General features: G+C 69.3%; 54 protein-coding genes and 1 riboswitch. Of the genes, 27 read left to right on the forward strand and 27 right to left on the reverse strand.

Annotation, left to right across the window (positions count from 1 at the left end; translation table 11 throughout):
- Positions 1-316 precede the first annotated feature (316 nt).
- Positions 317-535 (forward strand): hypothetical protein, encoded by a 219-nt coding sequence (locus tag ACIBX3_RS26340; protein WP_397121340.1) that lies wholly within the window; start codon positions 317-319, stop codon positions 533-535.
- Positions 536-545: 10 nt separating this feature from the next.
- On the opposite strand, the gene moaA is transcribed toward ACIBX3_RS26340, so the two are convergent.
- Both moaA and ACIBX3_RS26350 read right to left on the reverse strand, forming a co-directional pair.
- Entirely contained in the window at positions 546-1535 is a 990-nt protein-coding gene (moaA, locus tag ACIBX3_RS26345) for a GTP 3',8-cyclase MoaA (RefSeq protein ID WP_397121342.1), read from the reverse strand.
- 180 nt (positions 1536-1715) lie between these two features.
- Complete coding sequence (locus ACIBX3_RS26350) at positions 1716-2090, reverse strand: winged helix-turn-helix transcriptional regulator (RefSeq protein WP_397121344.1); 375 nt, start codon at positions 2088-2090, stop codon at positions 1716-1718.
- A 122-nt stretch (positions 2091-2212) separates the two neighbouring features.
- Between ACIBX3_RS26350 and ACIBX3_RS26355 the strand changes: the two genes are divergently transcribed.
- The gene (locus ACIBX3_RS26355) at positions 2213-2860 is read left to right on the forward strand and encodes an NAD(P)-dependent oxidoreductase (protein ID WP_397121346.1); all 648 of its coding nucleotides are present in this window, start codon (positions 2213-2215) and stop codon (positions 2858-2860) included.
- A gap of 70 nt (positions 2861-2930) precedes the next feature.
- On the opposite strand, the gene ACIBX3_RS26360 is transcribed toward ACIBX3_RS26355, so the two are convergent.
- The 3 genes from ACIBX3_RS26360 to ACIBX3_RS26370 all read right to left on the reverse strand — a co-directional run bounded on the left by ACIBX3_RS26360 (position 2931) and on the right by ACIBX3_RS26370 (position 6783).
- On the reverse strand, positions 2931-3422 hold the full coding sequence (locus ACIBX3_RS26360; protein ID WP_397121348.1) for a hypothetical protein: 492 nt from the start codon (positions 3420-3422) through the stop codon (positions 2931-2933).
- A 126-nt stretch (positions 3423-3548) separates the two neighbouring features.
- Positions 3549-4874, reverse strand: a complete 1326-nt coding sequence (locus ACIBX3_RS26365; protein WP_397121350.1) for a hypothetical protein — start codon at positions 4872-4874, stop codon at positions 3549-3551.
- A 70-nt stretch (positions 4875-4944) separates the two neighbouring features.
- The gene (locus ACIBX3_RS26370; RefSeq protein WP_397121352.1) at positions 4945-6783 is read right to left on the reverse strand and encodes an AMP-dependent synthetase/ligase; all 1839 of its coding nucleotides are present in this window, start codon (positions 6781-6783) and stop codon (positions 4945-4947) included.
- A gap of 136 nt (positions 6784-6919) precedes the next feature.
- Here ACIBX3_RS26370 and ACIBX3_RS26375 point away from each other — a divergent pair, with 136 nt between their 5' ends.
- Positions 6920-8404 (forward strand): peptide MFS transporter, encoded by a 1485-nt coding sequence (locus ACIBX3_RS26375; protein ID WP_397121354.1) that lies wholly within the window; start codon positions 6920-6922, stop codon positions 8402-8404.
- Positions 8405-8414: 10 nt separating this feature from the next.
- A complete protein-coding gene (locus tag ACIBX3_RS26380; RefSeq protein ID WP_397121356.1) occupies positions 8415-9026 on the forward strand; it encodes a trimeric intracellular cation channel family protein in 612 nt (203 codons plus the stop codon).
- On the opposite strand, the gene ACIBX3_RS26385 is transcribed toward ACIBX3_RS26380, so the two are convergent.
- Positions 9023-10453 (reverse strand): PLP-dependent aminotransferase family protein, encoded by a 1431-nt coding sequence (locus ACIBX3_RS26385; protein WP_397121358.1) that lies wholly within the window; start codon positions 10451-10453, stop codon positions 9023-9025. The two genes, ACIBX3_RS26380 and ACIBX3_RS26385, sit on opposite strands and share 4 nt — an antisense overlap.
- Positions 10454-10516: 63 nt before the next feature.
- Here ACIBX3_RS26385 and ACIBX3_RS26390 point away from each other — a divergent pair, with 63 nt between their 5' ends.
- From ACIBX3_RS26390 to ACIBX3_RS26400, 3 genes are all read left to right on the forward strand, one after another.
- Positions 10517-11119 carry a YitT family protein gene (locus ACIBX3_RS26390; protein WP_397121360.1) on the forward strand — a complete coding sequence of 201 codons (603 nt, stop codon included), beginning with the start codon at positions 10517-10519 and terminating at the stop codon, positions 11117-11119.
- A gap of 81 nt (positions 11120-11200) precedes the next feature.
- Positions 11201-12955, forward strand: coding sequence for a glycoside hydrolase family 15 protein (locus ACIBX3_RS26395; protein ID WP_397121362.1), 1755 nt, complete (start codon positions 11201-11203; stop codon positions 12953-12955).
- Between the two features lie 649 nt (positions 12956-13604).
- Complete coding sequence (locus ACIBX3_RS26400) at positions 13605-13916, forward strand: hypothetical protein (protein WP_397121364.1); 312 nt, start codon at positions 13605-13607, stop codon at positions 13914-13916.
- On the opposite strand, the gene ACIBX3_RS26405 is transcribed toward ACIBX3_RS26400, so the two are convergent.
- The 4 genes from ACIBX3_RS26405 to ACIBX3_RS26420 form a co-directional block, all read right to left on the reverse strand.
- Positions 13864-14223 carry a hypothetical protein gene (locus tag ACIBX3_RS26405; protein WP_397121366.1) on the reverse strand — a complete coding sequence of 120 codons (360 nt, stop codon included), beginning with the start codon at positions 14221-14223 and terminating at the stop codon, positions 13864-13866. The genes ACIBX3_RS26400 and ACIBX3_RS26405 overlap by 53 nt on opposite strands.
- Before the next feature lie 649 nt (positions 14224-14872).
- Entirely contained in the window at positions 14873-15649 is a 777-nt protein-coding gene (locus tag ACIBX3_RS26410; RefSeq protein ID WP_397121368.1) for a hypothetical protein, read from the reverse strand.
- A gap of 6 nt (positions 15650-15655) precedes the next feature.
- Complete coding sequence (locus ACIBX3_RS26415; protein ID WP_397121370.1) at positions 15656-16873, reverse strand: hypothetical protein; 1218 nt, start codon at positions 16871-16873, stop codon at positions 15656-15658.
- A gap of 63 nt (positions 16874-16936) precedes the next feature.
- Entirely contained in the window at positions 16937-18397 is a 1461-nt protein-coding gene (locus tag ACIBX3_RS26420; protein WP_397121372.1) for a flavin-containing monooxygenase, read from the reverse strand.
- 132 nt (positions 18398-18529) lie between these two features.
- Between ACIBX3_RS26420 and ACIBX3_RS26425 the strand changes: the two genes are divergently transcribed.
- From ACIBX3_RS26425 to ACIBX3_RS26435, 3 genes are all read left to right on the forward strand, one after another.
- Entirely contained in the window at positions 18530-19471 is a 942-nt protein-coding gene (locus ACIBX3_RS26425) for an acyl-CoA desaturase (RefSeq protein ID WP_397121374.1), read from the forward strand.
- 334 nt (positions 19472-19805) lie between these two features.
- On the forward strand, positions 19806-19994 hold the full coding sequence (locus ACIBX3_RS26430) for a hypothetical protein (protein WP_397121376.1): 189 nt from the start codon (positions 19806-19808) through the stop codon (positions 19992-19994).
- A 1150-nt stretch (positions 19995-21144) separates the two neighbouring features.
- A complete protein-coding gene (locus ACIBX3_RS26435) occupies positions 21145-22863 on the forward strand; it encodes an ATP-binding protein (RefSeq protein WP_397121378.1) in 1719 nt (572 codons plus the stop codon).
- A gap of 90 nt (positions 22864-22953) precedes the next feature.
- Here the strand turns inward: ACIBX3_RS26435 and ACIBX3_RS26440 are convergent, their stop codons facing one another.
- Positions 22954-24270 (reverse strand): cytochrome P450, encoded by a 1317-nt coding sequence (locus ACIBX3_RS26440; RefSeq protein WP_397121380.1) that lies wholly within the window; start codon positions 24268-24270, stop codon positions 22954-22956.
- A 198-nt stretch (positions 24271-24468) separates the two neighbouring features.
- On the opposite strand from ACIBX3_RS26440, the gene ACIBX3_RS26445 reads away from it, so the two are divergent.
- Positions 24469-24843 (forward strand): VOC family protein, encoded by a 375-nt coding sequence (locus ACIBX3_RS26445; protein WP_397121382.1) that lies wholly within the window; start codon positions 24469-24471, stop codon positions 24841-24843.
- A 115-nt stretch (positions 24844-24958) separates the two neighbouring features.
- On the opposite strand, the gene ACIBX3_RS26450 is transcribed toward ACIBX3_RS26445, so the two are convergent.
- Positions 24959-25807, reverse strand: coding sequence for a class I SAM-dependent methyltransferase (locus ACIBX3_RS26450; protein ID WP_397121384.1), 849 nt, complete (start codon positions 25805-25807; stop codon positions 24959-24961).
- 102 nt (positions 25808-25909) lie between these two features.
- Complete coding sequence (locus ACIBX3_RS26455) at positions 25910-27151, reverse strand: vanadium-dependent haloperoxidase (protein WP_397121386.1); 1242 nt, start codon at positions 27149-27151, stop codon at positions 25910-25912.
- A 183-nt stretch (positions 27152-27334) separates the two neighbouring features.
- Between ACIBX3_RS26455 and ACIBX3_RS26460 the strand changes: the two genes are divergently transcribed.
- A complete protein-coding gene (locus ACIBX3_RS26460; RefSeq protein ID WP_397121388.1) occupies positions 27335-27514 on the forward strand; it encodes a hypothetical protein in 180 nt (59 codons plus the stop codon).
- 84 nt (positions 27515-27598) lie between these two features.
- Here ACIBX3_RS26460 and ACIBX3_RS26465 read toward each other — a convergent pair whose 3' ends face one another.
- Positions 27599-28525, reverse strand: a complete 927-nt coding sequence (locus tag ACIBX3_RS26465; protein WP_397121390.1) for a transglycosylase SLT domain-containing protein — start codon at positions 28523-28525, stop codon at positions 27599-27601.
- Positions 28526-28618: 93 nt separating this feature from the next.
- The gene (locus ACIBX3_RS26470) at positions 28619-29395 is read right to left on the reverse strand and encodes a helix-turn-helix domain-containing protein (protein ID WP_397121392.1); all 777 of its coding nucleotides are present in this window, start codon (positions 29393-29395) and stop codon (positions 28619-28621) included.
- 83 nt (positions 29396-29478) lie between these two features.
- On the opposite strand from ACIBX3_RS26470, the gene ACIBX3_RS26475 reads away from it, so the two are divergent.
- Genes ACIBX3_RS26475 through ACIBX3_RS26485 form a run of 3 tightly spaced genes read left to right on the forward strand, consistent with a single transcriptional unit; the run spans position 29479 to position 32916 of the window.
- Positions 29479-30285, forward strand: a complete 807-nt coding sequence (locus tag ACIBX3_RS26475) for a phytanoyl-CoA dioxygenase family protein (protein ID WP_397121394.1) — start codon at positions 29479-29481, stop codon at positions 30283-30285.
- Positions 30282-30542, forward strand: a complete 261-nt coding sequence (locus tag ACIBX3_RS26480) for a hypothetical protein (protein WP_397121396.1) — start codon at positions 30282-30284, stop codon at positions 30540-30542. Before ACIBX3_RS26475 ends, ACIBX3_RS26480 begins: the two co-directional genes overlap by 4 nt.
- A 43-nt stretch (positions 30543-30585) precedes the next feature.
- Positions 30586-32916: a WD40 repeat domain-containing serine/threonine protein kinase gene (locus ACIBX3_RS26485; RefSeq protein WP_397121398.1), complete on the forward strand. Its 2331-nt coding sequence runs from the start codon at positions 30586-30588 to the stop codon at positions 32914-32916.
- A gap of 25 nt (positions 32917-32941) precedes the next feature.
- On the opposite strand, the gene ACIBX3_RS26490 is transcribed toward ACIBX3_RS26485, so the two are convergent.
- Positions 32942-33073, reverse strand: a complete 132-nt coding sequence (locus tag ACIBX3_RS26490) for a DUF6203 family protein (protein ID WP_397121400.1) — start codon at positions 33071-33073, stop codon at positions 32942-32944.
- 85 nt (positions 33074-33158) lie between these two features.
- Between ACIBX3_RS26490 and ACIBX3_RS26495 the strand changes: the two genes are divergently transcribed.
- The 5 genes from ACIBX3_RS26495 to ACIBX3_RS26515 all read left to right on the forward strand — a co-directional run bounded on the left by ACIBX3_RS26495 (position 33159) and on the right by ACIBX3_RS26515 (position 40118).
- Entirely contained in the window at positions 33159-34958 is a 1800-nt protein-coding gene (locus tag ACIBX3_RS26495; RefSeq protein WP_397121402.1) for an aldehyde ferredoxin oxidoreductase C-terminal domain-containing protein, read from the forward strand.
- On the forward strand, positions 34958-35902 hold the full coding sequence (locus ACIBX3_RS26500) for an RNA polymerase subunit sigma-70 (RefSeq protein WP_397121404.1): 945 nt from the start codon (positions 34958-34960) through the stop codon (positions 35900-35902). Before ACIBX3_RS26495 ends, ACIBX3_RS26500 begins: the two co-directional genes overlap by 1 nt.
- Positions 35903-36338: 436 nt before the next feature.
- A riboswitch (cyclic di-AMP (ydaO/yuaA leader) is annotated at positions 36339-36485 on the forward strand.
- Between the two features lie 12 nt (positions 36486-36497).
- Positions 36498-37274 (forward strand): glycoside hydrolase family 25 protein, encoded by a 777-nt coding sequence (locus ACIBX3_RS26505; RefSeq protein WP_397121406.1) that lies wholly within the window; start codon positions 36498-36500, stop codon positions 37272-37274.
- Between the two features lie 804 nt (positions 37275-38078).
- Positions 38079-38477, forward strand: coding sequence for a hypothetical protein (locus ACIBX3_RS26510; RefSeq protein ID WP_397121408.1), 399 nt, complete (start codon positions 38079-38081; stop codon positions 38475-38477).
- Positions 38478-38567: 90 nt separating this feature from the next.
- Positions 38568-40118, forward strand: a complete 1551-nt coding sequence (locus tag ACIBX3_RS26515; protein ID WP_397121409.1) for a multicopper oxidase family protein — start codon at positions 38568-38570, stop codon at positions 40116-40118.
- Between the two features lie 302 nt (positions 40119-40420).
- On the opposite strand, the gene ACIBX3_RS26520 is transcribed toward ACIBX3_RS26515, so the two are convergent.
- The 4 genes from ACIBX3_RS26520 to ACIBX3_RS26535 all read right to left on the reverse strand — a co-directional run bounded on the left by ACIBX3_RS26520 (position 40421) and on the right by ACIBX3_RS26535 (position 43943).
- On the reverse strand, positions 40421-40759 hold the full coding sequence (locus ACIBX3_RS26520) for a hypothetical protein (protein WP_397121411.1): 339 nt from the start codon (positions 40757-40759) through the stop codon (positions 40421-40423).
- Positions 40760-40869: 110 nt separating this feature from the next.
- Positions 40870-41286 (reverse strand): hypothetical protein, encoded by a 417-nt coding sequence (locus ACIBX3_RS26525; protein WP_397121413.1) that lies wholly within the window; start codon positions 41284-41286, stop codon positions 40870-40872.
- Between the two features lie 93 nt (positions 41287-41379).
- The gene (locus tag ACIBX3_RS26530) at positions 41380-42534 is read right to left on the reverse strand and encodes an FAD-dependent monooxygenase (RefSeq protein ID WP_397121415.1); all 1155 of its coding nucleotides are present in this window, start codon (positions 42532-42534) and stop codon (positions 41380-41382) included.
- Entirely contained in the window at positions 42531-43943 is a 1413-nt protein-coding gene (locus ACIBX3_RS26535) for an MFS transporter (protein WP_397121417.1), read from the reverse strand. The genes ACIBX3_RS26530 and ACIBX3_RS26535 overlap by 4 nt, the downstream gene beginning before the upstream one ends.
- Positions 43944-44039: 96 nt before the next feature.
- Between ACIBX3_RS26535 and ACIBX3_RS26540 the strand changes: the two genes are divergently transcribed.
- Both ACIBX3_RS26540 and ACIBX3_RS26545 read left to right on the forward strand, forming a co-directional pair.
- Positions 44040-44639 carry a TetR/AcrR family transcriptional regulator gene (locus ACIBX3_RS26540; protein WP_397121419.1) on the forward strand — a complete coding sequence of 200 codons (600 nt, stop codon included), beginning with the start codon at positions 44040-44042 and terminating at the stop codon, positions 44637-44639.
- Positions 44640-44699: 60 nt separating this feature from the next.
- Positions 44700-45035: a molybdopterin cofactor-binding domain-containing protein gene (locus ACIBX3_RS26545; protein WP_397121421.1), complete on the forward strand. Its 336-nt coding sequence runs from the start codon at positions 44700-44702 to the stop codon at positions 45033-45035.
- A 150-nt stretch (positions 45036-45185) separates the two neighbouring features.
- Here ACIBX3_RS26545 and ACIBX3_RS26550 read toward each other — a convergent pair whose 3' ends face one another.
- Both ACIBX3_RS26550 and ACIBX3_RS26555 read right to left on the reverse strand, forming a co-directional pair.
- A complete protein-coding gene (locus ACIBX3_RS26550) occupies positions 45186-45797 on the reverse strand; it encodes a DUF305 domain-containing protein (protein ID WP_397121423.1) in 612 nt (203 codons plus the stop codon).
- Positions 45798-46457: 660 nt separating this feature from the next.
- Positions 46458-46667, reverse strand: a complete 210-nt coding sequence (locus ACIBX3_RS26555; RefSeq protein WP_397121425.1) for a heavy-metal-associated domain-containing protein — start codon at positions 46665-46667, stop codon at positions 46458-46460.
- A 140-nt stretch (positions 46668-46807) separates the two neighbouring features.
- On the opposite strand from ACIBX3_RS26555, the gene ACIBX3_RS26560 reads away from it, so the two are divergent.
- The 3 genes from ACIBX3_RS26560 (at position 46808) to ACIBX3_RS26570 (ending at position 50350) form a co-directional block, all read left to right on the forward strand.
- A complete protein-coding gene (locus tag ACIBX3_RS26560) occupies positions 46808-46963 on the forward strand; it encodes a hypothetical protein (protein WP_397121427.1) in 156 nt (51 codons plus the stop codon).
- Positions 46964-47011: 48 nt separating this feature from the next.
- Positions 47012-47890 (forward strand): F510_1955 family glycosylhydrolase, encoded by an 879-nt coding sequence (locus tag ACIBX3_RS26565; RefSeq protein ID WP_397121429.1) that lies wholly within the window; start codon positions 47012-47014, stop codon positions 47888-47890.
- A 63-nt stretch (positions 47891-47953) separates the two neighbouring features.
- Complete coding sequence (locus ACIBX3_RS26570) at positions 47954-50350, forward strand: heavy metal translocating P-type ATPase (protein ID WP_397121431.1); 2397 nt, start codon at positions 47954-47956, stop codon at positions 50348-50350.
- Here ACIBX3_RS26570 and ACIBX3_RS26575 read toward each other — a convergent pair.
- Positions 50304-50903: a TetR/AcrR family transcriptional regulator gene (locus tag ACIBX3_RS26575; protein ID WP_397121754.1), complete on the reverse strand. Its 600-nt coding sequence runs from the start codon at positions 50901-50903 to the stop codon at positions 50304-50306. The two genes, ACIBX3_RS26570 and ACIBX3_RS26575, sit on opposite strands and share 47 nt — an antisense overlap.
- On the opposite strand from ACIBX3_RS26575, the gene ACIBX3_RS26580 reads away from it, so the two are divergent.
- Positions 50805-51038 (forward strand): hypothetical protein, encoded by a 234-nt coding sequence (locus tag ACIBX3_RS26580; protein WP_397121433.1) that lies wholly within the window; start codon positions 50805-50807, stop codon positions 51036-51038. The two genes, ACIBX3_RS26575 and ACIBX3_RS26580, sit on opposite strands and share 99 nt — an antisense overlap.
- A gap of 78 nt (positions 51039-51116) precedes the next feature.
- Here the strand turns inward: ACIBX3_RS26580 and ACIBX3_RS26585 are convergent, their stop codons facing one another.
- Genes ACIBX3_RS26585 through ACIBX3_RS26600 form a run of 4 tightly spaced genes read right to left on the reverse strand, consistent with a single transcriptional unit; the run spans position 51117 to position 54851 of the window.
- Positions 51117-53336, reverse strand: a complete 2220-nt coding sequence (locus tag ACIBX3_RS26585) for a heavy metal translocating P-type ATPase (RefSeq protein ID WP_397121435.1) — start codon at positions 53334-53336, stop codon at positions 51117-51119.
- Between the two features lie 21 nt (positions 53337-53357).
- Entirely contained in the window at positions 53358-54332 is a 975-nt protein-coding gene (locus ACIBX3_RS26590) for a hypothetical protein (RefSeq protein WP_397121437.1), read from the reverse strand.
- Positions 54329-54538, reverse strand: coding sequence for a heavy-metal-associated domain-containing protein (locus ACIBX3_RS26595; protein ID WP_397121439.1), 210 nt, complete (start codon positions 54536-54538; stop codon positions 54329-54331). The genes ACIBX3_RS26590 and ACIBX3_RS26595 overlap by 4 nt, the downstream gene beginning before the upstream one ends.
- Positions 54539-54569: 31 nt before the next feature.
- Positions 54570-54851: a metal-sensitive transcriptional regulator gene (locus ACIBX3_RS26600; RefSeq protein ID WP_397121441.1), complete on the reverse strand. Its 282-nt coding sequence runs from the start codon at positions 54849-54851 to the stop codon at positions 54570-54572.
- A 124-nt stretch (positions 54852-54975) separates the two neighbouring features.
- Between ACIBX3_RS26600 and ACIBX3_RS26605 the strand changes: the two genes are divergently transcribed.
- A complete protein-coding gene (locus tag ACIBX3_RS26605) occupies positions 54976-55248 on the forward strand; it encodes a hypothetical protein (protein WP_397121443.1) in 273 nt (90 codons plus the stop codon).
- Positions 55249-55528: the final 280 nt, after the last annotated feature.

A 55528-nucleotide genomic window follows, 5' to 3' on the forward strand; every position in this document is an offset into this window, starting at 1 on the left:
GTCGTCCATTGTGTCGCAGTCCGGCCACGGCCGCCGTCGTCCACCACCACGACGCCTGGCGTGGGCTCCGCGGCGCGCGTGGCGGCCGCCGGGGCCGTCAGGCGCGCGGCCCGGGCTTGTCCACGCCGCCCAGCCGGCGGCACGCTCCCCCGGCCAGGATGACCGCGTCACAGCGCATGTTCACCCTCATACGGTACGCAGATCCGGTGGCGACCCGGCTCAGCCGCCCCTCCCGCCCTCGCGCACCACGACGGTGGCGCTGTCCCGGCGGCTCGGGACCCCGGGCCGAGGCACCCGCGACCGGCTTCTCCTCCGAGTGCCTTCGTTGCCCCTGCTCTTCGCCGGCCACAACCCCGCGGCCGAACTCAACGACTTCGCCAGGGACATGTCCAGATCCGCGGGCTTCGTGCCCAGCTCGTATCCGGGAACGGTGACCCGCGTCCGCGGCGCCTGCGACCTCGTGGTGCGGGGACGCTGTGTGTTCTGCCTGCCGCAGTCCGGAACAGAACGGACTGGACGCCAAGCCCTGGCGTGACCGGCCGGGGTCAGCCGCCGATGGCGGACATCGGGCGGGAGGGCTGGAGGAAGGAGGGGTCGTCGATGCCGTGGCCGGCGCGTTTGCGGGCCACGGCCGCCAGCCAGCGCTCGGCCAGCTCGTCGTCGGAGGCGCCCGCGCGCATCGCCGTCTTCAGGTCGGACTCCTCCGTGGCGAACAGGCAGTTGCGGACCTGGCCGTCGGCGGTGAGGCGGACACGGTCGCAGGCGCCGCAGAACGGGCGGGTCACCGAGCCGATCACGCCGACCCTGCCCGGGCCGCCGTCCACCAGGAACCGCTCGGCGGGCGCGCTGCCGCGGTCCTCCAGATCGTCCACCGTGAGGTCGAACGAGCCCGACAGCAGGCCGAGGATCTCGTCGGCGGTGACCATCTCCGCGCGGTTCCACTGGTGCTGGGCGTCGAGCGGCATCTGCTCGATGAAGCGCAGCTCGTAGCCCTGGTCAAGGCACCAGCGCAGCAGCGGGACGGCCTCGTGCTCGTTGACGCCCCGCATGAGGACGGCGTTGATCTTGACGGGGCGCAGGCCGGCCGCGTCGGCGGCGGCGAGCCCGGCGATCACGTCGGCGTGCCGGTCACGGTGCGCGAGCCGCTTGAACGTCTCGGGGTCGAGCGTGTCGAGCGAGACGTTGACCCGGTCGAGCCCGGCGGCCGACAGCGGCTCGGCCAGGCGGGCCAGCCCGATGCCGTTGGTGGTCAGCGAGACCTGCGGCTTGGGCTCGAGCACGGTGGTGCGGGCGACGATGTCGACCAGCTCGCGCCGCAGCAGCGGCTCGCCGCCGGTGTAGCGGACCTCGGTGATGCCGAGCCGCTCGACCCCGATGCTCACCAGGCGGACGATCTCGTCGGCGGTGAGGAGCTGGGCGTTGGGAAGCCAGTCGAGGCCCTCGGGCGGCATGCAGTACGTGCAGCGCAGATTGCACTTGTCCGTGAGGGACACCCGAAGATCTGTCGCCACCCGTCCGAACGAGTCTCGCAACACGGGGCGTCACCTCCTGTTCTCGCTTGAGGGGGCCCAGCCTACGACGCCTGCCGACCAGCACCCAAAACCGCCTCTTCACCGCACGACAACGCATCCGGCCCTAGATCGATTCCGCCCCGGCGGCGATCCGGCGGCCGAGCGGTTCCCGGGCGCGGATCCGGGCCGAGAGGATCAGGACTCTCATGCCCGCTGGCCGGCGGCCTCCCAGGACTCGCGGGCCCGCATCAACTCGGCCAGGTGGCGCCTGGACCACTCGCAGCCGGCGTTCATGGGTTCGAGGAGGCTGCGGCCGAGGTCGGTCAGCTCGTACTCGACGCGCGGCGGGATCTCGGCGTACGCGGTCCGGGTGAGCAGGCCGTCGCGCTCCATGGCGCGCAGCGATGCGGTGAGGACCTTCGGGGTGATGCCCCGCAGGGGCGTCTGGAGCTCGGTGAAGCGGCGCGGGCCCGGCTCCAGGCAGCGGATGATCTTCGCGGTCCACTTGTCGCCGACGCGGATGGGCGCGGCGATGGGCGGGCAACCGGTGAACATGTCCGGATCGAGCGGCACTCCCATGCCGGTCATCGTAGGGGCAACCATCGCAGGGTAAGTATCGTTGCGGAAAGTGGCATGTCGCCCTCTACCGTCTGCGGGGCGGCCGGGAAGCCCGGCCGCCCGAAGACGAGCGGAGTGTCGACATGGGCAGGTTGGTGGTGTTCGGCGCCGGCGGGCGGGCCGGGCGGCGGGTGGTCGCGGAGGCGGCCGGGCGCGGGCACGAGGTGACGGCCGTGGTACGCGATCCCGGCAGGCACGGTGATCTGGCGGGCGAGCGGGTGCGGGTGGTCGCGGGCGACGTCACGGACGCCGCGAGCGTGGCGGCGGCCGCGGCCGGGCACGACGCGGCGGTGCAGGCGGCGGCGCGCCTGGACATGCCGTCGGAGGAGTTCTACGCGGCGGCGGCCCGCGCCCTGGTCGAGGGGCTGTCGGCGGCCGGGGTGACGCGGCTGGTGGCGATCGGTGTGGGAACCCTGCTGGAGGTCTCGCCGGGGGTCCGGCTGGTGGACACGCCCGGGTTCCCGGCGGACGCGCGGGCGTTCTCGCTGGGGCACGCGGTGGAGCTGACGGTGTTCGAGGAGTCGGGGCTGGACTGGGTGGTGCTGGCGCCGCCGCCGGTGTTCCTCGACGAGAAGGCCGAACGGACCGGGCGCCACCGGATCGGCGACCGGCGGGTGCCGGACGCCGCCGAGGGCGATCCGGTGTTCTCGTTCGCCGATCTGGCGGTGGCGGTGGTGGACGAGGCCGGCGGCGGGAAGCATCACCGGGTGCAGGTCGCCGTGTCCTTCTGAGGCCTGAACCGGCGGATGGGCCCGGACATGGCGGACGCCCGGCCGGAGGCGGCCGGGCGTCCCGATGACCCTAGTGGTGGCGGCCGATGACCCTGACCCAGTCCGTGCCCTCCGAGGGCTCCAGCCACTTGGCGCCCTCGAACACCGCGCGCCACGTGCCTGAGGTGCGGGCGGGCACGCGGGTGTGGAAGTAGCCGTTGCGGCCGGTCCTGATGGTGTCCACGTACTCCCACTTGCCGCTGCCGGCCGGCTGGAACAGGATCACGATCCGCTTCCAGGCGAGACGGTGCCAGCGCTCCTGCTTCTTGCAGGTGTCGGCGTGGTGCACCGACACGAACCCGCTGATGTAGTCCTCCTCGCACTCGACGGACAGCTTGCCCTCGAGGTCGATGGGCTTGCCGCGCCAGGCGGGCTCGGGGTTCGCGTCGAATCGCAGGCTCGTGTTGCCGCCGGCGAAGTCCGGGTCCACCTCGTCGGCGAGTGCGGGCGAGGCCGCGGTGGCCACCACGGTGGCGCCCAACGCGGCGGCCGCCAGGCCGGCGGCGAGACGTCGCATCTTCAAGTGACTTCCTTCCCCGTCTTAAACGCACCCCTGGCGGGGCACGTCAACAGGCAATGACGCGGAAAGGGAAGCAAAAGTTGCGACAAAGGTGATCACGATTCCGCAACGCCTACTGATGCCGACGCATTATTGAGTTATTTGTCGCGATTTAGAGAGATCTGGCGCGTAGTGGCCGGTTCCGGCGTAGCGGACGCGCCAGAGGCCGCCCGTACGGCCCGGGATCCTGCTCATGAACGCGCCCGCGGCGTCCGTCGTGGTATCGGCCACCCGCTCCCAGTCGGTGACGGTGTCCGGGCGCCAGAGGATCTCCAGGCGCTGCTTGCCGAACGGGCCGTAGTCGGTGAGGCCACGCGGGTCCACCCTGGTCAGGGCGCCGCGCAGGCGTACGGCTCCCCTGACCTGCTCAGCCCGTACGGAGGCCAGCCTGGTCTCGCGCTTGAGCGCGAACGAGGCGTACTCCGTCACCGTGGCGCCGTCCTTGCCCGTCGCGGTGACGGTGATGGTCCAGGTCCCTGTGGGGTAGTAGCGGCTCAGCCTCTTGTCGGGCAGGAAACGCCAGGTCTCCCAGCCGTCGGTCATGCGGGGACTCGCAGGCTGGGCGCCGGCCTTGGGACTCACGCCGGACGAGGCGTCCGGAGCCGCCTGGCCGGTGCCCTCGGCCGCCTGGCCGGTGCCCTCGGCCGCCTGGCCGGTGCCCTCTACCGGCGGGGCGGCGCCCTCTACCGGCGGGGCGGCGCCCTGAATCGATGGGCCGGTGCCGACGATCGCCGGGACACCGCCGTCGATCACGGGGTCGATGCCCTCGACCGCCGGCGCGGCGCCCTCTCCCGCCAGATCGGCGCCCTCTGCTGCCGGGTCGGCGCCCTGTACGGGCCCCGTTCCCTGCACCGGTCCCGTTCCCTGCGCGGGTTCTGAGCCTTGCGCCGGGCCCTCGGCAGGCTGGGCGCTCGGGAGCGGCTGGGCGGACTGGGCCGCGTCGATGGCGTGGATGGGGTCGGCGCCTTGGACCGGGCCGGATGACGTGTCGGACTCGGTGCCGGCGGACGGTGTCGGTGTCGGTGTCGGTGTCGGTGTCGTGAACGAAGGCGACGGCGAGGGCGTCGGCACCGACAGTGCCGGGGCCGACGGGATCGAAGCGGACGGGGCCGGGGACGGGACGTCGGACGGGGCCGGCGGCTGGGACGGCGACGGGTCCGTCACCGATGGCTTGGACACCAGCAGCGGGCCCGGGGGGGCGCCCGGCTCGACCTTCACGGTGACGCCGTTCTTGCCCCGCGCCCCCTTGGCGACCACGTCGATCACCAGGCGGACGGAGTCGTCGGCCCCGACCACGGGCTCGGCGGGACGTACGGTGATGGCTCGAATGGCGAGCTCGGTCGCGGCGGCGGGCGCAGGCACGGGCGCCGAGAGCGCCCCCGCCGCGAGCGAGACGAGAAGCAGTTCTCTGGTCATGATCAGGACGGTAGGAACCGGCCGGTAATGACCATGACCACGACACACGCCTCGAATGGCAAAGCCCGGATCAGCCGGAATAGAGCCCTTCGATGACGTCGGCGTACTTCGCGTGGATGATCCGCCTCTTCAGCTTGAGGCTCGGGGTGAGCTCCTCGGTCTCGGCGGTCCACTCCGTGCCGAGCAGCGCCCACTTCTTGACCTGCTGCACCCGGGCCAGCTTGGCGTTGGCGGCCTCGACGGCGGCCTCCACCTCCTTGAGCACCTCGGGGTGCTCGGCCAGTTCGGCGAGCGAGGTGTAGGTGATGCCGCGGGCCTGCGCCCAGCCCGGCGCGACCTCGGCGTCGAGCGTCAGCACGGCCACCGTGTGGGGCCGGTTGTCGCCGTACGCGAGCGCCTGGCCGATGAGCGGGTGCTGCTTGAGGTGGTTCTCGATCTCCGCCGGGGAGATGTTCTCGCCGCCCGCGGTGATGATGAGCTCCTTCTTGCGGTCCACGACCCGGTAGAAGCCGTCCTCGTCGACCGTGCCGATGTCGCCGGTGTGCAGCCAGCCGTCGGCGTCGATCAGCTCGGCGGTGGCCTCGGGGCGGTTGAGGTAGCCGCGGGTGTTGAGCGGGCTGCGGGTGAGGATCTCGCCGTCCTCGGCGATGCGGACCTCGACGCCGGGCTCGGCCCTGCCGACGGTGCCGAGACGGTAGGAGGCGGGGCTGTTGCCGGTGAACGCGCCGGTCGTCTCCGTCATGCCGTACACGTCGATGACCTTGAGCCCGAGGCCGGCGTAGAAGTTCTGTACCTCGGGAGCCAGCGGGGCGGCGCCGGTGGCGGTCCACTCGGCGCGGTCGAAGCCGATCATGCCGCGGATGATCGACAGGAGGGAGGCGTCGGCCTTCTCGTACGCCTCCCGGATCTCGGGGGTGACGGTGCGGCCGTGCTGGCCGGCCTCGACGTACGCCTGCCCCGCGTTCATGGCCTCCCGCACGGCGGTCTGCTGCTCCTCCGGCTGGGTGGCGAGCACGGCGAGCAGGCGGGCCATCATCTTCTCCCACACGCGTGGCACGCCGAAGAACATCATCGGCCTGACCTGCCCCAGCGTGGCGCCGAGGTTGGCCAGGTCGGTGCAGAAGTGCACGTGGGAGACCTTGGTCAGCGGCAGGTAGAGGCTGAGGATGCGCTCGGCGATGTGCGCGTACGTGAGGTAGGAGATCTGCGTGCCCAGCATGGGCAGCGACGTCATGCGGTCGGTGGCGGCGCACTCGTACAAGACGTTGGCGTGGGTGAGCGGGACGCCCTTGGGCGTGCCGGTGGTGCCGGAGGTGTAGAGGACGGTGACCACGTCCTCGGAGGCGACGGCGCGCCAGCGCGCCTCCACCCGGCCCGGGTCCTCGGCCAGCCGTGCGCGGCCGAGGTCCAGGAAGTCCGTCCACGTCATGAACCGGTCGTCGCCGGCCGGCGCGCCCTCCAGCATGATGATCTTGCGGAGGCCGCTCAGCCGGTCGAGCACCGGCTGCCAGCGGGCCAGTTCGGCCGGGCCGCCGAGCACGGCGTACTTGGCGCCCACGTTCTCGGCCACGAACGCGATCTGCTCGGGGGCGAACGTCGAGTAGACCGTGCAGCCGACGCCGCCCGCGTGCACCGCGCCGAGGTCGGCGAGCACGTGCTCGCTCCGGTTCACCATCATCAGGGCCGCGGAGTCGCCGCGTTCGAGCCCGAGCGCGGCGAAGGCGGCCGCGATCTCCAGAACCCGTTCCCGCGCCTGCGCGTACGTCAGCGTGCGCCAGCCGTCGCCCTCCGGGTCCGAGTAGGCGGGTGCGTCGGGATGCTGCTCAGCCGCCTGCTGGAGCTGTAAGCAGACGGTACGGCCGGCGATCTGCCGCTGGATCTCGGCTCGGACGTCGAGGACTTCGGCCATGGCACGCGCCTCCATCAGTATTCACTTGCATGAATGGCATGCATCGCACCACACCCGCCGGGTAGCGGCAAGACCTCGCGGGCATCGTTCCCGCACAGCGACCGATCGACTGCAGAGAGCTTACCGGGGGCTTTTCATGGCTGGCGGCGGCAGGACGTTCTTCGGACATCCGTGGGGCCTGGCGACGTTGTTCGGCACCGAGATGTGGGAGCGGTTCAGCTGGTACGGGCTGCGGGCGATCCTGGCCACGTTCATGGCGGCGTCGCCGGCGCACCAGGGGCTGGGCATGCCGGACGAGACGGCGCAGGCGGTCGTCGGCGTCTACGGGGCCCTGATCTACCTGGTGGCGCTGCCCGGCGGGTGGATCGCCGACCGCCTCCTGGGGGCGCGCAGGGCGGTGTTCTGGGGCGGGTTCGTCATCATGCTGGGCCACATCAGCATGGCGATCCCGGTGACGACGCCGTTGTTCGTCTGGCTCGGCATGCTGCTGATCATCAGCGGCACGGGGCTGCTCAAGCCGAACATCTCCGTCATGGTCGGCCGGCTCTACCCCGAGGACGAGGACGGGCGCAGGGACGCCGGATTCTCGCTGTTCTACCTGGGCATCAACCTGGGGGCGTTCTTCGCGCCCATCGTGGTCGGCTGGCTGGCCGCCGGGGACCGCTGGCACTGGGGCTTCGGCGCGGCCGCGGTCGGCATGGCGCTGGGCCTGATCCAGTACGTGTGGGGCGGCCGGGCCCTGCGGGGCGTCGGCGAGCGGCCCGGCATGCGCCTGTCCCCCGCCGAGCGGCGCCGCTTCGGGCGGCTGGCGGGCCTCGGGGCGGGCGCGGCGGTGGCCGCGCTGGCGGCGTGGACGGCGACCGGCACGTTCACGATCGACCGGTTCACCATCGTGATCACCGTGATCATCCTGGTGGTGCCCGTCGTGTATTTCGGTTACATCCTCATGGGCGGCCAGCTGGCCGAGGACGAGCGCGACCGGATGAAGGCGTACATCTGGCTCTTCGCAGCCGCGGCGATCTTTTGGATGATCTACGATCTGGCGCCGAGCAAGCTGCTGTTCTTCGCCGCGGACCACACGGACCTGTCGCTGTTCGGCGTCTCGATCCAACCGGCCACCACCCAGGCGTTCAACCCGCTGTTCATCATGATCTTCGTGCCGGTGTTCGCGGCGCTGTGGGTGCGGCTGGGGACGCGGGTGAGCACGCCGCAGAAGTTCGGGTTCGCGCTGGTCATGGTCGGGTTGAGCTTCGTGGTCATGGCGGTCGCGGCGGCGCTGGCGGGGTCCGGGCGAGTGTCGGTGTGGTGGCTGGTGCTGGTGTACGTGATCCAGGTGTTCGGCGAGCTGTCGCTCAGCCCGGTCGGGCTGTCGGTGACGACGAAGCTGGCGCCCGAGGCGTTCAAGGCGCAGATGCTCGGGGTGTGGTTCATCGCGGTGTCGGTGGGCGACGCGGTCGGCGGGCAGACGGGGCGGCTCAACCGTGTGCTGTCGGAGCCCGCGTACTACCTGGTGCTGGCGGTCACGGCGATCGTGGCCGGGGCGGCGCTGCTGATGTTCACGCGGCGGTTGCGGGTGCTGATGGCCGAGCACCACCACGCCGAGTCCCTGCCGTTCCGGTAAAGATTGCGACGTGTCTCAGTTTCTCGACCTGGTCGGAATATTCGTCTTCGCCCTGTCCGGTGCGCTCATGGGCGTGCGCAAGCGGCTCGACGTCGTGGGGATGGGGGTGCTGGCGGAGATCACGGCCCTGGGCGGGGGCGTGGTGCGGGACCTGATCCTGAACGTGCGCCCGGCCGCCTTCCAGAGCCTCGGGTACGTGCTGGTTCCGGTGGCGGCCACGGTGATCGTGTTCTTCTGGCATCCGCACGTGGCGCGGGTGATGCCGGCCATGCTGGTGCTGGACGCGGCCGGGCTGGGGCTGTTCTGCGCGGTGGGGACGGAGAAGGCCCTGGAGTACGGCCTGAGCCCGCTGCACGCGGCCCTGCTCGGGGTGGCGACGGCGGTGGGCGGCGGCATGCTGCGGGACGTGCTGGCCGGGGAGATCCCGGCGTTGCTGTACGACCGCCAGCTGTACGCGGTGCCGGCGATGCTGGGGTCGGGGGTGATGGCGGCGCTGTCGTCGTACGGGCTGGACGGGTGGCAGGCCACGCTGGCGGCGGCGGTGCTGGCCTTCGGGCTGCGGATCACGGCGATGCGCCGCAAGTGGCGCGCGCCGCTTGCCAGGGGGGTCGCGAGTGACTAGACCATCGCGATGAGCGAGTCCGGGGGGCGCGGGGTGCCGAGGGGGCCGTGGTCGCGGGCGGCGCGGAGGCGGATGATCGCCTCGCTCAGGATCTGGGGCGGCAGTGTGTACGGCAGGCGCAGGTAGCCTTCGAGCGTTCCCTCCAGGCCGAACCACGGGCCGGGCGCGAGGCGCACGCCGTGGCCGGCCGCCGCCTCGGCCAACGATGTGGCGGCGTCGCCGTTGAGGCGGACCCAGAGCGTGCCGCCGCCGCGCGGCACCGTGAACGTCCACTCCGGCACCTGCTCGCGCAGCCCCGTCACCAGCGCGTCGCGGGAGGCGCGCAGCGTGCGGCGGCGCTCGGCGCGCGTCTCCTCCAGCCGGTCGAACAGCCGCGCCACCGCCAGCTGCTCCATCACCGGGCTGGCGATGTCCACGGCCGAGCGGTGCATGGCCAGACGGCGGGCCAGCGCCGCCGTGGTGCGGATCCAGCCGATGCGCAGGCCGCCCCACCACAGCTTGGACGCCGAGCCGATGCTGATCACGCGGCTGTCGGTGTCGAACGCCGCCATGGGCGACGTGCGCGGCACCTCGTCCAGCGCCAGCTCCAGCCAGGTCTCGTCCACCAGCACCAGCGTGTCCGTGCGCCGGGCCGCGCCCACGACGGCGGCGCGGGTGGCGTCGTCCATGAGGGCGCCGGTCGGATTCTGGAAGTCGGGCATGAGGTAGGCCAGGCGTGCCCCGGACTGGCGCATGGCACCGATCAGCAGGTCGGCCTGCCAGCCCTCGTGCGAGATCCCGACCGGGACGATCCGGGCCGAGCGCTGCCGGGCCACGTCCATGACGTGCGGGTACGTCGGCGACTCCACCAGGACCGGGTCGCCGGGGCCGGCGAGCAGGCCGAGCACGAGCTGGATGGCGTGCTGGGAGCCGGTGGTGACGACGATCTGCTCGGGCCGTGTGGCCACTCCCCTGGCGGTGTAGCGGGCGGCGATGCGTTCCCGGAGGACGGCCAGGCCCATGGGGTCATAGCCGTTGCCCATGCCGTACCGGGGCAGGTCCTCGACGGCCTCCAGCATCACCTGCCGCAGGGCCGAGGGCGCGGGCGGGGCGGCGCAGTGCAGGGGGACCAGGCCGTCGCCGTCGGTGCTGAGCCACGGGTTGTCCGGCGTCGTGGCGGGATCAGGCAGGGCCGTCCAGCTGCCGGAGCCCTGACGGCTGTCCAGGTAGCCGCGCTCGCGGAGCAGGTCGTACGCCGACGTCACGGTGGTGCGGCTGACCTTGAGGATCTCGGCGAGGTGGCGTTCGGCGGGCATGCGGACGCGTACCGGGATCTGGCCGTCCATGATGAGGGCGCGCACGCCGTCGGCGAGCGCGCGGTAGTACGGGCGCGCGCCCGGATCGACGTTGACCAGCCGGGCTACCTGAGTCGCCGAAAGATGCCTCATAAGGCCACTTTTCGCGATTGGCCCTGTTTTGGCAAGTCGGTGGACTGCCACTCTGGGGCCACTATGAGCGAGACGACCGTCCCACGAGTGAGTTCCTTCCCCGCCCGCCTCGCCCGGCTCTACGGCGGGCTGGCGCTGTACGGCGCCGGCATCGGCCTGCAGATCGAGTCCGGGCTGGGCAACGACCCGTGGGACGTGTTCCACCAGGGCCTGGGCATCAGGGCCGGGGTGTCGATCGGGACCGTGATCATCGTGGTGGGCGCGCTGGTGATGCTGCTGTGGATCCCGCTCAAGCAGAAGCCCGGGCTCGGGACGATCAGCAACGTGGTGTTCCTGGGGCTGTTCGCCGACGGCGCGATCTTGCTGCTGCCGACCCCCTCCCATCTGGCGCTCCAGGCCTTGTACGTGGCGCTGGGCGTCGTCTCGATCGCGCTGGCGACTGTGCTGTACATCGGCGCCGGCATGGGACCCGGACCCCGGGACGGGATCATGACCGGGCTGGTGCGGCTCGGGCTGTCGGTGCGGCTGGGCAGGTTCCTCATCGAGATCACCGTGCTGGCGGCCGGCTGGCTGCTCGGCGGGACGGTCGGGATCGGGACGCTGGTGTTCGCGCTGGCCATCGGGCCGCTGACGCAGCTGTTCACCCGCTGGTTCCCGCTGGCGTGACCCCCGCGGCCGGGTCCGGGCATGACGCGACATGATCGGATCCGGCCACGGGACCACCCCTTGGGCGAGTAGCGTCTAGGCATGCGGATCGAGGATTACGCGCTGATCGGAGACATGCAGTCGGCCGCGCTCGTGGGCAGGGACGGTTCCATCGACTGGCTCTGCCTGCCCAGGTTCGACTCCCCCTCGTGTTTCGCGGCCCTCCTCGGCAGCGAACGCAACGGCCACTGGTGGCTCGGCCCTCGCGGGCGCAGGCACGCCGACCGGCGGCGCTACCGGCCCGGCACGCTCATCCTGGAGAGCGAGTGGGACACCCCGACGGGCACGGTCCGCGTGATCGACTTCATGCCGCCCCGCGACCGCAACCCCGACGTCGTGCGCATCGTCGAGGGCGTCTCCGGGACCGTGGAGGTGTCCACGGTGCTCAGGGTGCGCTTCGACTACGGCAGGATCGTGCCGTGGGTGCGCCGGGACAACGGCCACCTGCAGGCCATCGGCGGCCCGGACTCGGCGTGGCTGCACGCCCCCGTGCCGCTGAATGGCGGCGACTACGCGCACCGGGCGACGTTCACCGTCAAGGAGGGCGACCGGCTGCCGTTCGTGTTTACGTGGCACCCGTCGCACGAGCCGATGCCGCCGCAGATCGATTCCGGCACCCAGCTCGACGAGACCGAGGCGTACTGGACGGACTGGGTGTCCAAATGCACCTACGACGGGCCGTACCGGGACGCCGTTGTGCGGTCGCTCATCACGCTGAAGGCGCTGACGTACGCGCCGACCGGCGGCATCGTCGCCGCCCCGACCACGTCGATCCCCGAGGATCTGGGCGGGGTCCGCAACTGGGACTACCGCTTCTGCTGGCTGCGGGACGCGACGATGACGCTCGACGCGCTGATCTCCTCCGGGTATCTGGAGGAGGCGGCCGACTGGCGTTCCTGGTTGCTGCGCGCGATCGCCGGCCGGCCGCAGGACCTGCAGATCATGTACGGGGTCGCCGGCGAACGGCGGCTGCCCGAGCTGCGGCTGGACTGGCTCGACGGCTACGAGGACTCCCGGCCGGTGCGCATCGGGAACGAGGCTGTCAAGCAGCTGCAGCTGGACGTGTACGGGGAGGTCATGAACTGCCTGTACGTCTCGCGCACGCGGGGGTTGTCCGCCGACGACCGGGCCTGGACCATCCAGCGGCAGCTCCTCGACTACGTGGAGGACCACTGGGACGAGCCCGACGAGGGCCTGTGGGAGGTGCGGGGGCCGCGGCGGCACTTCGTGCACTCGAAGGTGATGTGCTGGGCGGCGCTCGACCGGGCCGTCAAGTACGTCGAGGGGTTCGGCCGCACCGGTCCCGTGGACAAGTGGCGGACGTTGCGGGACGTCATCCACGCGGAGATCTGCCAGAAGGGGTACGACCCGCACCGGAACACGTTCACGCAGTCGTACGGGTCGTCGGAGCTGGACGCGGCCCTGCTGATGTTGCCTGTCGTGGGCTTCCTGCCCGTCGATGACCCCCGGATCGCGGGGACGGTGACGGCGATCGAGAAGGAGCTCATGGCGGACGGGTTCGTGCTGCGCTACCCGATCGCCGAGGACAATGACGTGGACGGGCTGCCGGGCGGGGAGGGCGCGTTTCTGGCGTGCAGTTTCTGGCTGGTGGAAGTCATGGCGATGCAGGGGCGGAAGGCGGAGGCGAAGGATCTGTTCGAGCGGTTGCTGGGGTTGCGGAATGATGTGGGGTTGCTGGCGGAAGAGTACGACCCCCGGTATGGGAGGTTGGTCGGCAACTTCCCCCAGGCCTTCAGCCACGTTCCGTTGATCCATGCCGCCCGCGCCTTGTCGTAGGTCCCCCTCCTGCTTCCACCCGTTGCCCGGTTACGCGTGGTGAGCTGACGGGAGCCCACCCTGAGCGGCTCGCCATCCCTCGGGCAGCCGCTACAGCTTCACGCCTGCCTACGGCACCCTCCTTAGGAGAGCGGTCGCTGCTCCTATTCATTGGCGGCTTGAGCTGGACAGATAACCTAAGCAGCGCATGGCGATGCAAGATCATCCCGCATATGTCCCCGGCCCGATCACAGGAAAACCATGTGATCCGCGGGCTCACCGTGCCGGACGCCGCGTGTAGGCACCGATCGTTCGGAGCCCAGGTGTCCGAGATGCAGAGGATCGGGTGGTGGGGAGGTCATCGTCTGCCTCGTCCTCGTCGCTGGCTGGGCGCATCAGGCCAGCGTAGGGCGTGACCACGCCCTGGCGGCATGCCTGGACGAAAGTCTTCGCCGCCACCCACCATCCGCCACCGGCACACGCGGCCCGCGGCCGTGCCGGGCGATCCGAGCGGGAACGGCGATCAATTGGCGGCGCAGGGTCGCGCCGCGCGCTTTGGCGTGGAAGGCCGAGGCCAGGCAGCCGGTGGCGCGCAACAGGTTATGGGTGAGTGCGGCTAATGCGCCGGAAGGTGAAAGATCACCCGGCCTGCGAACGAGCCCGAGGGCAAATGCGCGAGCGGCCCGTCGATCAAGTCGGCGTTGATCGGCTCCTGCACGGCGTGATCACGATGCTGTTCCTCGGCCTGAAGCAGCGCATACGGGCTGTCGGTGAAGATCGGGTAGTAGCGCCAGGTGGCGAACAGTTCGTCTTGGCCGCGTCCGGCCTGCGGGTTGAGCCGCTTGACCCGGCGGACGATCAGCCGGGCGGTGACGGCCTTGCCGGTCTTGCTGGTGAAGGCGGTGTAGCGGGTCTCGGCGGCCTCGGCGTCAGAGACCCATCCACCGGCTTGGGGGTCGAAAATGGCGACGCGGATACTTGATCGGTGTCCATGCGTCCTCGGCGATCGCGGCGATCGCCTCTTTGACCTTGGGGTCCAGCTTGGCGGTAACGGAGAAGGGGGCATCGTACTCGCGGCACGCGGCGATCACCTGAGCGCCGTAGAAGGCGCTGTCCATCCGGACGATCAGGGTCGCGCCGACGCCCGCGTCCCGGACGGCGCCGATCTGCTCGCGCACGAACGAGGTCGCGCCGCGGGCTGAACCGGCGCTGCCGCCGCGCAACCGGGTCCCGGCCACGACCGGCGCGGCCAGCAGGGTCGACACCGTCGCGAGCAGGAGCCCGCGCACCAGCACACTCTTGCCTGGATCTTCGTATGGCCGAACCCGCTGCCCTGCTTGGCGTACCCGTAGGTGCGCCGCTGCATCGAATCGATGTCTAGGAAAGCCAGCACGTCCGCACCGGGCAGTAGCGGCGCGTGAGCGGACAGCCTTCCCGGTAGTCGGGCCCTCGGCTGACGCCTTGGGCCAGGAACTCGTCTACCGCCGCGGCTCCCGGCAACTGCCAGTCCGCCTGCGGCGCACCATCACGGCTCCACAGCGTCTACGACTTCAACCTGTGCAACCGCGTCCGGACGTGAATGGCGGTGTACGCCGGGACAAGAGTGAGCGGCGGGCCCTCGCTTGGCGAGACGGATGCGTGCACGATGGCGGCGCATGTCACGCCACCATTCGAGCCGGTCATGCGAGTCCTGTGGCAGCATTAGTTGCAGTGCGGCAAGGGTGGCGCCGACGGTGGTGCTGGCGATCGCGACGAGGCCGATGGCCCACCAAGGGGCACCGGCGGAGACCAGCGCGGAGATGGTCCCGCCCACAGCGACGGCTCCGCCGGAGCCGATCGCCACCGCGCGGCCGGTCGACGACGGCTGCGAAGAAGCTGGTCGAGGTCGATTCACCCACCAAGCGTGCAGCTTTCGGCGGCACGAGTACAGGACAGCTGTCACGGATACATCGCGCGCACCGCGTCGTCGAGGAAGAACTCCCAGTTGCCCTCCACATAGCGGACCAATTCGAGCAAAGGAGCCCTGCTGTTGGTTGAGAGACCCACGTCGAACTCAAGGAGATCGCGGTACATCTCAGGGATCCGGTTGCCGACGGTCCGCTCGGAATAGCCGGCGAGGCGCCCGATGTCCGTGCGAGTGTGCGCGCCGATCGCGATCGCTCGCCAGATAGCGCGCTTGCAATCATCCTGCAGCAGGATTTCGCTTGCCCGGCGCCCTCGCTCCGCTGGCAGATAGGGATTCAGTACGGGATCGACGTAGTGCCGCTGTTCATAACTCATTCTCGCGGCAAACTCCAAAGAGTCGTTGCGGCCCGTGCCAGGGCTCTTCGAGCAGTACGTGCGCATCTCAAGATCCTGGTACGAGTAGAGCAGGTGAAGACGTCTGTTGTGCTCACCGGAGGTCCACACGACGGTGGCGACCGGAGGATGCTGCTCCCGGAGGACCCGGATCGCGGTCAAGCCGCTGATCAGCAGTTGTTCGCCCCTGACCCTTACCTTGCGGGCAAGCCTACGGGCCATGAACTCCCGGCTGAGGTGCTCGTAGAGCAGGTCGACGATAGCGACATCGAACCGCTGCTTGGCTAACTCAACCTCTAACAATACGGGATCCCGCAGCCACGTCACCGTGTGCCCGTACTCTCGTACGAGTTCCCGAGATGTTGAGCCGGCCAGTTGATCGGAGTCCTCAACAAGCAGAACGTTGAGTCCACGCATCACCTGTCACCTCTTCTTGGCATGCAGCGGCGCGACCAGGGTGAGCACGGCGCCTGCCGCATCCTCTCCTGGGTGCATCGTCAAGTCTCCTCCAAGATCTCGCGCGGCGCAGCGGAGCCGATGCAGACTTCGCGACTCATCGTCGAAGACGTCTCCATCGAAGCCGGGACCGTCGTCGGCGATCTCCAGCACAATCACCCCTCCCGCCGACTCGCATCTGATCCGTACAGACTTCGCTCCGTACTTGGCGCTGTTGGACAGCAAATCCCCCAGGGCCCGGCCAATGAGCATCCCGACCGGACGGTTTACCGTCATAGGACCGAGACGCGGCGTCTCCTTCATGTCCAGTACGCCGGTGAAAGTGCGTATCCGTTCGCTAAACAGGGCCGCCAGGGGAACCTGTTCCCGCACGAGCAGCAACTCCACCCGGTAGCTGCCGATCGTTGTTTCCAGCTCGTCCAGCTTCTCCTTGACTCGTCGGGGATCGGAAAGCTCCTTTCGGATGGATGCGATACCTGACTTGACGTGCGAGTGCAGGAAATCGAAGAATGCGTCGAAGTTCTGCTGCTGCACCTCGAGTTGTTTCTGTGCAGCGGCGACGCACATCTTGCCAATGGCTTTGCCGAACAGGTAGGCGATGAGTAGCCAGAGGAACGAGGTGCCTGCCGTTTTAATATTAAGCTGACTCACGTCGCCGTTGTTCAGCCAGGCGAGCGACAGGAAATAGAAGAAGTAGGCAGCCAACATTAGCAGCTCAAAAAGGGCACGCCATCGGTTTAGCCGCTGCGGCAGCCATGGGTAGAATCCCAGAAACAGCCAGAAGGTCCCGGAGTAGTTGCAGCCAGGTACGCAGACAATGTGGTTGCCGTACGTGTCCGGCTGCGACATCACTGCGAGCAAACCGTTCACGAAGATGACCTGGAAGAAACAGGCGACGATCCACCAACCTCCCCTCGCGAACGGTCCATATCCTCGATAGTAGAACGGAACCAGCAGGAGGTGGGCGCCAACCACGCCAAAGATGATCGCTCGGCCGTAGGAGATGAACGGATCATAGATGGCGGAGATGAAGAGTGCGACCATCTGAAAGAACGGAGCCGTCCATTCTAGAGTGCCCACCATGTGCTTAGTCGTGATCTTGGTCAGCTCACTGTCGTTCTGCAGACCCCGGATACGAGGCTGACCAGGTGCGAAGTCGACCTCTGGGACTGAGCTGCTTGCCATCGGGCCTCCAGCAGTCTCGGCTCTTGCCTCTCGTTATAGCGCGGAGCCTACGATTCTCCGACCTCATTCCCGTGTAAAGTGTCGTTCCGAGAATCGCCGTGTTCGCCACCAGTAGGAGACCGTCGAGTTAGGCCACAGCACCCGGTTGATCCCGGCCTGGTCCAGATACCAGCTGCGACAGCCGCCGAGTGACCACACCGATGACTGAAGTCGCCGATGTAGTGCGGAATTGAACTTCCGCTGAACCGTGAGGTCCACATCCAGGCTTCGGACTCCGCGATCGAGCCGTCTGAGCGCCTGGGAGATGTATCGCGCCTGATCCTCGATCATGAAGATCATGGATGTGTGAGCCAAGCCGCTGTTCGGCCCCACCATGAGGAAGAGGTTGGGAAAGCCGGACACGCAGATACCGAGAAAGGCCTCGGCACCCGTCCGCCAGGTCTCTTGTAAGTCGAGCCCGTCCCGCCCGGTGATCTGGATGAAGTCCAGTGACCCCAAGATATGGAATCCGGTCGCCAGCACGATGACATCGACGGGCCTGGTCGTCCCGTCCGCCGTGGTAATGGTTGAATCGTCGATTTCCGTGATCGGTGTGGTGATGACTTCGACGTTGTCCCTGGTCAGCGTCGGATAGTAGGTGCTCGACAGCAGGAGCTGCTTGCATCCGATAGCGTGTTTCGGGGTCAGCATGCGGCGCAGGTCGCTGTCGGGAACCTGGCGGCGAAGATGGCGCATGGCTCTGAATCGAGCAACGCGCAAGAGCCATTTGTAGCGTTTAAAGGCCAACACCCGGGCCTCTGCTCGCCAGTACAAATACCAGCGATACAGCAAGCCGAACAGGAACAGCTTGCGGAACAACATTCGCACGGTGGAATTGTAAGTGCCATCGCGCCGCGGCAGCACCCAAGGCGCCGTCCGTTGGAACACGAAAAGTCGGCCAGCGTATGGTGCGATCTTCGGTATTATCTGCACGGAGCTCGCCCCAGTGCCGATCACCGCGATGTTCTTTCCACTAATGTCGCACCCGTGGTCCCATCGGGAGGAATGGAATGCCGTGCCGTTGAACGCTGAAAATCCCGGGATTTCTGGGATGGCCGGCTGATGAATGGCGCCCACTGCCAGTACGAGCGCGGTAGCACTGAATCGGCTCCCGTCCTCAGCCTGCACAGTCCACCGGGCCTGTTCTTCATCGTACACAGCTGATACTGCGGTCACTCCGAACAGGATTTTGCGCAGCACATCGAACCGCTGTGCCGCCTGTCGGAGATAGCGTAGTATTTCCGCCTGTGACCCGTAGCGGTGATTCCATGACGGATGCATCGCGAATGAGTACGAATAGATGTGCGCCGGGATGTCAGACGCACAACCGGGGTAGTCATTGTCCCGCCAGGTCCCGCCGATGTCTTGGGCCTTCTCAAGCACGATGAAGTCATTTTGGCCCGCGTTCCGGAGTGTCATCGCCAGGCACATCCCGGAAACTCCGGCACCCACAATGATGGTTCCGACATCCACCTTGATCACCATCCGTCTGGGTCGAATCTTCGCGTAGCTCCGAGTTTGGCCACACCCTCCGGACGATTTGAAGTGACAACTGTCCTTGATGCGTCATCCGGCGTCATTCCACCCTGGGCACGTAGGAGTCGAAAGGAGAAGATCATGGTTGGGCAAAGTGGACCCGGCGAACAGGTGGCTCATGTCGACCTGCTGGGTGGCAAGCGCCGACTCGCTGCTCACGTGGCTGTCTATCTGTTCGTCATCGTGCCGTTCGCCGCGCTCGTCATCGCCATCCCTCTATCTTGGGGGTGGGGGCTGAGTCGGCTCGACGCGGCCCTGGCGCTGGGCCTGCACACTGTCACGCTGCTCGGCGTCACCGTCGGGTTTCACCGCCACTTCACGCATAGATCGTTCAAGGCTGGACGGGTGACGCGGATCGCACTGGCGGTTGTCGGAAGCATGGCCGTGCAAGGCCCGATTCTGCATTGGGTGGCGGACCACCGCCGACATCACGCGTTCGCCGATCGGGCAGGTGATCCGCACTCACCATGGACGTTCGGTACCTCGCCGGCCGCGCTGCTTCGAGGGATGTGGCACGCTCATATCGGCTGGATACTCAACCGCGATCTGTCCAATCAGCACCGGTTCGCTCCGGACCTGCTAGCTGACCGGGACATCCGCGTCATCCATAGACTGTTCGGTCCCTTAACCCTCGTCAGCATGCTCGCACCTGCCGTTCTCGGCGGGCTGCTCAGTTGGACCTGGCAAGGGGCGCTGACCGCCTTCTTCTGGGCGAGCCTGGTGCGTGTTGCCTTTCAGCAGCATGTAGTGTGGTCGGTCAACTCCATCTGCCACCTAGTAGGCGAACGGCCGTTCGCCGCCCGGGATCGGTCAACGAACTTCTGGCCGCTGGCCATCCTCAGCTTCGGTGATTCGTGGCACAACCTGCATCACGCCGATCCCACCTGCGCCCGGCATGGCGTCGAGCGCGGCCAGGTTGACATCGCTGGCCGGGTTATCTGGATCCTTGAGAAGCTCGGGCTGGCCTACGACGTCCGCTGGCCGACCGCGGGCCGCCTGGCTCGGTTGCACAGGGCGGGTTAGTCCGACCCTCGTACAAGAGCAACGAGTTGACCGGGATGATCCGTCTGTAGGACAGCACTATGTCTCAGTGCGTGAGTACGGGTGCTGCGGGGGCGTCAGGCCGTAGCGGGATCAGGCGGCATCCAAGGTTACCGAGGAGCGCGTCGCGTAGGACGGTCATGACGTCGAGGCTGTGTTTGATCGCGGTGGACAGGTAACCGCGGATGGCGTATCGATGCCGGGTGTGCTGCTCTGAGCTGCCGGAGATCTTCTGTTGGGTTTTGGCTGGTCGCAGGTCGCGGTTGGGTAAGGACGGCGCAGCAATGCGCCGTCCTTACCCAACTAGCCTCAGCGCATGGTCAAACTCCAGATGAAGATCGGCGGCTGCTGGCGCAGCGTACGCACCGCCGCCCACTACTCCCTCATCCGCACTTACCTCGGCACCGCCCGCAATCACGGCATCCACCCACTCGATGCCCTCCGCGACGCCTTGCCGGAAACCCCTGGATGCCACCCCAAAACGCCTGATCAATCACAGGCGTGAATGGATACGGAGCTTTGCCTGTTCTCCGGACACTTGGCCTGAAGTCACCCTTGATCATCAGGAAGGATGTCCTCATGCCCGGCACCACATCCCCCAGAGTTCCGGCGGTCCCCAGTCGTGGAAGTGGTCTCACCGAGGTCACGCAGCCGGTAGACAGCGTCGGCGGCCCGCAATGGGCGGTACAGCTCGCGATCTAGCTCGGGGAGCGGGTGGTTGGGCAGTCTGGCGCTTCTCGGCCCAGGCGCGCAGGCTGGTCTTTTCGGCGTCGGCGTCGGGGGGTCTAAGCAGTTGAAGGTGATGCGACCCCCGCCAGTGCGCGTACGGGGTCGCCGCTGTTCTCGTTCCCGCTGCAGCCGGTCGAGTCGGTGCTGCTGTGCCGGCGAGGACCGTCGCCCGGGTCCCCGCCGGTGTAGCTGTCGCCGTACAACTCGTGCGCAATCAGAAGAGTCAGCAGGGTCCGGTCGTCGACCGCCGCCGCTGGGAACCGGAAGCGCTTGATGTCGACCCACTGGTAGGTGGCGCTTCGAAGTTGATGGAGGTTCCCCAGCAGGATCGAACCTGTGGTACCCGCTGTAGGAGAGCGGTGGCTGTATGGCTGACTCACATGGCATGAGCTGCACAAACGTCTCGCGCAGCCAGCGACTTTCACAAGATCATCCCATGCATCTCCCCAGGACGGGCACGTCCTGATCGCCACGCTCGGCGAGCAACACAGATACGCCCTCCAGCACCTGTTCGGCTACCTATTCTGGGAGGTCGATCATCCACACGTGCATGCCGCCCACAACCGTGCCCTGGAAGCGTGCAAGCTGACGCCTGAGCAGCGGGCCGCGCTCGACGGCGTCCGCGAACGGCCGGCGGCCCCCCGCCCTCACGAAGACGACCAACCCCGACGTCCGGGAGTACCGCATGCGAGACCAGCCAGGGACGGCCGCCGACGTTCCGCCGTCCGAGCGAAACTCGAAGTGCCCATCCTGACCAGCCGCCGGAACGATGCTCAGGATGGGCCCGCCTCGGCCCCAAACCGCGATATACGCGGTGTGCGGCGACCTTGGGAAGCTGGCCTTACTCCCCCACCGGTCGCCAGCCCTCACTGAGCTCAAACTGAGAATCGTTGAGGCTGATACACTTCTCAGTTATCCTCAGAGGCGTGGATCACGATGAAGCAGACGCAGCCCTCGCCATGCTGGGGCAAGGAGTCACAGCGGACTCCCTGGAGACGGAGACGCTCGATTTCAAGCTCGTCGCCGACTCCGTCAAGGCGACCCTCAACTTGCTCGCCGATGCCCTCGTCTGCTTCGTGAACGCACGCGGCGGCACTGCGGTGTTGGGCGTCGACGACAAAGCGGCCGACCGGGAGCGCGCGCTTCGCGGCGTTCCGTCGAATTACACGCTGGATCTCATCCGCAAAGGGATATTCGACCGTACGAGCCCGCCGATCACGGCATTCGTCACCGAAAAATCCGTTGACGGCGTCCGTGTTGTGCTCGTCACCGTTCCCCAAGGGGTCGTGCCGCACAGCAACGCGGCCGGGCTTGCCACGCGCCGCCTCGGGAAGGAGTGCCTCCCCTTTCCTCCCCATCAGCAGCGGGAGGTCATGATCGCACGTGGCCAAGTCGATTGGTCGGCAGATGCATCCAGCATCGGAGCCGAGCGGCTCAGCGGTGTCGAAATCGAGAGACTGCGCCGCCTTCTGGAGGCCGCCGGCCGCGATCACCTTGCCGATTTGACCGACCGGGCACTTCTTGAGTCCCTGCGGCTGATCACTCCACACGGGAGTGTCACGAACGCGGGCGTGCTCCTGCTCGCCGACGAATCACTGATCACCGAGATCGTCCCCGGCTACGGATACTCGTACCAATTCCGCCCCACATCCGGAAGCGAAGCCACAGGAAGGATGCGGGGAAATCGTCCGCTCATCGCGGCGATCCAGGCCCTGACCGACGCCATAGAGAGCCGCAGGGAGATCTACCCACTCAACTTGGCCGGCGGAATACAACTCCAGCTCACCGACTATCCCGCCGTCGCGGTGCGGGAGCTGGTCGTGAACGCCCTGATACACCGATCGTACGAGACAGGCGGCACGGTCGACGTCGAGCACTCTCCCGAGCGTCTGGTGATCACAAGCCCTGGCGGTCTCGTGTCAGGGGTGACCCCTGCCAATATCCTCACGTATCCTTCGACGCCCAGGAACCGGCTGCTCACAGAAACGGTCTCCATCCTTCAACTGGCGGAAGGAACCGGGCAAGGAGTGGACAGGGCCTACCGGGAAATGCTGCGGGTGGGCAAAGAGCCACCCTTGTTCGAGGACAGCGGAACACTCGTTCGCGCCACATTGGCCGGCGGCATAGGAAATGACGCGTTCGTACGCTTCATCAATGACCTTCCGCCCAAAGCAGGCAGAGACCTGAATGTGCTGCTCGTCATGTCGCACCTCCGCCACAACAGCGGCATCGAAGCCTACAAGCTCGCCGGAATCATCCAAAGAACTCCGGTCGAGGCGCAAGAGGTCTTGCTCGCCATGACCGATGAGTACAACTTGATAGAGCCGACCAAACGAACGGCCAAGAAGCCCTTCCCCACCTACCGTGTGCGATCTGACGTGCTCGCGGCGATGTCGCGATCCGTTTCCTATCGACGTAGCTCCATTGACGACACCGATCAGAAAGTCGTCGACCATGTGAGAGAGTACGGCTTCGTCACCAACCAGACGATACGCCGCCTCTTCGATCTTCACGTCTACGCGGCCCGCGATCTGCTCAACAACCTGAGGGAGCGGCAAATAATTGAGAAGATCGGAGACGCGCGAGGAGGAACCGGGGTCAAATACGGCCCTGGACCGAAGTTTCCAAAAGGTAGATCCCAGTGACCCGCGTGATCGTGGTGGCATGACTGACCGGGGCTCAACGGGACGACCTACGGACCTGGCAGTGCCGGCGTACTCCTTGATGGGCGGCCGTCACCGAGCGGCAGATCGTGGAGTCAGGTTCATGCGGATGTCGTCGGCGGCCCACAGGACGAACCGTTCGATCGGGACGACGTCGTGTCCGGGGAGCGGCTGGAAGCGGAATCTGCGCAGGAGGATCGTCAGCACCAGTTCGGCCTCCACCATGGCCAGGCTCGCGCCCTCGCAGCTGCGCGGCCCCAGGCCGAACGGGATGTAGGAATAGCGGGGTCGCCGGGCGACCTCCTCCGGGGCGAAGCGGCCGGGGATGAACGCCTCGGGGTCGGGCCAGTAGCGCGGGTTCATGTGGACGGCCCAGAAGGGGTAGAAGATCGTCGTACCGGCGGGGATCTCGTAGTCGCCCAGGACGAGGTCCTCTGTGCTCTCGCGGGCGCCGTACGGTCCCGGAGGGTACAGGCGCATGGATTCCTTGAGCGCCATCTGGAGATAGGACAGCTCTTTGAGATCGGCGTATTCGGGCGTGGTACGCCCGGCCAGGACCTGGTCGATCTCCGCCGTCACCCGCTCGGCCTCGTCAGGGTGCCGGGACAGCAGGTGGAGGGTCCAGGAGACCGCCACGCCGGTCGTGTGATGGGCCGCCAGCATGATCATCAATACGGTGTCCCGCACGCGGGCCGGGCTCATCCCGGCCGCGTGCAGGGCGGCGACCAGGTTGTCGCCGTCCGGTCCGGCCGCGGCGAGCACGCCGTTGACGACGTCGCGCAGGTAGGCCAGGGCCTCTTCCGCACGTTTGCGCCCCTGCTCCTCGGTCCCCGGCTCGGCCGGCTGGTACAGGCGGCCGAGGTACTCGCCGAGCACGATCTCGAAGGCCGTCACGACCTTGTCCGGGTCGTCGACGCCGCCGCCCAGCGCGTACTGGCAGATCATCCGCAACGACAGCGCGCTCAGGTCCTTCTGCAGCTCGACCGGGCCCTGGCCGGCGCGTTCCGCCCATCGGCCGGCGAGGTCGCCGGCCAGCGCCGCGAAGCCTGCGAAGTGGGCCTCGTGGGAGCGGCGGCCGGCCAGGACGGACAGCAGGGCCCGGCGCAGCGGCGCGTGCTCGTCCGCGGGCAGGGTCTGCAGGTTGCCTGCCTCGCAGAGCGGGGCGAGGAACTCGAACAGCTTCTCCGGCCGCTTATTGATCTTTGCGGTGGCTTCGAGCAGCACCGGGTCGGCGACGGAGACCGCCGAGTCCGCGCCGGGCAACTGGAAGCGCACGACCGGCCCGTATGCGGCGTGCAGCCGCAACTGGTAGGCGTGCAGGCCGCCGGCGGCAGCGATGTCATGCAGCCCGCCGTCGTCTCGCGCGGGCGGTCCGGGAATCACCGACACGCTCTCTCCTCCATGGGACGTGGATCTCTTCCACGTATCTCTCCTGGATGCCCGGTTGGCAAGGGAGCCGGGCCATCGAACCGGCTGGCCGCCGCTCAGGTGGCGCGGCTACGTTGGCATGGAGCTCATGTCTTCCTGGAGGCCACGACTACCGAGGTGGGATCGTCGACCATGCCGCCACGTTTCCAAGTGACGTCCGTGACCATCGGCACATCGCAACCGCGCGAGCTTGCGCGCTTCTACTCCCGAATGCTGGATCTGCCCGTCACGGCGGACGAGGGCCCGGGACCGGATGAGCCGGAAACGGGAGGCTGGGCGCAGATCCGGCCGCCGGAGCATGTGGCTGCCCTCACCCTCAGCTTCGAGTACGAACGCAGCTATGCCCGCCCGGTATGGCCGAGCGCTCCGGGACGGCAGAACGCCACGCAACATCTCGACATCAAGGTCGACGACCTGCCCGCGGCCGTGGAGTGGGCCGTGGCCTGCGGCGCGGTGCCTGCCGAGTTCCAGCCGCAGGACGACGTCCGCGTGATGCTGGATCCCGACGGGCATCCTTTCTGCCTCTTCCTTTGAGACTCAGACCCGTGTTCCCAGGCACGCCCGCCGAACGCGGCCACGGCGCCGGCCACCGTCCCCATGGTCACTCGGCGGAGGCCTGCTGAGGCCGGCGGAGGTCGGCTGACGCCGGTCAAGCCTCGCCCGGCCACCAGAGCGTGACCAGGTCGCGGCCGGATGAGCCCAGGTCGGGCGGGCGTTCCTCGGAGACGCCGGCGTCCCGCAGGGCCTCGGCGACGTCGTCGCGACGGTCCAGGGGCAGGCAGAGGCGGCGGCGGGCGACGTCCACGAGGGTCGCGAAGCTGTCGTACTCGGCCATCGCGGGGCGGGTCCACTGCTCGGCCTTCACCTCCAGACCGAGCGCCTCGAGGATCTCGATCACGTGCGCGGCGGTCGGGCCCTCGGGACGCTCCAGGCCGTGGAACCGCTTCCAGTACGGGTTCAGCTCGGTCAGCGGATGGCGTACGGTGAGCTCCGCGATCACCCGGCGGCGGGCGTGCCGGGTGAGGGCCGCGACGAACGGTTCCAGGTCGGCCGCGTTGTAGATCACGTGATGGCAGAGCACCACGTCGGCCTCCGGCACCTTGGCGGCGGCCTCGGGCCAGGTGCCGCACACGGCCACGGGGGCCAGGCCCAGCGGCGCGGCGCGGCGTACCAGGTCGTCCAGGAGCGACTGGTGGGAGTCCACGACGGTCAGCGCGGTGGTGCGGGAGGCCAGGGGCAGGCAGGCGGCGCCGCCCCCGGCGCCGACGTCGAGGACCGAGCCGCCCTGCCCGAGGGCCTCCATCGCACGGTCATAGGACGGTCCGCCGGGTGCGGACAGGTAGTGCCTGGCGCGGCGGGCGAAGACCTCGTCGGGCAGGACCCAGGGCGACTCGTCGACCCCCGAGAGGATCCGCTCGGGTATGCGCCAGGCCGCCAGGTGCCCGGCCCAGGCGCGCAGGAGTTCGGTGGTGCTCACGATCTCTTTCACTCTTCTCACGCGGCGGCTCCCCGCCTGCGTCTGAGCGTACGGGAGGCCAGGTCGACGATGAGGATCACCCCCGGGAACGGCGATGACCAGCGTCGACAGCTCGTCGGTTCCTCAGCCGCGCCGCTGGAAGTAGTGGTCTCGCATCCAGGCGATCACCTCCTCCCCGGTGCGGGCCCCCTGCTCGTCGCCAGTGCGGAAGTGGATGCCGCTCCACACCCGGGCGTCGACGGTCTCGGCCAGCGCCTGGGAGAAGCGGGTGAAGGTCCGGGTGGTGCCGGAGCTCGCGCTGGTGGCGCGGAAGGTCATCTCATCCGTGCCGAAGAACGTCCGCAGGGCGCCGGTGACCGCGCCGCTGACGCAGGTGTGACCGGAGGGGTGCTCGGGGGTGGGCGGGGTGTCGAGCAGCGGCTCCCAGCCCTTCTCGGGTCTGGTCGCGGGGTTGCCGTCGGTGGCGGCCTCGCGGATGGCCGTGATGGGGCGCCATCGGTTCACGTGGTACTTGTCGTTGTGGCAGGCGATGGCGCCGTCGGCGGCGGCGAGTGTGGTCATGGCGAGCAGGCGGGCGGAGCCGGCGGTGTCCAGGCGCTGGGTTCCGGCCAACGATCGGACGATCTCGTTCCAGGGTGACTGGTCCCAGAACTTCGCGACGTCCGTCTGGTCCTCGGTGCGATGATCGCTCCGCCTCTCGCCGTACTTCTTCACCTCGATCACGTCCTTGGCGTAGGCGGCGCTGGTCAGCGGCGGAGGGCCGGGTGAGCGGAGTTGTTCGACGTCCGGCACGAGGAACGGGCGCACGTTGGCCAGCCAGGACACGGGGTCCAGGGCGTAGCCGGGCGGTGTGGGGCGCCACTGACCCGGCTCGGTGCCGATCTCGGCGATCGACGGGCCCTCGCGGCCGTCGTTCTCGCGGGCGGCGAGCATCGCGGCCGCGGCCTCGCCGCCCACCCTGATCCCGCCCTGCTCGGCCGGTCCGTCCGGGACGGCGGCCAGCGATCCGGCGTAGAGGGGGCGCAGCATCGGCTCCTGCTCGGGGAGCAGGGCCGCCAGGGTCCGGTACGCTGCCGTCGCGGCGGCGGCCTCCTGCGAGTACCAGCGGCCGGCGCGCGGCGCCGACAGGTACGGCCGATGTGTCCCGGCGATGGCGTTGACCGCGTCGTAGACGGCGCCCTGCACTATCGCGTAGATCGGGGAGGCGATGCCTCCGGACCGGCCGGACGCGACGAGGGCTCTGCCGGCGTAGTCGTGCCAGTCCAGAACGATCGTGCTGTCCGCGGCCTGCGCCGCCGGGGTCGGTGTGGCCAGAGCGGCCGCGGCCAGAGCCACGGCCAGGGCTGAGCGTCGTATGAAAGGCATGCGGAGTACGCTAGGGTCGCCGCCTCGGAGACCTCGGGGAGGTCCGGAGAGATTCCTGTGCGGCCGTGAGGTCCGTCTCACGCACTGACGCACATTCACAGAGCCCTCACAGAAGCCGGCAGGTGATGATCTCCTCGCGTTCATGTCCGCTTCATCCGGTTCCGCCACGCTCCCGCCGTAGCCGTGACGGTGCCGGCCTCCCCCGGCCCGCCCGGCGACGACGTGCTGGTCGTGACCGCCGATCATGTCCGGCCGGTGTGGCGGGACGGCGTGATGACGCTGCTCGCCATGCCCGCGGCGGGCGGCCGCATCACCCCCGCCGAGGTGCCGAACCCGACCCCCTGCTGCGCCGACCACGCGTAGCACCGCCTTACGGCGCGGAAACCCGCCTCCGCGGACGATCTTTCCCGGCGCTCGCCGGTGTACGGGGCCGGCGCGTAGGGCGCCCTACTTCGGCCCGGTCAGACGGCGCTCACCGGCCGTGGTGAGGACGAACACCTGCCAGTTGTAGTACGCGTAGTAGTTTCTCGGGTCCCGCTTGATCTGGCGGGCGTGCAGGAGGATGGCGTTCACGTAGGCCTGCGAGTGGTTGTAGGCGTACAGGGCGCGCCGGTAGTCGCGCGGCGCGCCGCTCGCGCGAAGGTAGTTGGCCGCGGCCATCACGGCGTCTTGGGGGTCGTGGACGTCACCGCCCATGCCGTAGGCCCGCCAGGTCCCCGGCATGAACTGCATGGGCCCCTGGGCGCCGGTGTGGCTGGCGGACTTCACCCGGCCGAACTTGGTCTCGGCGAACATCACGGCCGCCAGGACCTCCCACTCCACGCCGAAACGGCGCTCGGCCTTCTTGAAGTAGCCGAGCAGCTCGGCCGCGGGGCGGGGCGCCTGAACCTTGAACACGGCGGACGGCTTGATCGGCCGGGCCAGGGCGAGCAGGTCGCGGATGGCCTTGGTGTTGTCCTTGGCCTGGGCGGCGAGCGCGGCGGGCAGGCGGGCGAAGGCGCGGTCGGCGACCTCGGGGTGGCGGGCGGCGTAGCGGTGGATGCGCTGGTGGTAGAGGGCCAGGAGCTCGACGTCCTGAGGCGGCTTGCCCTTCTTGTTCCAGCGGTCGATGGCGGCGTTCAGTGCGGTGGTGGTCTTGCGCAGGGCGTTGGCCAGGCGGGTGGCGTTCTCGGGGATCGGCTGGGCGGGGGCGGGGAGCTTGTCGCCGGAGGTCGCCTGGGCGCTCGTGGTCGGGGACGCCGGGCTGGTCGGCGCCGTGCCCGCCGCGCTTCCTGACGGGGCCGGGGCCCCGCAGGAGGCGATGCCGATCAGGGCCGCCACCGCGGCGGCGAAGGCGGGGCGTCGTGGGCCGTTCTGGCGTTCGCGTTCCTCCATGGTCGGCCAAGATACCCGGTACGGCGGCCCGGATCACGGACACCGCCTCCGGCCTGGGGATCATCACGGTGGCGGCCGTCCCGTCCGCCTTCCTCAGCGGTCGCCGGCCGGGCCGCCCTGCCGGCGTAACGCCCGGGGGGACGCGCCGAGTTCGCGGCGGCAGGCCTTGTTGAACGCCTGGAGGTCCGGGATGCCCACGGCCGCGGCGATCGCGGGGATGGCCAGCGTCGACTCGCGCAGCAGGTGCAGCGCCCGGGTCAGCCGCCGGCGGCGGATGTAGGCGACGACGGTGTGCCCCGTGTGCGCGCGGAACAGCCGGGTGAGGTGGTTGTGCGAGACCCCGGCGGCACGGGCGACGCCGGGCACGGTCAGCGGCGCGGCCAGGTCCGCCTCGATGTGCTCGATCGCGGCGGCCACGACGGCGTCCGCGCTGCCGGCCACGGGCAGTCCGGCCACCCGCCAGAGCACCGTCCACACCTCGGCCGAGGCCCGCGCCCGCGTGCCGGGGACGGCTGCGATGGCCTGCCGCAGCGAGGCGGCGATGAGCGGCGCCTGGTCCCCGGCGTCGCGCATGACGGCCACGTCCCGCCGGTCGCCGGCGCCGGGCAGGCGGAAGTGCGCGTACAGGTGCTCGGACCGGCCCCGGTAGTGGTAGTGCACCTCGGCGCCCGGCGGGATGAGGCTCACATGGCCGGGCCTGATCGGGTGCGCGGTGCCCTCGAGCACCAGTTCGGCGGCGTAGCCGTACAGGTGGAGCTGCCACAGGTCGGGGAGCTTGAACACGTCGTGCGTGCTGACGACGCCGTGCACGCCGACGCCCGCCCCCGCCACCATGGGGGGTTCGGACAGTGTGAGGGTTACCCGTTGCATACATGCATTTGTAGGTGAAAGCAGACCACTAGTCGATGATTACAACCCACGACATGACATATGCGTGATCGTACGTTCGAGGCATGCGAACCACTTTGCTGACTTCCGTGGAGGTGGCCCGCTTCGTGGCGACCGGCTACCTGCGGCTCGACGGGGTCGTCCCGGACGAGCTGAACGACCAGGCGATCGACGTGCTGGAGGCGGGGATCCCCGCGGTGCCGTACGGGACGCCGCTCAAGGAGGCCTTCCCCGAGGGATCCTTCGCCCGCAGGCTCGTCGAGTCGCCCGCGGTCGACGGCGCCCTGCGCTCCCTCGTCGGCCCGGACCCGACCGTCGACCACCACGCCGTGCACGTACGCGAGCCACGCGGCGGCGAGGCGCAGCCCCTGCACGCCGACGCCATCATCGACACCCGCATGGACGCCTTCGACGTGCAGCTCATGTACTACCCGCGCGAGGTGACCGCCGACATGGGCGGCACCCTGGTGGTGCCGGGCAGCCACCTGCGCCGCACCAACGAGAGCGACACCGGCCGCTACCAGAACCTGCGCGGCCAGACCCGGCTGACCTGCCCGGCCGGGACCGTGATGCTGCTGCACCACGGCATCTGGCACGGCGGCCGGCGCAACGACAGCGACCAGCGCCGCTACATGTTCAAGATCCGCTTCAACCCGACCGCGCCGCAGGTGCGCCTGTGGGACACCTCCGACCTGGGCGATCCGGCCGTGGCCGGCGAGCTGAAGCGGCGTTTCCCCTGGTACGAGCCCGCGACCGGACGGCTGGAGGTCCACAACCGGGTGCGCCTGTGGCGGGCGATGACCGCCGATCCGGACTTCGACGTCGACTACTGGACGACGCGCGTGAACAACCGCCCCGGGCGGGTCGCATGAAGCAGCAGGTCCTGGTTCTCTACCTGGCCACCTCGGCGCTCGACGCGCCCGTGGTCGGCTGGTCCTCCTACGACGGCACCGGGCGTACCCATCCGACCGCCGGGGACGCGGACGAGCCGCCGTACGAGACGGGGGTGGACGCCCTCCGCGACGGCTGGCGGCTTTTCCAGGCGTCGCAACTCATCCCGCCGTACCCCGGGAGCGAATACGACACGTCGTTTCTCAAGCACGAGTTCTTCTTCGAGAAGCTGTCGTAGCTTAGGGTGTGGATCGCCCAAGAAGGTCCGGGAAGGGAGCGGGATGCCGGATGTCCGCCCGCTCCGGCCGGGAGATCCCGAGCGGATAGGCGGTCACCGTCTCGTCGGCGTGCTCGGCTCCGGCGGGCAGGGAACGGTCTACAAGGCTGTGGCCGACGGCGGTGGCGAGGTCGCCATCAAGCTGCTGCACAGCCACCTGAGCGGGGACGACGACGTCACCAAGGGGTTCCTGCGGGAGGTGGAGGCGGCGCGGCGGGTGGCGGCGTTCTGCACGGCCGCGGTGCTCGACGTGGGGATGCTGGACGACCGGCCGTACATCGTGAGCGAGTACGTCCCGGGCGACACGTTGCAGCAGGTCGTCCGGTCGGCCGGGCCGCGGGCGGGCGGGGCGCTGGACCGGCTGGCGATCTCCACGCTGACGGCGCTGGCCGCGATCCACCAGGCCGGGATCGTGCACCGGGACTTCAAACCGGGCAACGTGCTCATGGGGCCCGAGGGGCCGATCGTCATCGACTTCGGGATCGCCAAGGCGCTGGACACCACGACGTTCGCGTCGGGGCCCGTGGGGACGCCGACGTACATGTCGCCTGAGCAGTTCGAGGGCCGGCGGATCGGGCCGGCGTCGGACGTGTTCAGCTGGGCGGGGACGATGGTGTTCGCCGCCACCGGCCGTACGCCCTTCGCCGGGGACACGGTCCCGGTCATCATGAACGCCATCCTGAGCGGCACCCCTGATCTGTCCGGGGTGCCGCCGCACCTGCTGGACCCGGTCCGGGAGTGCCTGGCCAAGGACCCGTCGGCCCGGCCCATGCCCGCGGACCTGATGCAGCGCCTGATCCGGCGAACCGGCCCCGGCATCACGCCGGAATCCGCCGGCCGCGCCGCGGTGGGAACCCCGTCCGGGCCGATCGGCTCGGCGGGGGCGGGCATCCCCTCCGGTCCGGCGAGCCACCCGCCCGCCGGTGCCCCGCCTGGGCCCGCCGGTCAAAGGCCGGGCGGCGCGGCCTCCGGGGCGGCGGGGCGGCCGTCCTCGGGCCCTCACGCCGTGCCGGCAGGCCGGCCGCCTGCGGGTTACCGTCCCATACAGGCGTTCCCGCCGCCTCCGGTGCCTGCCGGGGACGTTGAGACCGCGCCGAGTTCCGGCAAGTGGGTCAGCCGCCGGGCCGCGATCAGCGCCGCCGCGGCCGCCGCGGCCACCGCCGCCGTTTCCGCGTTCGCGATCCTCCGCCCGGGAGGCGGGGTGCTGCGGCCAGAGGGTGCCGCGTCCTCCTCGCCCAGTGGCAACGCGGCCTCGTCCTCGGCGTACGCGAGCTCACCCGCCGTCAAGACGAACTCCACCGGCACGAACTCGGCTTCCTCTCAGCCGGCGACGCCCGTCACCACGGCTTCCGCCTCGACGGAACCGTTCGGGACGCAGCTCGGGAAGCCCGTGTCCTTGCCCGGCGGATCGGGCGCGCCCGCGGCGCTGAGCGCGAGCGGGGCGGGCGTCGCGTGCGGCACAGCCAACGGGACGGTGCTCGCCTGGGACCTGAACACGGCCGCGGTCACCAGGCTCGGCGACGGCGGAGGCCGTGCGACATCCGTGGCGTTCGGCCTGTACAACGGCGACACCGTGGTGGCGTCCGGGCACTCCGACGGCAGGATGCGCTTGTGGAGCCCTTCGGGCCGGAGCCTGGCCTCGCGCCGGGCCGGGGACCCGATCATCGCCGTGGCGGTCGTGGGCCAGCGGGCGATCGCGGTCTCGCAGAAGTACGACAACATGAAGGACTACCGCGGCACCGTACGGCTGTGGGACATCGCCACGGGCAAGCAGATCGGTGCCACCAGCACCGAGCACTGGCAGGGCATCAGAGGGCTGGCGTTCGGCTGGCTCGGCGACGACGACGTGCTGGTGACGGGCGACGGCAAGCAGACCATCCGGGTGCGCCGCCTGTCCACGGGAGTGGTCACGCGCTCGTTCGACGCCGGCCGGATCGGCGGCATCGAGCTGCTGGCCTGCGGCGCGTGGAAGGGCAAGCCCATCCTGGTCTCCACCCACCTGGACGCCACCTTGCGGGTGTACGACCTGGCCACCGGTAAGCGCAGGAAGAAGTGGACGTTCAGCGACCGGAGCCCCGACGACCGGGGCGCGACGGCGCTGGCCGCGGGGCAACTCGGGGACGTGCCCATCGCGGCCGTCGCGCACGCCCCGTGGGGCGGCGAGGTCATCGTCCGCGTCTGGAATCTCGACACCGGCGACGTCATCGGCGTGCTGGGGCCCGGGGAGGGCGGGGCGATCCGCACGCTGGCGCTGGCCGACCTCGCCGGGCGGCCGGTCATCGCAGGCGCGGGCGAGGACGGGTTGCTGCGGGTCTGGAGCCTGGGTCCCGCCTGACGCTCATGCGTCCCGGCTCGTCACATCACCGTCTGTGGCGATGGCGGACGCGCCGCCTGCGCCGCCGGCCCAGCGCCCAGCCCACCGCGAGGAACACCGCCCCGATCGGGGTACGTGCCAGCCTGCGCAGCAGCATGGCCTTGAAGAATCGTTTCATGTCGTCCTTCCCTGCCCGCAGCAGGGCTTGCGACTCGTTGCTGTTGTGTGATGTCGTGCCGCATCGTCATCAAGGAGGCGTTGTCATGCCGTTCATCGTCGATCTGACCAGCGGGACCGTCGAACGCGCATACCGCGCCGGCGAGCCCGGCCACTACGGCGGGTCCATCCTCGGATTGCGGCTGATGGCCGAGCGCACTCCTGCCGGGCTGGATCCCCATGACCCGCGATCGTTGTTGTACGTCGCGGCCGGGACGCTGGGCGGGACGCGGGCGCCCGGGCTGGCCAAGGCCGTTTTCCTGGCCAAGTCGCCGTTGACCGGGGTGGCCGGGGAGGCGCATGCGCTGGGGCCGTTCGCGGCCGGGATGCGGGGCGCCGGGGCCAAGGCCCTGGCCGTCACCGGCCGGGCCGAACGGCTCTCCTATCTGCTGATTGAGGGTGGCGAGGTCTCGTGCCACGAGGCCGGGGAGCTGCGCGGGCTGGGCACCGCCGCCACGACGGACGCGTTGCGGACCCGCCATGGAAGGGACGCCCACGTCGCGGCGATCGGGCCGGCCGGGGAGAACCTCGTGCGGTACGCGAGCGTCGTGACAGACCACGCCTACGCCGCCGGCCGGTACGGGATCGGCGCGGTGTTCGGGGCCAAGAACCTCAAGGCGATCGTGTGCGTGGGCGACGCGCCGGCCGAGGTCGCCGATCCGGAGGCGGTCGCGGCGATCGACGCCTACTACCGGGACTCGCTGGCCACCAACCCGCTGGCCGCGCTCCAGGTGGGTGAGCCCGGGTTCGCGGGGTGGGTGGGCGAGCCGCCCGCGCCCGGGTACGCGGCCGTACGGAACTTCTCCGTCACGGGCGCGTCCGGCCTGCGGGTTCCGGAGGCGCGGGACTACGACGGGCGGGCGGTGGCGATCAGCGGCGCCTGTCCGGGGTGCCCGAACGACTGCCTCAAGGTGTACGCCCCGCCGTCCGCGGGCGAGCGCCGGTCGGGCGGGCTCGGGCAGGAGGCGTTCCTGTCGCTCGGGTGGAATCTGGGGATCGACGACCTCGACGCCGTGCTGGAGGCGAACGCCCTCTGCAACGATCTCGGGCTCGACCAGGTCTCGCTGGGCGGGACGCTGGCCTTCGCCATGGAGTGCGCGGAGCGCGGGCTGCTGCCCGGCGGGCCCGCGTTCGGGGACGCCGCGGCGCTGCCCGGGCTGATCAGGGACGTCGCGGCTCGCGCGGAGGAGCTCGGCGCTCTGCTGGCCGAGGGGGCGGCTCGGGCGGCCGGGCGGCTCGGGCCCGAGGCCGCGCGGTACGCGATGACCGTCAAGGGCGCCGAGCTGCCCTGCTTCGACCCGCGCATCCAGCCGGGGATCGGGCTCGGGTACGCCGTCGCCCCCAACGGCCCCCGCTACGACGCCCTCGAGCACGATCTCGACTTCGATCCCGTCGCCGGGCTGGTCTACAGCTTCCCCGAGGCGCGGCGGATCGGGGCCGAGCCCGCCCCGGCCGGGCAGGTCGACGCCGAGCGGGGGCGGCGGAGCGCCCGGCTGCTGCGGCTGTGGAGCGGGCTGGACGCGCTCAACCTGTGCGTGTTCGCCTCCTCCCCCACCAGGCCGCTGACCATCGACCGCCTGACCGCGCTGGTCACCGCCGTGCTGGGCCGGGACTTCACCCTGGAGGATCTCCTCGGCGCCGGGCAGCGGCGGCTCGACGAGATGCGCGCGTACGCCGAACGCGAGGGCATGGGCGCCGGGCGCGACGAGTTGCCCGCGCGGATGCACGAGGAGCCGGTCGCCGAAGGCCCCCACAAGGGCGCCGTGCTGGACCGGGAGGCGTTCGGGCGGGCCCGCGACGCTTTCTACGCGGAGCTCGGCTGGCCGAGCGGCATCGGGGCGAGCTGATGGTGCACTGCTACCGCATGCTGGGCTCGGTCGAGGAGGCCGAGGACCTGGTGCAGGAGACGTTCCTGCGGGCGTGGAAGGGGCTGCGAAGCTTCGAGGGCCGATCGTCGCTCCGGGCGTGGCTGTACCGGATCGCGACGAACGCCTGCCTCGACGCCCTCGACGGCCGGGCGCGGCGCGTCCTGCCGCACCACCTGGCGCCCCCGTCCGATCCCAGCGTGGACCTGCCGCCGCGCACCGACGTCCCCTGGCTGCAGCCGTTCCCCGACCGGATGTGGGAGCCGGCCGCGCCCGGCGATTCCGGGCCGGATGCCGTGGCGGTCTCCAGGGAGACGCTGGAGCTGGCGTTCCTGGCCGCGATCCAGCACCTGCCGCCCCGGCAGCGCGCGGTGCTGATCCTGCGTGACGTGGCCGGCTGGCCGGCCAAGGAGGTCGCGACGCTGCTGGAGGGCAGCGTGGCCGGCGTGAACAGCGCGCTGCAGCGGGCACGGGCGACGATGCGCGAGCACCTGCCCGAGCACCGCATGGACTGGGCGCCGGCGGCCGAGCCGTCGCCGGAGGAGCGGGCGGTGCTGCGGCGGTACATGGACGCGATGGAGCGGGCCGACCTCGCCGCCGTGGCCACGCTGCTGGCCGCCGACGTGCGGGCGACGATGCCGCCGTTCCCGATGTGGTTCCGCGGGCGGGCGGCGGTCATGGCGTCGCTGGAGGCGAGCTGGGACGCCGACGCTCCCTGGTACGTCGGATCCTTCCGCATGGTGCCCGTCGGCGCCAACCGGCAGCCCGCGGCGGCGGCCTACGTCCGGGCGCCCGGAGACACGACCTTCCGCGCGTTCGCGGTCGGCGTGCTCCGCATCGAGGCGGGGCTGATCACGGAGATCACAGCCTTCCACGACACCGGCCTGTTCGCCGCCTTCGGCCTCCCCTCCGAACGCGACCGATGAGTCCGCACCATGGCGGTTCGGCGCACTCCCAGTCGGCAACCGCACCTTCCACACCGGCCTGCGGAGCCGGGTGCGCAGGTTCGGATCCTGCACGGGGGCACGCAGAACACGGGAAGCATCTTCGGACACTCATCATGCAGTGCCGGCGGCCGCGCAATCGAAAGACGGGGCCGATTCGCCTTCTCGTACGCAATGGTGAGCCGCGGGTGGAAGCGACGGCCGGCCAAAACTTTACCCAATCCCAAACCCGCTGCCAGCACGGCATTTCAGGCCTCCTGGCAGGCCGACACACCGATATCCGATTTGCCCCTCTTGTGTCATCTTTGGGATATATGTACCTTTTGCGTAATCGCGGCACATGTCCAGGCGAGCTTCTCGTCACATCATTGCCGCTTCGTTGACCGGACCGTGCGTTCGTCCTGGAGATCCTCAGGGCAACGCCCGGCCGCCGAATCCGCGCCTCGCGGAGCCGGGGACCCATCCTCTTTTCGGGGTGAATCGGACGCCAGCCCAGGCTGCGCCCGTAGGGCACTTCCACGCCCGAACCCGTCAGCTAACCCGGTAGGCGGCATGGAAGCAAGGAGTCAATGCCCTCATGCCCAAGCCCCGGCTTGCCGCAATCGCCCATACCCTCAAGAACCAGCTCGATCTCCCCAGCAAGCGCTTCAGCCTCGTCATCGGCGGTGCGATCCTCGCCGGAACCACCGCCATCACGGGCGTGACCGGCACGGCGCTCGCCTCGTCCATCGAGCACAGCTCGGTACACGAGGCTCACCCGGAAACCGCATCACTCACGTACGGCGTGGACGTCTCCAGGTACGAGTCCGACTTTGACTGGAACGCCAGCCCGGCCGAGTTCGGCATCATCAAGGCCACCGAAGGCACGAGCTTCCGCGACGCCTCGTTCGCCAGACACTGGCGTGAGATGGACAAGAAGGGAATCGTGCGCGGCGCCTACCACTACGGCCACCCCGGCAACGACCCCATCGGCGAGGCCGAGTACTTCCTGTCCATGGTGAACTCCCAGCCCGCCAAACCCGGCGACCTGCTCGTCCTGGACCTGGAAACCAGCAACGGTAAGTCCGTCGCCGAGGTCAACGCCTGGGCCAAGGCATGGCTGTCGCACGTGAAGACCAAGACCGGAATCACCCCGATGCTCTACAGCGGCTGGAACTTCGCCAACGCCTATGGCAAGGGCCTGGCCGAATACCCGCTGTGGGTCGCCCACTACAGCAAGCCCAAGGGCGAGCTCACCCCACCCGCCGACTGGAAGTCCTGGACCATCCACCAGTACACCGACTCCCCCGTCGACCAGAACGTCTCCGCACTGACCCCCGACCAACTGCGCAAGCTGGGCCGCCCTGCTGTCTGACCGAGCAGACGGAGATGGCAGCGGCCATCACCCGACGGTGGAGGTTGGGACAGCCGCCCGCGTGCCCTTTCCGACCTTCACCGCTCCACTTCTGCCCCGCAATGCATCACGGGCACCTGGCGACGCGCTGCTCGGCCCGCGCCTGCAGCGAGGCCGGCAGGCCGCTCCGTAAACCAGTCAGCTCCTGGGACGACAAGAGCACGGCAGCACCACATGGGCATGGTCAGGAAGGACAACCAGAACGCCTGACGAACTCACTCACCCGCTCCCCGGGAAAGTCCTCTGCCCGGAACGGCTGAACCCGCATGAAGAACCCGGTCGGTGCGATGCGCTTCACGCACGTCAACGCGTATCCGACGCGATTTCGACCGGTACTCAGCACGTGGGACATGAGCAGGTCCCTTAGTTCCGCCTGGCTGATGGCCGGCCAGTACAGGTGCACGCCGTCGACGGTCTCCCGGTCCAGGAGCCCTGCGCGGCGAAAATCGCCCCACGAGGCCATCCCATCCAAACTCCTATAGCATATAGTAGATCAGACGAGTGAGCTGGTCGACACCTTCGCGGCGCCCTTCGAGCGGTTGCTCCGCGACGGCGTGCTCGATGGCTCGCTCCGCGAAGTTCCTCCCACCGTCACCGCCACAGTGCTGTGCAAAACCGCCGGCTGGGGCTATGTCCACCTGCGCGCCGGCCACGAGTGGCCGCCTGAGCGCGCCAGGGACGCCGTCGTCGACCTGGTCACGAACGGCCTGCCGCCGTAAGGCGTTCCTACGACGCATCATAGGAGCCATCCCGTATGCTCTGACCATGAGGTCAACGGAGGCGGGACGGCCGGCGGGCATGCTGCCGCGTCTGCTGCTCCTCGTCCTCCTCATGCTGGGGGTGGCCGCGATGCACACGCTCGGCCACCTCGTCGGCCCCGACGCGCCTCAGCCGTCCGCCACCGGCATGCTCCATGCGGAGGGTGCGCACTCCCCCGTGCCGGACTCCGGATCCGGCGATGCGCCGAGCGGGGCTCCCGACCCGGCGTCCGTCTGCCTGGCGATCCTGGCCGCTCTCCTCATCCTGGCACCGCTGGGTCCGCGCATCGCAGGCCTGGCCGGCGCCTGGCTGCGATCGCATCCCGGATGGCGCGTATCACGGCGGCTTCGCGGCCCGCCTCCTCTGTCACTCATCCTGACGCGCACGGTCGTGCTGCGGACGTAGGCGTTCCGGCCCGGACCGCTGGAGCCGTCATGCCCAGCCTCGTCCGGTCTCCGCCCGTCCGTCAGCGCAAACGTCAGCGAGGCATCAACCATGCAGCAGATCACTCGGCGCGTCCTGTTCCGGGGCGGTCTCGGTCTCCTGGGCGGGGCCGCCCTCACCGCCTGCGACCAGAACCGCACCCCCACCTCCTCCCCCGCCTTCATCGGCCCGGCCAGCGACCAGGTCCGCGCCGCCGAACAGGCCCGCCGTCCCGGCGCGGTACGCGACTTCACCCTCGTGGCCGCCGAGAGCGAGGTGGATCTCGGCGGCCTGACCACACGAACCTGGGCCTACGACGGCCGTATCCCCGGCAGGGCGATCCAGGTGAAGGCCGGCGAGGTGATCCGCGCCCGCCTGTCCAACACCCTGCCCAAAGACACCAGCATCCACTGGCACGGACTGGCGCTCCGCAACGACGCCGACGGCGTCCCGGGCGTCACTCAGCAGCCCGTCGCGTCCGGAGCCACATACGTCTACGAGTTCACCACTCCCGACCCGGGCACGTACTGGTTCCACCCGCACACCGGCACCCAGCTCGACCGCGGGCTGTACGCCCCGCTGATCGTGGAGGACCCGAACGAGCCGCTCACGTACGACGGCGAATGGATCGTGATCCTCGACGACTGGCTGGACGGGGTCACCGGCACGCCGGACGAGGTGCTCGCCGAGTTGTCCGGCGGCATGGGGGGCATGGACCACGGTGGCGGTACGCCGGAGGAAATGCCGGGCACGGATCACGGCGCCATGACTCCGTCCCCCTCCGGCACGGCCAAGCACATGCTGATGGGCGCCACCAGCCTGCTGCTCGGCGGGGACGCGGGCGACGTGCGCTACCCGCACTTCCTGCTCAACGGGCGGATCGCCACCGCACCGGAGACCTTTCGCGCCAAGCCCGGCGCGCGGCTGCGCATCCGGATCATCAACGCGGGCGGCGACACCGCCTTCCGCGTGGCGCTGGCCGGACACCGGATGACCGTCACCCACTCCGACGGCTTCCCCGTACAGCCGATCGAGACCGACGCGCTGCTGATCGGCATGGGCGAGCGCTACGACGTGCTGGTCACCCTCAAGGACGGCGCCTTCCCGCTGGTCGCCCTCGCCGAGGGCAAGAACGCGGTAGCCCGCGGCCTGGTCAGGACCAGCCGTCAGGCCTCGGCGCCCAAGGCCGGCCTGCGCCCGCGCGAACTGGAGGGCGACGTCCTCCGCTACGCCGAGCTCCGCCCGGCCGAGGCCGTGCGGCTCGCTCCCAAGAACCCCGACCGCACCATCAAGCTGGAGCTCACCGGAAGCATGATGGCCTACGACTGGGGGATCAACGGCAAGAAGTACGACCCGAAGATCATCTCAACGATTCGGCCGGGCGAGCGGGTCCGCCTGTCATTCGTCAACCGCACGACGATGTGGCACCCGATGCACCTGCACGGCCACACCTTCGCCCTGGCGGAAGGCGGCATCCGCAAGGACACCGCCATCGTCCTGCCGAACAGCAGGCTGGACGTCGACTTCGACGCCGACAACCCCGGCCTGTGGATGATCCACTGCCACAACATCTACCACGGCGAATCCGGCATGATGACCCTGCTCGGCTACCAGCAGACCTGACGCGACCACCACCCGCCGGGTTCAGCGACGGGCAGCGAGCTCAGGCGCATGGACCACAGGCTCCGCGGATCTGTCGAGCTTCGCCGGCCAGACCATCAGAATCCTGATCGAGGCGGGCGACACGGCGGGCGGCAGCCTGGTTGAGGCCGCCGTGGACGATGTCAGGATCACTCAATAAGAACGTGAGATGTGCCGGCGTTGGCCTGTGTGCTAGATCATGCCCACGCCGACACATCTACTCTGAAGAATAAGTGATCCCTTATCGGCCTCAGAACGCGGGGTGCACCGAGGTCTCGGCGAATCTACGCGCGTCCGTCCCTCGGGATGGATCGGTCGTCGCCGCGGGTCCAGACCGCGACCGTGCGGAGCTCTTCCCGTGTGTACGGCTCGCCGCGCAGCGAGCTGCCCTCTGCCCGCACGAGCACTCGATAGAGGCCGGCCACGGGGGTGGGTACGGTCCCGGTGAACTCGCCGTCGGCCACCTCGGGCAACGGCATCCGGTGCGGCTTGGCGGCGGGCCCGCTGACCACGGCGCCGACCGAAGCCGTGTGCGCGAGCGGGATCCCGGCCTCCGCCAGCGACGCGGTGATTTGCGCGTCGCCGCCGGGACGGCGGGAGGACTGCTTCACGGCGATCGCCATCCGGATGGCCGAGCGGGCCTGGACGGCCAGGGTGCAGGGCAGGCCGTGCGTCTTGATCCGGTTGATCGTCTCGAAGTCCCTGCGTTCCTCCAGTTCGTTGATGATCCGCTTCAGCTCGTCAGGGTCGATGGACAGATGGGCCTTCCACTCCCCGCCGACGGCCCCGGCAGCGCCGGGCTGGGCAGGGCCAGCCGGAGCACGCGGTGGTTGGCCGTGGCGGCGAGCTGGGCGCCGTTGGTGTCGTCGATGCGGGTACGGTCGGGCGCTTCGAGCGCGACCACCTCCCCGGGCAACGTACGGTCGCCGATCACGAGAAGATGCGCCTCACGCCGTCGCTTCAGCGGCGCGACGGGGTCGGCCGCCGGTGTCGCGGCAGGAAGACGCCTGTTCATGGCGGATGGCCGCTTGACCGGTTTCGTCGTCTCAGGAACGGCTTCCATCCCGGCGAGGACCACCGCACCCGTCGCCAGGACGACGATGATCACTGCGGACAGCAGGTAGATCGCCGAGAAGCTACTACGATCCATCGTCTCGTCAGACCGTTCCGACGTTCGTGCGCAGAGCCGAAATGACGTCTCCTTATCGATTGCTACTACGCAATATAGTTATGTTGGGCGATGTTAGTGCAGGCGGAGGTGTTTGCGTAGCCAGCGGGTGACCGGCGGCAGGGTGGCCAGACGGAGTGGCAGATCCCGCTTCAGCAGGTCCAGCCGGTTGGCGGGCGCGTGGGAGCCGGTGTTGCGGCGACCCATGGCTTGACGTTCTTCGGCTTCGGGACGCAGTTCGGTCTCCCACTCGCGCAACGCCGCCGGGATGTCGCCCGGATGGCGGCGCAGCGCCGTGCCCAGGAGTTCGGCGCCTCCGACGGCCAGGGAGGAGCCGTAGCCGGCGAAGAGGGTGACGCACCAGGCGGCGTCGCCGAGCAGCACCACCCGTCCGTCGCTCCAGCGGTCGGCGACGATCTGGGAGACGCTGTCGAAGTAGACGCTGTCGGCCGACATGTCCCGGATCAGGTCGGGAGCCGCCCAGGCGACGTCGCGGTAGGCCTCCGCCAGTGCCCGCTGTGGCCCCTTGGCCAGCTCGGCAGCCGGGTCCGCGGCGCCGTACGTGAAGAAGGCCGCCGTCCGGCCCGGCCCCAGATTGGCGATCATGAAGATGTGGCCGACGCGGGTGACGGTGGTGAAGGCGCGTTCGCGTGCGCCGTCCGGCAGGTGATCCAGCGTCGTCGCGGCGACCACGTGGCCGAGGTCGCGGCGGAAGCCTTCTTCTGGACCGAGAACCAGCTCGCGCACCTTCGAGTGCAGCCCGTCCGCTCCCACCAGCAGGTCCGCGTCGAGTACGGTGCCGTCGTCGAGCTCGGCCCGCACACCGTCCTCGTTCTGCTTCACCGCGGTGAGCGTGGTGCCGAACCTGATGGGCGCCGCGCCTTTCACCGCCTCGTAGAGCGCTTCTTCGATGTCGCCGCGCATCAGCGTCAAGCCGCGGTCCCCGAGCAGCGCCTGCACGGTGCGGTGCGGGACGGTGAAGCGGTGCCGGCCGCCCGGTTTCCGGTAGACCATGTCCACGGCGCCGGCGTGGCGCTCGCGTAGTGCGGGCAGGACGCCCATGCGCTCGGCGGCGTCGTAGCCGCGGCCGAAGAAGGCGACGACGTATCCGCCGCTCCTGCGGGCGGAGGCCCGCTCGATCACCACGGGCTCCCAGCCGATCTGGTGCAGCCGCAGCGCGGTGGCCAGCCCGGCGATGCCCGCCCCGACGATGACGGCTCTGCTGGTCATGGTTGTTCCCTTCGGTTGTGGAGGACAACGAGGGCGATGACGACGACCACGGCCATCAGCCCGGCGGCGACGCCGAACCCGACGCGGTACCCGGCAACGAGTGCCTCGGCGGGCGCACCCGGCGTGGTGGCGGTCGCACGGACCGCGACGCTGGACAGAACGGCGAGTCCCAGCGCGCCCCCGAGCTGGGCGCTGACGTTGAGGAGCGAGGAGGCCACGCCGCTGGACGAGGGCGGCACACCGGTGAGGGCGGCCGTGGTGAGCGGGACCACGATGACGCCGAAGCCGAGTCCGACGACGAGCAGCGGCGGCATGACGTCCGCCATGAGGGTGCCGCCGGCCGAGAGCCGGGTGAACAGCAGAAGCCCACCCGCCGTGATCAGTGATCCCGCGGCGATCACCAGGCGGGTGCCGAAGCGCCTGACCAGCAGCGGGCCGAGGGCGGATCCGGCTATGAGGATCACCGTCAGCGGCACGTACACCAGTCCGGTCATCAGGGCGGAGTAGCCCAGCACGCCTTGCAGGTAGAGGGTGGCGAAGTAGAAGACGGCGAACATCCCTGCGCCTCTCAGCGCCTGGATGATGTTGGCCCCGAGCAGCGATCGGTTGCGGAACAGCCCCAGCGGAACCAGCGGCTGTCTGGCGATGCGGGCTTCGTGGAGCACGAAGTAGGTGAGCAGCGCGGCGGCGGCCACGATCAGGGTGAGGGTGCGTGCCGAGGACCAGGCGTCGGCGTCGGTCTGCAGGACGGCATAGGCCATCAGCCCCACCCCGGCCGTGGACGTCAACGCGCCAGGCAGGTCGAACCCGCGGGAAACACGGGGAGGCCGTTCCCCATCGGGCAGCAGCCGCCCGGCCACCAGCAGGAGCAGGCCGACCGGCAGGTTGACGAAGAACATCCAGCGCCAGCCCGGTCCGTCGGCGAACAGCCCGCCCGCGATAAGTCCCACGGTGCTCGCGGCCCCGGTCGCGGCGCCCCAGACGGCGAACGCCCGGCTTCGCGGCGGCCCTTCGGGAAAGGTCAAGGCGATCAGCGCCAGCGTCATGGGGGCGATGAGCGCCGCACCCAGGCCTTGAACGGCCCGGGCCGCCACCAGCACCCCGTCGCTCTGCGCGAACCCCGCCGCCGCCGACGCCACGGTGAACAGCGCCACCCCGCCGAGCAGGACACGCCGGTGGCCGTAGAGGTCACCGAGCCGGCCGCCCAGCAAGAGGAATCCGCCGAACACCACCATGTACGCGTTGACCACCCAGGACAGCGTGGCGGCGGAGAACCCCAGGTCGTCCTGGATCGCCGGTAACGCCACGTTGACGATCGTGACGTCCACACTGTCCAGCACCTGGGCCAGGCACAACACGCCGAGCACAGCAACGTGTCTGCCGGTCCAGACGAACTCTCGCGTCTCCATAGGCCTCCTCAGCCGAGAATGAGCATCTGCTCATAAGGTATGAGCAGATGCTCATTCTCGGCAAGGCCCAGCGCTGATCAGGTAGATTGGGTGCTCATGTCACCGCGTGGCGTTGCGATCCCGGACGTACGGCAGCAGCTCTTCGACGCCGCCGAGCGCGTGCTCCTGAGCAAGGGCCCCTCGGGTCTGACCGGGCGCGCGATCACCAAGGAGGCCGGCTGCGCCACCGGCCTGCTCTACAACCACTTCACGGATCTGGACACCTTCCTGGCCGCGCTCTTCCTCGACCGCGCCGACCGGGCAAGCGCCGGAATGGCCCGCTTGCCGGGCCTGGCGGGCAGCGGTGACATGGTCGACAACCTGATGGGCGCCATCGAAACGCTGTTCGCCGGCAACCTGCTTGCCCTCGCCGGGCTCGCCATGGCCAGACCGTCCATCATCAGCCACCTGAGCGACGCGCTCGCCGACGGCACGCTGGACATGGATGCCAGCGAACGCGCCTTCGCCGCCTACCTCCGCGCCGAACAGGAACACGGCCGCATCCACGCCGACGCCGACGTCGAATCGCTCGCCCTCGCCCTGGTAGGAGCCGCGCATCAACTCCTGCTCACCCGCGGCCCTCAGGCACCCGGCCTCCGCGACCGCATGCGCAAGACGGCAACGACTTTGATCGCAGGTGTCAGACCGCAGGCGTAGCAGGAGTGCGTTCGGTCCTCCTACGCGGCTTGGCAGTTCTCCACCGGCGCGTCTGTCACAGTGGGCTCGCCGGCGGTCCCGTACCAGACCATCAAACGGAACACCAGCACCTACGGCGCGCACTTCGCGGAGGTCCGGGTCGACGAGGACACCGGCGAGGTACGGGTCTCACGCTGGGTCGGCGCCTTCGACGGCGGCCGCATCGTTTCGCCCAAGCAGGCCGCCGGCCAGATGCGCGGCGGCATCATTCAAGGCATCGGCATGGCGCTGATGGAGGATACGCTGCTCGACGAGCGTTCAGGCCGGATCGTCAACGCCGGCCTTACAGGCATACCGCTGGTTGATTCCCTTTCTCGAGGCGGACGAGACGAAGGCCACCTGATCAGTCCCGGGTGATGCCCCAAGACCACAGAAGACGGTCATGCTGATCCGCCTCCTGGAACGGGTGCCACCGGACGAGCCCGGCTCCCGGAGCACTTGCCTCTGCCGAATCAACAGAGCCATGACCCGCCCGGGCACTTGCCGTGCCGAGGCGGGTCAATGACATCAGAGCCGGTCGAGGATCTTCTGCAGCTGCTCCGCCTCGGCTTGCTGGGTGGTCTCGATGGTCTTGGCCAGTTCCTTGGCCTTCGGGTCCGAGCCGTTGGCCTGCTCGGTCTTGGCCATCTCGATCGCCCCGTTGTGATGGGCGATCATCTGCTGGACGAACAGCTTGTCGAACGCCTTGCCCTTGGCGGCTTCGAGCTTCTTCATGTCCTCCTCGGACATGACACCCGGCATGCTGTGCCCCATCCCACCGGAGTCGGGGTGGACGCTCCAGTCGGTCAGCCAGTCCTTCATGGTCTGGATCTCCGGCGCCTGAGCAGCTTTGATCTTGGTGGCCAGCTCCTTGACCTCGGGATCGCTCGCGCGCGTCGACGCGAGGCCGGCCATCTCGACCGCCTGCTCGTGATGCGGGATCATCATCTGCGCGAACATGACGTCCCCATCGTTGAAGGTGGCAGACGGCTGCGCGCTGCTCGCGGTGGCGGCAGGCGCACTGCTGCTGCTCATCCCCTCATGTCCGGCCATGGAGCCGCCGCCGCCCCCGCCACAGGCGGTCAGCAGAGCGAGCGCACCTGCGGCGGCGGCGAGGGAGATCTTGCGGTTGATACGCATGGTTGTCCGGTCTCTCGAATCGTCGGAACTGCCGGCCTGTTCGCGGACGGCCTCGAAGGCCCGTCCGCACGGGTCATCGGCCTATATGCGCAATATCGAGAGACTCGCCGGCCGCGGGGACGTGGGCTTGGGCGGAGGCCGGGCGACCTGCCGGGCCGGTGACCGCACCGCCCCGCCGCCACCGAGTCGCCGCCCCGCTCTGATGGAGGCGGCTACCAGCAGCACGACCACGAGCGAGGTCAGTATGGCCAGGCATACGCTGGTCGGGTCGCATCCGGGCATCTCATGCTCGGGAACGAATGCCCGGAGTCCCGTCGAAACAGCGATCAGGGGCTCTTGAGCGATGCCCATGCCGTGTGCATCCGATGGAGAGCCACCATGCCGGCAGTCGACGTGTCCCAGGGTGTGCATGCCGTGTACGCCCAGGGCCAGGACGACGAGCAGGAGGCCGCGCGCGGCTCGCAACGCTACGCGTCGCCGCACGACTCCCATCGGCCCTCCCTGGCGATCGGCACGTCACGAAGCCGTCAGTCTACTAACAGGCCTCGTAGCAACCCGCCCAAGCCGTCCGGGTGCCGCCATGGAGAGGTACGGCACCCAGCCCGCCGGCCGTTCACGAAGAAGCGCTTTCCTCGCGCCGTTTTTCGCCGAGCGCCGGGGTCAGACGGCGGTCAGTTCGTAGCCCGCCTCCTCGACGGCCTCGCGAACGAGCGTCTCGTCGATTGGGTCATCCCCCGTCACGGTCACCTTGCCGGTGGCCAGATCCACATCGACAGCCGTCACACCAGCGATCTTGCCGACCTCGGACTTCACCGTACCCACGCAGTGGCCGCAGGTCATTCCGCTCACGGTGTATGTAGCGCCGGTCATCTCGATCCCCTCGTCATCAATACCCTCAACAGGTATTGGCCGCCTGCACGATACGACAGAGATCTCATGCTCGACAACCCTGACCCCCTAGGGGTATATGAGACCTGTCTCACGTCAATCACGTATAACGCGTCCGCCGGATGCTCCACCCCCAGGTGCCGCTCGACCGGCGCGAACGCCTCGCGGGACTCTTCACGGTGACGGCGCTGCTCGCCGGTCCCACCGTCCTGGCCGCGGCCCCAGGCGTGGGCGCGTTTCTCGCCCACCACTGCCATTCCTTCCTCGTCGCGCTCTAGCTCGATCTTCTACGAAGATTGGTAGTAGGCGGTTGTAGACTCGCGCCCATGACGTACATGGGTCGCCGGCTGCGCACGGGCGCCGCAGGCATCGTTCTGGGGCTGGCCCTGGCGAGCTGTGGCCAGGCGCCGCCGGAGCTCGGCGGCGCGCCTGAGCCCGATCTGGGTGTCGGCCATGTCCACGGGCTCGGCGTCGATCCCGCCGATGGTGCCCTCTACGTCGCGGGACATTACGGACTGTTCAAGGTCACGTCTCCGACCGCCATGGCCCAGGTCGCCGACCGCGACCAGGACCACATGGGCTTCACGATCGCCGGCCCGAAGACCTTCCTGGCCAGCGGACACCCCTCCGCCGAGGACGTCTCACCCGGGCTCCCGCCGCACCTCGGCCTCATCAAGTCGACGGACGCGGGGATCACCTGGAAGACGATCTCGGGGAACGGCTCCGCCGATTTCCACTCCATCCAGCCCGCCGGCGACATCCTCTACGCCTTCGACAGTCAGACGTCGAAGATCTGGCGAAGCCTCGACGGCGGCGCCACCTGGACGCAGGGCACCGAGGAGAAGGTGATCGACCTCGGGGCCGGCGCCGACGAGTCCTCGCGTGTGTACGTGACGACGCCGGACGGGCTGAAGATCAGTGAGGACGGAGGGGTGAACTTCACCGACGTGGTGAAAGCGCCCTTGCTCAGCCATGTAGACGTCCTCTCCGGCGGATTGCTGGTGGGGCCTGGAGCCGACGGGAAGATCCACACCAGTCAGGACGACGGCAAGACCTGGTCGGCCGCCGGCGCACTCCCCGGCCAGGCCGTCGCGTTCACGGCCGTGGACCGGCAGCGCCTGCTGGCCGCCCTGGAGGACGGGACTGTGCTGGAGTCGAAGGACGGCGGGAAGACCTTCGACACCGCCTTCCGCGCCGCCGGCTGACCGGTCGTCCGAATCCACGATGAACCACCGTGAGCAGGCAGCTTCGCGTGAAGGGGGCAGGCCATGAGCGATCACACCCAGGCGCACCATGACGACGGCAAGGAACACAGCACCGCGGTCCTCGATGTCAGCGGGCTGCAGTGGGCCTCCGAACAGAACGTCGTGGTGGCCACGCTGAGCCGCCGCCCCGGTGTGCTGCACGTGGAAGCCAACCCCGTTGCCCAGACGGCGACGGTGAGCTTCGACCCGCGCCGGACCTCTCTGGCCGAGTTGCGCACGTGGGTGATCAAGTGCGGGTACCACTGCGCAGGGCAGTCTGTGCCCTCCCACATCTGCGATCCGATGGCCGAGCCCGACCCACCCGGCACAGTCACGCTGGAGGCTCCGCACGCCGGCCACCCGGCTCACACCGAAGAAGCGGCCTCCCCCCACGACATGATGGGGCACGGGGGCCATACCGGGATGTCCATGGCCTCGATGGTGGCCGACATGCGCAACCGCTTCCTGGTCGCCGCGATCTTCTCCATCCCGATCGTGTTGTGGTCGCCGATCGGCACCGAGGTGTTCGGGCTGGACCTGCCCGTCCCGTTCGGGCTTCGCCAGGACGTGTGGGCGCTGCTGCTCAGCCTGCCGGTGATCTTCTACTCGTGCTGGATCTTCTTCGACGGAGCCGTACGCGCGCTTCGAGCACGGACACTGGACATGATGGTGCTGGTGGCCGTCGCCGTGGGCGCGGGCTGGCTGTACTCCCTGATCGTGACCCTCACCGGAGGCGGCGAGGTGTTCTACGAGGCCGCGACCGTGCTGGCCGCTTTCGTGCTGCTCGGCCACTGGTTCGAGATGCGCGCACGGGGTGGCGCCAACGACGCCATCCGGGCCCTGCTCGATCTGGCGCCACCGAAGGCGACGGTCATCCGTGACGGCGAGCCCGTCGAGGTCCCGACAGCCGACGTGATGGTCGGCGACCTGCTGCTGATACGTCCTGGCTCGAAGATCCCGGTCGACGGAACGGTCGAGGAGGGTCAGAGCGAGGTGGACGAGTCGATGGTCACCGGCGAAAGCCTGCCGGTGCACAAAGAGGCCGGCTCGGCGGTCGTCGGCGCGACCATCAACCGCAACGGCACCCTGCGAGTGCGTGCCACCAAGGTGGGGGCGGACACCGCCCTGGCGCAGATCGTCAAGCTGGTCCAGCAGGCTCAGAGCTCCAAGGCGCCGGGACAGCGGCTGGCTGACCGGGCGGCGTTCTGGCTGGTCCTGGTCGCCTTGATCGGGGGCGGTCTCACGTTCGCGGTCTGGCTGCTCCTGGCCGGTCAGCCGTTCGGCGTCGCGATCCTGTTCGCCATCACGGTCGTCGTCATCACCTGCCCGGATGCGCTCGGCCTGGCCACGCCGACGGCCATCATGGTCGGTACCGGGCTGGGGGCCAAGCGCGGGGTGTTGTTCAAGAACGCGATGGCGCTGGAGACGTCCGCCCGCATCCAGGTCGTGGTGATGGACAAGACCGGCACGTTGACCAGGGGCGAGCCGGAGGTCACCGATGTCATCGCCGGCGACACGGTGGCGGCGGAGGAGCTGCTGCGCCTGGTCGCGGCCGTGGAGCGGGAGTCGGAGCATCCGCTGGCGGAGGCGATCGTGCGCCATGCCGACGGTCTGGGCCTGGATGCGATGAGAGCCGAGCGATTCGAGAACGTTCCTGGCCACGGCGCCATTGCCGAGGTCGGCGGCCGGAAAGTGGTGGTCGGCAACCGGCGGCTGATGAAGCGCGAAGGCGTGACGCTCGGGAAGATGGCGAGCCGGAGACAGGAGATGGCCGAAGGCGGGCGTACGGCTGTGATGGTCGCCGTCGACGGCACGGCGGCCGGCGTCATCGGTATCGCGGACGCGGCTCGCGAGACCTCACCGGCGGCGGTGGCCGCTCTGCACGAGCTCGGCGTCGAGGTGGTCATGCTCACGGGAGACAACGCCGCCACCGCGGAACGCATCGCCCAGCAGCTCGGCATCGACACGGTGATCGCCGAGGTGCTGCCGGGAGACAAGGCGGCCAAGGTCGCCGAGCTTCAGGAAGGCGGACGTAAGGTCGCCATGGTGGGAGATGGCGTCAACGACGCCCCGGCTCTCGCCCAGGCCGATCTGGGCATCGCCATCGGTGCCGGTACGGACGTGGCCATCGAGACCGCCGACGTCGTGCTGATGCGCTCCGATCCCCTGGACGTGCCCACGGCGCTGCAGATCGGCCGTGGCACCCTTCGCAAGATGCGGCAGAACCTCGGCTGGGCGATCGGCTACAACGCGCTCGCGCTGCCCATCGCCGCCGGCGTTTTCGAGCCGGCGTTCGGGCTCGTGCTCCGGCCAGAGATCGCCGCGCTCTCGATGTCGGGCTCCAGCGTCATCGTGGCCGTCAACGCCCTGGCGCTCAAACGGCTGCGCCTGCCCGCTGCGCGAGAAGTCCGGTCAGGATGACCGTGACGAGGCGGCGGGCGGCGTCCTCGGAGGGCAGTTCGCCGGCCGCCGAAACGGCGTGCAGGCAGTAGGTGGCGAGTTCTTCCGGCGCGACGTCGTCTCGGAAAGCGCCGGCTCGCGCGCCTTCCGCCACGAGGTCCCGGATCATGTCGTGGAGCTGCCCCTGGGCTCGGGCAATCTTCTCGTCGCGGTGCAGGAAGGCCACGAGCGCGTTGTCGCCGTGTCCGCGGGACCGCTGGCCAATGAGGGCGTAGGCCTCCAGCACGGCTCGGAGCCGCTCTTGGGCGTCGCCGGCCTGGTCGCGCACACCGGCAAGGTGTTCGAGGTGGGCGGCGATCTGCCGTTCGTGCCGGGCGAGCAGGATCGTTGCGACGTCCGGGACGTATTTGTACAGGGTCGCGCGTCCGATGCCGGTCTGCTCCGCGATCTGCGACATGGTGACTGCTCGCAGCCCGTGCTCCGCGACGAGCGCCGACGTGTGGTTGAGGATCGCGTCGCGGTCCTCGTCTTCCTGGCTCTCGCCGTCATCGGCTTGACGAGCAACGACGCTCAGACAGACAGCGCGGTGCTCGCGCTGGTGTTGCTGCTCTTGGCCACCGTGCTGGCGGTGTACAAGCCGCGCGGCCGCACGCGATACGCGATCAGGACACGCCCCACCGCATCCAGTGCTGCAGCGCCCCAGCGATGAGCTGGACGGCGATCGCCGCAGCCTGTTCCATGCGGATGGCTCCGAGCCGGTGTTCGCCCGGAGCCATCCCGAGTGGTCCTACTTGAAGCGGCGTAGCCGCAGGCTGTTGCTCACCACGAACACGCTCGAGAACGCCATCGCCGCACCCGCGATCATGGGGTTGAGCAGGCCCAGCGCCGCGAGCGGCAAGGCGGCCACGTTGTAGGCGAAGGCCCAGAACAGGTTGCCCTTGATCGTGCTGAGCGTCCTGCGCGACAGCCGGATGGCGTCGGCGGCCACCCGCAGGTCGCCGCGGACGAGGGTGAGGTCGCTGGCCTCGATGGCGGCGTCGGTGCCGGTGCCCATCGCGAGCCCCAGGTCGGCCTGGGCGAGTGCGGCGGCGTCGTTGACCCCGTCGCCCACCATGGCCACGACCCTGCCCTCGCTCTGGAGTTCCTTGACGACGTCGACCTTGTCGGCGGGCAGCACCTCGGCGATCACCTCGTCGATACCCACCTCGGCGGCCACCGTCTTGGCCACGGCCTCGTTGTCGCCGGTCAGCAGCACCGGTGTCAGGCCGAGGGCCCGCAACTGCTTGATGGCCTCGGCGCTGGTCGGCTTGACCACGTCGGCCACCACCAGCACCGCCCGCGCCTGGCCGTCCCAGCCCACCGCGACCGCAGTGCGACCTGCGGCCTGGGCCGCGTGCAGGGCCCGCTCCAGGTCGGGAGTGAGGTACTGCGACCACTCCTCCAGCAGGCGGGGCCTGCCGACCAGGACCGCGTGGCCGTCGACGATGCCCTGCACGCCGAGTCCTTCGATGTTGGCGAAGTCCTCGACGGTGGCGTCGGAGCCGGCGGCGCGGGCGATGGCCTGGGCGATCGGGTGCTCGGAGGCGTGCTCCAGCGCGCCGGCCAGGCGCAGCACCTCCTCGCGGCTCTCGCCCTCGGCCACGTGCACGTCGACCAGGGTCATCTTGCCCTCGGTGACCGTGCCGGTCTTGTCCAGCACGACCGTGTCGATCTTCCGGGTGGACTCCAGCACCTCGGGGCCCTTGATGAGGATGCCGAGTTGGGCGCCCCGGCCGGTGCCGACCAGCAGCGCGGTCGGGGTGGCCAGGCCGAGCGCGCAGGGGCAGGCGATGATCAGCACCGCCACCGCGGCGGTGAAGGCGGCGCCCACGCCGTCGCCGGTGCCGAGCCAGAAGCCGAGCGTGCCGAGCGCCAGGGCGATCACGATCGGCACGAAGATGCCGGAGATGCGGTCGGCCAGCCGCTGCACCTGCGCCTTGCCGGTCTGCGCCTCCTCCACCAGCTTGGCCATCTGCGCCAGCTGGGTGTCGGCGCCGACCCGGGTCGCCCGGACGATCAGCCGGCCGCCCGCGTTCACCGTCGCACCGGTCACCCCATCGCCAGGCTTGACCTCGACGGGCACGGACTCGCCGGTCAGCATCGAGGCGTCGACCGCCGAGGTGCCTTCCTCGATCACCCCGTCAGTGGCGATCTTCTCGCCAGGACGGACGATGAACCGGTCCCCGGCGGAAAGCTGCTCGACCGGCACCCGCCGGCCGTCGGCCAGTTCCACGTCTTTGGCGCCCAGTTCCAGCAGGGCTCGCAGCGCGGCGCCCGCCCGCCGCTTGGAGCGGGCCTCGAAGTAGCGTCCGGCCAGGATGAACGCCGTCACCCCCGCCGCCGCCTCCAGGTAGATGTTGCCGGAGCCGTCGGTGCGCTCGATGGTGAACGCGAACGGGTGCGTCATCCCAGGCGTGCCCGCGGTGCCGAAGAACAGCGCCCACAGCGACCAGCCCAGCGCGGCGATGGTGCCGATCGAGATCAGCGTGTCCATCGTCGCGGCGCCGTGCCGCAGGTTGGTCCAGGCAGCCTTGTGGAACGGCCAGCCCGCGTACACCACCACTGGTGCCGCCAGCACGAGTGACAGCCACTGCCAGTTGGTGAACTGCAGCGGCGGGATCATCGCCATCGCGATCACCGGCACGGCCAGCACCACGGAGCTGATCAGGCGGCTGCGCAGCGGCTGGAGCTCGTCCTCCGGCTCCTGCTCGGCCGCCTCCTGCTCCGCCTTGGGCGGGGCGGGCAGGGCGGCGGTGTAGCCGGCTTTCTCCACTTCGGTGATGAACTGCTGCGGGTCGACCCCTTCGGGGAAGGTGACCTTCGCCTTTTCCGTGGCGTAGTTGACCGTGGCGGTCACGCCGTCCATCTTGTTGAGCTTGCGCTCGATGCGGTTGGCGCAGGACGCGCAGGTCATGCCGCCGATCGAGAGCTCGACCGCGTTCTGCCGGTCATCGCTGACCTGGGACATCAGCGTTCTCCTTTCTCTCGCTCAGTGGCTGTGGTTGTCGCCGTGCTCGGTGGATGTGGGTGTGGGAGTGGGCTTCGGGATCGCCGGCCGCTCGCCCGCGCCGAGGGTGAAGTCGGCGGTGCGGACCTCGCCCTCGTGCTGGAAGTCGAGGAAGAGCCGGTAGTCGCCGGCACTGGGCACCTCGGCGTAGAAGACGATCTCGGGCCCGGCCTTGGTCTTGCCGTCGCCGGGCTCGCCGTCCGGGTGGACGTGCAGATAGGCCAGATCCCGGGCGCGCAAGGCCACCAGGTGGCCATAGGCGCCGAGGTAGGGCTGCAGGTCGGCGACCGGCTTGCCGTCCTTGCTCACCTTCAGGGTGAGCTTGCTGGACTGCCCGGGCGTCAGCTCACCGTCGAGGGTGACCTCGTATCCGTCGACGCCGGCCGTACGGCTGGTCCCGGGAAGTGCCTTGGGCGCGTAGTCTCCGGCCACGAGCAGGTCGGTGCCCAGCGTCAGAGCGCTGCCTCCGGTGGGGGCGAAATCGGCGAACGCGCGATACGTCCCCGCGTCCGGGAGGGTGAGCTTGACCGACCAGACGCCGTCGGGCGTCATCTCGGGGTGCACGTGCTGGAAACTGCCGAGGTCGCGGGAGACGACGATGAGGTGCAGCTTCTTGTCGTGCTCGACCTCGTAGTCAGTGACCGGCTTGTTGTCGGGCCCTGTGACGGTGAAGCGGAAGTCGGTCGGCTCATCCGGCTTGATCGTCGCGGTGAGCGGGGTGAGGGTGTAGCCGTTCGCGGACACTTGAAGCCCTCCGGGGGTATCGTTCTTCACCTGCTCGGTGGCGTGCTCCCCGTGTCCCGCGCTCGCCGTCGGCGTCGCCATGGTGGTCATGGCGGCATGGTCTTCTGCCGGGGGTGTCCCGACCGGTCCCACCGCCTTGCCCGCTCCTAAGGCGCCGCCGAAGACGACGGCCAGCCCCAGGACATAGGAGCCGAGCTTCGCTGCGGTATTCATGAGTTCGCCACTTCGTACCCGGCCTCCTCGACCGCGGCGACGATCTTCGCCGTGTCGATGGGACCGTCGCTGTCCACGGTCAGCAGCCCGGTGGCCAGATCCACCTCGACGTTGGTGACGCCGGCCACCTCGCCGACTTCTTCCTTGACGGAGCTGACGCAGTGGCCGCAGGTCATGCCCTTGACGGTGTAGGTGGCGGTGCTCATAGCGATCTCTCCTTCAATGGGTTCAATGCGGTCAGGAACGGACAAGTCTGGCGATGGCGTCGGAGGCTTCCTTGACCTTCGCCGCGGCCTCCGGGCCGCCCTTCAGGGTGGCCTCCGCGACGCAGTGGGCCAGGTGCTCTTCGAGGAGCGACAGGGAGAACGACTTCAGCGCGCTGGTCGCCGCCGACACCTGGGTCAGGATGTCGATGCAGTACTTGTCGTCGTCGACCATGCGCTGCAGGCCGCGGATCTGGCCTTCGATGCGGCGCAGTCTCACCGCGTGGTCCTGCTTGGTGGCGGCATATCCGGGCATGTCAGTCCTCCCTCGGGTTCGTCACCCACCACAACACTATACCCCCCTATGGTATTCCTGGAAAGCCGGAGCGCACTTCCGGGCGGCTAGCCCGCCGCCGGCGGTACCCGGAACGCTCGCCGCCGTGCACTTCGTCAACGACGCGATCACCGCGATGCTGGGCGCCTTAGGAGCGGCTCTGAGCAGCAAGGTCGCCCTCAAGCAGATCGCTCAGGCGAGAGCCACGAAGCGGTTCCAAGCATCCGTCGATCCGATTGCGCAAGATGTCGGCGTGACCGTATGGCGGGCGCTTTCGCCGTTCATCTGGACGAAGATCCACCAGGTGCATTGGACCCAGCACGGGCTGCTTGGTATTGCCGGCCGGGGAAACCAGGTGCGTACGACGTCGGCAAGCTGACGGATCATGCCCAGCAGGAACTTGTTCGGAGGGCACAAACGGTTGTCCGGCCCTCCTGGATGTCCGGATCCGCCGGGATCGGCCTCGACCTGTTCGGCAAGCCCGAAGACCTTCCACCCGGCTACGCCGACCGTGTGCACGCCGCCTACCCCCGCCTTGGCGGTGGTCGCGCTGACCGACGCGATCGTCGCTCACGCGATGTCCGACCCGCGCAAAGGACCGCCGATGACCTTGCCCGGGGAGATCCTGCACCAGCGGCACCCGTCCTTGCCGTACGAGA

This window comes from Nonomuraea sp. NPDC049480 (genome assembly GCF_044465905.1).
Classification (GTDB): Bacteria; Actinomycetota; Actinomycetes; order Streptosporangiales; family Streptosporangiaceae; genus Nonomuraea.

Coding starts and splice junctions, on each gene's coding strand:
- ACIBX3_RS26350 (WP_397121344.1), bottom strand. CDS start 2,090: ATGGGAGTGCCGCTCGATCCGGACATGTTCACCGGTTGCCCGCCCATC.
- ACIBX3_RS26355 (WP_397121346.1), top strand. CDS start 2,213: ATGGGCAGGTTGGTGGTGTTCGGCGCCGGCGGGCGGGCCGGGCGGCGG.
- ACIBX3_RS26365 (WP_397121350.1), bottom strand. CDS start 4,874: ATGACCAGAGAACTGCTTCTCGTCTCGCTCGCGGCGGGGGCGCTCTCG.
- ACIBX3_RS26370 (WP_397121352.1), bottom strand. CDS start 6,783: ATGGCCGAAGTCCTCGACGTCCGAGCCGAGATCCAGCGGCAGATCGCC.
- ACIBX3_RS26375 (WP_397121354.1), top strand. CDS start 6,920: ATGGCTGGCGGCGGCAGGACGTTCTTCGGACATCCGTGGGGCCTGGCG.
- ACIBX3_RS26385 (WP_397121358.1), bottom strand. CDS start 10,453: ATGAGGCATCTTTCGGCGACTCAGGTAGCCCGGCTGGTCAACGTCGAT.
- ACIBX3_RS26390 (WP_397121360.1), top strand. CDS start 10,517: ATGAGCGAGACGACCGTCCCACGAGTGAGTTCCTTCCCCGCCCGCCTC.
- ACIBX3_RS26395 (WP_397121362.1), top strand. CDS start 11,201: ATGCGGATCGAGGATTACGCGCTGATCGGAGACATGCAGTCGGCCGCG.
- ACIBX3_RS26400 (WP_397121364.1), top strand. CDS start 13,605: ATGCGCGAGCGGCCCGTCGATCAAGTCGGCGTTGATCGGCTCCTGCAC.
- ACIBX3_RS26410 (WP_397121368.1), bottom strand. CDS start 15,649: ATGCGTGGACTCAACGTTCTGCTTGTTGAGGACTCCGATCAACTGGCC.
- ACIBX3_RS26415 (WP_397121370.1), bottom strand. CDS start 16,873: ATGGCAAGCAGCTCAGTCCCAGAGGTCGACTTCGCACCTGGTCAGCCT.
- ACIBX3_RS26420 (WP_397121372.1), bottom strand. CDS start 18,397: ATGGTGATCAAGGTGGATGTCGGAACCATCATTGTGGGTGCCGGAGTT.
- ACIBX3_RS26425 (WP_397121374.1), top strand. CDS start 18,530: ATGGTTGGGCAAAGTGGACCCGGCGAACAGGTGGCTCATGTCGACCTG.
- ACIBX3_RS26430 (WP_397121376.1), top strand. CDS start 19,806: ATGGTCAAACTCCAGATGAAGATCGGCGGCTGCTGGCGCAGCGTACGC.
- ACIBX3_RS26455 (WP_397121386.1), bottom strand. CDS start 27,151: ATGCCTTTCATACGACGCTCAGCCCTGGCCGTGGCTCTGGCCGCGGCC.
- ACIBX3_RS26465 (WP_397121390.1), bottom strand. CDS start 28,525: ATGGAGGAACGCGAACGCCAGAACGGCCCACGACGCCCCGCCTTCGCC.
- ACIBX3_RS26470 (WP_397121392.1), bottom strand. CDS start 29,395: ATGCAACGGGTAACCCTCACACTGTCCGAACCCCCCATGGTGGCGGGG.
- ACIBX3_RS26475 (WP_397121394.1), top strand. CDS start 29,479: ATGCGAACCACTTTGCTGACTTCCGTGGAGGTGGCCCGCTTCGTGGCG.
- ACIBX3_RS26480 (WP_397121396.1), top strand. CDS start 30,282: ATGAAGCAGCAGGTCCTGGTTCTCTACCTGGCCACCTCGGCGCTCGAC.
- ACIBX3_RS26485 (WP_397121398.1), top strand. CDS start 30,586: ATGCCGGATGTCCGCCCGCTCCGGCCGGGAGATCCCGAGCGGATAGGC.
- ACIBX3_RS26490 (WP_397121400.1), bottom strand. CDS start 33,073: ATGAAACGATTCTTCAAGGCCATGCTGCTGCGCAGGCTGGCACGTACC.
- ACIBX3_RS26495 (WP_397121402.1), top strand. CDS start 33,159: ATGCCGTTCATCGTCGATCTGACCAGCGGGACCGTCGAACGCGCATAC.
- ACIBX3_RS26500 (WP_397121404.1), top strand. CDS start 34,958: ATGGTGCACTGCTACCGCATGCTGGGCTCGGTCGAGGAGGCCGAGGAC.
- ACIBX3_RS26505 (WP_397121406.1), top strand. CDS start 36,498: ATGCCCAAGCCCCGGCTTGCCGCAATCGCCCATACCCTCAAGAACCAG.
- ACIBX3_RS26510 (WP_397121408.1), top strand. CDS start 38,079: ATGAGGTCAACGGAGGCGGGACGGCCGGCGGGCATGCTGCCGCGTCTG.
- ACIBX3_RS26515 (WP_397121409.1), top strand. CDS start 38,568: ATGCAGCAGATCACTCGGCGCGTCCTGTTCCGGGGCGGTCTCGGTCTC.
- ACIBX3_RS26520 (WP_397121411.1), bottom strand. CDS start 40,759: ATGGCGATCGCCGTGAAGCAGTCCTCCCGCCGTCCCGGCGGCGACGCG.
- ACIBX3_RS26525 (WP_397121413.1), bottom strand. CDS start 41,286: ATGGATCGTAGTAGCTTCTCGGCGATCTACCTGCTGTCCGCAGTGATC.
- ACIBX3_RS26530 (WP_397121415.1), bottom strand. CDS start 42,534: ATGACCAGCAGAGCCGTCATCGTCGGGGCGGGCATCGCCGGGCTGGCC.
- ACIBX3_RS26535 (WP_397121417.1), bottom strand. CDS start 43,943: ATGGAGACGCGAGAGTTCGTCTGGACCGGCAGACACGTTGCTGTGCTC.
- ACIBX3_RS26540 (WP_397121419.1), top strand. CDS start 44,040: ATGTCACCGCGTGGCGTTGCGATCCCGGACGTACGGCAGCAGCTCTTC.
- ACIBX3_RS26550 (WP_397121423.1), bottom strand. CDS start 45,797: ATGCGTATCAACCGCAAGATCTCCCTCGCCGCCGCCGCAGGTGCGCTC.
- ACIBX3_RS26555 (WP_397121425.1), bottom strand. CDS start 46,667: ATGACCGGCGCTACATACACCGTGAGCGGAATGACCTGCGGCCACTGC.
- ACIBX3_RS26560 (WP_397121427.1), top strand. CDS start 46,808: ATGCTCCACCCCCAGGTGCCGCTCGACCGGCGCGAACGCCTCGCGGGA.
- ACIBX3_RS26565 (WP_397121429.1), top strand. CDS start 47,012: ATGACGTACATGGGTCGCCGGCTGCGCACGGGCGCCGCAGGCATCGTT.
- ACIBX3_RS26570 (WP_397121431.1), top strand. CDS start 47,954: ATGAGCGATCACACCCAGGCGCACCATGACGACGGCAAGGAACACAGC.
- ACIBX3_RS26585 (WP_397121435.1), bottom strand. CDS start 53,336: ATGTCCCAGGTCAGCGATGACCGGCAGAACGCGGTCGAGCTCTCGATC.
- ACIBX3_RS26590 (WP_397121437.1), bottom strand. CDS start 54,332: ATGAATACCGCAGCGAAGCTCGGCTCCTATGTCCTGGGGCTGGCCGTC.
- ACIBX3_RS26595 (WP_397121439.1), bottom strand. CDS start 54,538: ATGAGCACCGCCACCTACACCGTCAAGGGCATGACCTGCGGCCACTGC.
- ACIBX3_RS26600 (WP_397121441.1), bottom strand. CDS start 54,851: ATGCCCGGATATGCCGCCACCAAGCAGGACCACGCGGTGAGACTGCGC.